At 62.1% G+C, this 57,671-nt stretch carries 46 protein-coding genes (1 of these 46 cut by a window edge); 18 read left to right on the top strand and 28 right to left on the bottom strand.

Annotated features, from left to right (window positions below):
* The first annotated feature begins 2 nt into the window (after nucleotides 1–2).
* A complete protein-coding gene (locus tag AC1DV9_RS16170) occupies nucleotides 3–656 on the top strand; it encodes a hypothetical protein (protein WP_477943156.1) in 654 nt (217 codons plus the stop codon).
* Nucleotides 657–682: 26 nt separating this feature from the next.
* Here the strand turns inward: AC1DV9_RS16170 and AC1DV9_RS16165 are convergent, their stop codons facing one another.
* Nucleotides 683–1,855 (bottom strand): type 1 periplasmic-binding domain-containing protein, encoded by a 1,173-nt coding sequence (locus AC1DV9_RS16165; RefSeq protein WP_477949040.1) that lies wholly within the window; start codon nucleotides 1,853–1,855, stop codon nucleotides 683–685.
* Nucleotides 1,856–2,271: 416 nt separating this feature from the next.
* Here AC1DV9_RS16165 and AC1DV9_RS16160 point away from each other — a divergent pair, with 416 nt between their 5' ends.
* Complete coding sequence (locus AC1DV9_RS16160; RefSeq protein ID WP_477949038.1) at nucleotides 2,272–3,105, top strand: transglutaminase-like cysteine peptidase; 834 nt, start codon at nucleotides 2,272–2,274, stop codon at nucleotides 3,103–3,105.
* Between the two features lie 282 nt (nucleotides 3,106–3,387).
* Nucleotides 3,388–4,134: a histidine phosphatase family protein gene (locus tag AC1DV9_RS16155; RefSeq protein WP_477943153.1), complete on the top strand. Its 747-nt coding sequence runs from the start codon at nucleotides 3,388–3,390 to the stop codon at nucleotides 4,132–4,134.
* A 6-nt stretch (nucleotides 4,135–4,140) separates the two neighbouring features.
* On the opposite strand, the gene AC1DV9_RS16150 is transcribed toward AC1DV9_RS16155, so the two are convergent.
* Genes AC1DV9_RS16150 through AC1DV9_RS16135 form a run of 4 tightly spaced genes read right to left on the bottom strand, consistent with a single transcriptional unit; the run spans nucleotide 4,141 to nucleotide 9,635 of the window.
* Nucleotides 4,141–4,800, bottom strand: a complete 660-nt coding sequence (locus AC1DV9_RS16150) for a ribbon-helix-helix domain-containing protein (protein ID WP_112386347.1) — start codon at nucleotides 4,798–4,800, stop codon at nucleotides 4,141–4,143.
* Between the two features lie 2 nt (nucleotides 4,801–4,802).
* Nucleotides 4,803–6,095, bottom strand: a complete 1,293-nt coding sequence (locus tag AC1DV9_RS16145) for an HlyD family type I secretion periplasmic adaptor subunit (RefSeq protein WP_477831421.1) — start codon at nucleotides 6,093–6,095, stop codon at nucleotides 4,803–4,805.
* 2 nt (nucleotides 6,096–6,097) lie between these two features.
* Complete coding sequence (locus AC1DV9_RS16140) at nucleotides 6,098–8,254, bottom strand: type I secretion system permease/ATPase (protein WP_112386349.1); 2,157 nt, start codon at nucleotides 8,252–8,254, stop codon at nucleotides 6,098–6,100.
* Between the two features lie 19 nt (nucleotides 8,255–8,273).
* On the bottom strand, nucleotides 8,274–9,635 hold the full coding sequence (locus AC1DV9_RS16135; RefSeq protein ID WP_112386508.1) for a TolC family outer membrane protein: 1,362 nt from the start codon (nucleotides 9,633–9,635) through the stop codon (nucleotides 8,274–8,276).
* Nucleotides 9,636–9,954: 319 nt separating this feature from the next.
* Between AC1DV9_RS16135 and AC1DV9_RS16130 the strand changes: the two genes are divergently transcribed.
* Entirely contained in the window at nucleotides 9,955–10,710 is a 756-nt protein-coding gene (locus AC1DV9_RS16130) for a GGDEF domain-containing protein (protein ID WP_112386350.1), read from the top strand.
* Between the two features lie 51 nt (nucleotides 10,711–10,761).
* On the opposite strand, the gene AC1DV9_RS16125 is transcribed toward AC1DV9_RS16130, so the two are convergent.
* From AC1DV9_RS16125 to AC1DV9_RS16110, 4 genes are all read right to left on the bottom strand, one after another.
* Entirely contained in the window at nucleotides 10,762–26,532 is a 15,771-nt protein-coding gene (locus AC1DV9_RS16125) for a T1SS-143 repeat domain-containing protein (protein ID WP_477949036.1), read from the bottom strand.
* A gap of 299 nt (nucleotides 26,533–26,831) precedes the next feature.
* On the bottom strand, nucleotides 26,832–27,617 hold the full coding sequence (locus AC1DV9_RS16120; protein ID WP_477949034.1) for a VOC family protein: 786 nt from the start codon (nucleotides 27,615–27,617) through the stop codon (nucleotides 26,832–26,834).
* Between the two features lie 63 nt (nucleotides 27,618–27,680).
* On the bottom strand, nucleotides 27,681–28,154 hold the full coding sequence (locus tag AC1DV9_RS16115) for a DUF1579 domain-containing protein (RefSeq protein WP_477949032.1): 474 nt from the start codon (nucleotides 28,152–28,154) through the stop codon (nucleotides 27,681–27,683).
* A 30-nt stretch (nucleotides 28,155–28,184) separates the two neighbouring features.
* On the bottom strand, nucleotides 28,185–28,910 hold the full coding sequence (locus tag AC1DV9_RS16110; protein ID WP_477949084.1) for a DUF899 domain-containing protein: 726 nt from the start codon (nucleotides 28,908–28,910) through the stop codon (nucleotides 28,185–28,187).
* A gap of 92 nt (nucleotides 28,911–29,002) precedes the next feature.
* On the opposite strand from AC1DV9_RS16110, the gene AC1DV9_RS16105 reads away from it, so the two are divergent.
* Nucleotides 29,003–29,449, top strand: a complete 447-nt coding sequence (locus tag AC1DV9_RS16105) for a MarR family winged helix-turn-helix transcriptional regulator (RefSeq protein WP_477943150.1) — start codon at nucleotides 29,003–29,005, stop codon at nucleotides 29,447–29,449.
* Here AC1DV9_RS16105 and AC1DV9_RS16100 read toward each other — a convergent pair whose 3' ends face one another.
* The 3 genes from AC1DV9_RS16100 to AC1DV9_RS16090 form a co-directional block, all read right to left on the bottom strand.
* Nucleotides 29,450–30,202, bottom strand: coding sequence for an RES family NAD+ phosphorylase (locus AC1DV9_RS16100; RefSeq protein WP_477949030.1), 753 nt, complete (start codon nucleotides 30,200–30,202; stop codon nucleotides 29,450–29,452).
* Complete coding sequence (locus AC1DV9_RS16095; protein ID WP_477949028.1) at nucleotides 30,162–30,545, bottom strand: antitoxin Xre/MbcA/ParS toxin-binding domain-containing protein; 384 nt, start codon at nucleotides 30,543–30,545, stop codon at nucleotides 30,162–30,164. The genes AC1DV9_RS16100 and AC1DV9_RS16095 overlap by 41 nt, the downstream gene beginning before the upstream one ends.
* 179 nt (nucleotides 30,546–30,724) lie before the next feature.
* Nucleotides 30,725–31,147: an organic hydroperoxide resistance protein gene (locus AC1DV9_RS16090; protein WP_112537233.1), complete on the bottom strand. Its 423-nt coding sequence runs from the start codon at nucleotides 31,145–31,147 to the stop codon at nucleotides 30,725–30,727.
* A gap of 124 nt (nucleotides 31,148–31,271) precedes the next feature.
* On the opposite strand from AC1DV9_RS16090, the gene AC1DV9_RS16085 reads away from it, so the two are divergent.
* On the top strand, nucleotides 31,272–31,739 hold the full coding sequence (locus AC1DV9_RS16085; protein ID WP_477949026.1) for a MarR family winged helix-turn-helix transcriptional regulator: 468 nt from the start codon (nucleotides 31,272–31,274) through the stop codon (nucleotides 31,737–31,739).
* A gap of 130 nt (nucleotides 31,740–31,869) precedes the next feature.
* Nucleotides 31,870–32,019 carry a hypothetical protein gene (locus AC1DV9_RS16080; protein ID WP_477949025.1) on the top strand — a complete coding sequence of 50 codons (150 nt, stop codon included), beginning with the start codon at nucleotides 31,870–31,872 and terminating at the stop codon, nucleotides 32,017–32,019.
* 34 nt (nucleotides 32,020–32,053) lie between these two features.
* Here the strand turns inward: AC1DV9_RS16080 and AC1DV9_RS16075 are convergent, their stop codons facing one another.
* Entirely contained in the window at nucleotides 32,054–33,457 is a 1,404-nt protein-coding gene (locus tag AC1DV9_RS16075; RefSeq protein WP_477949023.1) for an MFS transporter, read from the bottom strand.
* Nucleotides 33,458–33,571: 114 nt separating this feature from the next.
* Here AC1DV9_RS16075 and AC1DV9_RS16070 point away from each other — a divergent pair, with 114 nt between their 5' ends.
* Together AC1DV9_RS16070 and AC1DV9_RS16065 are read left to right on the top strand one after the other, a co-directional pair.
* On the top strand, nucleotides 33,572–34,537 hold the full coding sequence (locus AC1DV9_RS16070; RefSeq protein ID WP_477949021.1) for a LysR substrate-binding domain-containing protein: 966 nt from the start codon (nucleotides 33,572–33,574) through the stop codon (nucleotides 34,535–34,537).
* Nucleotides 34,538–34,657: 120 nt separating this feature from the next.
* A complete protein-coding gene (locus AC1DV9_RS16065) occupies nucleotides 34,658–35,686 on the top strand; it encodes a cell wall hydrolase (RefSeq protein WP_477949082.1) in 1,029 nt (342 codons plus the stop codon).
* Nucleotides 35,687–36,016: 330 nt separating this feature from the next.
* On the opposite strand, the gene AC1DV9_RS16060 is transcribed toward AC1DV9_RS16065, so the two are convergent.
* The 6 genes from AC1DV9_RS16060 to AC1DV9_RS16035 all read right to left on the bottom strand — a co-directional run bounded on the left by AC1DV9_RS16060 (nucleotide 36,017) and on the right by AC1DV9_RS16035 (nucleotide 44,100).
* Nucleotides 36,017–36,733 carry a L,D-transpeptidase gene (locus AC1DV9_RS16060; RefSeq protein ID WP_112386362.1) on the bottom strand — a complete coding sequence of 239 codons (717 nt, stop codon included), beginning with the start codon at nucleotides 36,731–36,733 and terminating at the stop codon, nucleotides 36,017–36,019.
* Between the two features lie 180 nt (nucleotides 36,734–36,913).
* Complete coding sequence (locus tag AC1DV9_RS16055) at nucleotides 36,914–37,795, bottom strand: L,D-transpeptidase (protein ID WP_112517323.1); 882 nt, start codon at nucleotides 37,793–37,795, stop codon at nucleotides 36,914–36,916.
* Between the two features lie 88 nt (nucleotides 37,796–37,883).
* Nucleotides 37,884–38,804 carry an alpha/beta hydrolase family protein gene (locus tag AC1DV9_RS16050; protein ID WP_112386364.1) on the bottom strand — a complete coding sequence of 307 codons (921 nt, stop codon included), beginning with the start codon at nucleotides 38,802–38,804 and terminating at the stop codon, nucleotides 37,884–37,886.
* Nucleotides 38,805–38,911: 107 nt separating this feature from the next.
* A complete protein-coding gene (locus AC1DV9_RS16045) occupies nucleotides 38,912–40,540 on the bottom strand; it encodes a cisplatin damage response ATP-dependent DNA ligase (RefSeq protein WP_477949018.1) in 1,629 nt (542 codons plus the stop codon).
* Nucleotides 40,541–40,736: 196 nt separating this feature from the next.
* Complete coding sequence (locus AC1DV9_RS16040) at nucleotides 40,737–41,747, bottom strand: ligase-associated DNA damage response exonuclease (protein ID WP_477949080.1); 1,011 nt, start codon at nucleotides 41,745–41,747, stop codon at nucleotides 40,737–40,739.
* Nucleotides 41,748–41,814: 67 nt separating this feature from the next.
* Nucleotides 41,815–44,100, bottom strand: coding sequence for a putative bifunctional diguanylate cyclase/phosphodiesterase (locus tag AC1DV9_RS16035; RefSeq protein ID WP_477949016.1), 2,286 nt, complete (start codon nucleotides 44,098–44,100; stop codon nucleotides 41,815–41,817).
* A gap of 241 nt (nucleotides 44,101–44,341) precedes the next feature.
* On the opposite strand from AC1DV9_RS16035, the gene AC1DV9_RS16030 reads away from it, so the two are divergent.
* Both AC1DV9_RS16030 and AC1DV9_RS16025 read left to right on the top strand, forming a co-directional pair.
* Nucleotides 44,342–45,667: a TIGR03808 family TAT-translocated repetitive protein gene (locus AC1DV9_RS16030; protein ID WP_477949014.1), complete on the top strand. Its 1,326-nt coding sequence runs from the start codon at nucleotides 44,342–44,344 to the stop codon at nucleotides 45,665–45,667.
* Nucleotides 45,668–45,764: 97 nt separating this feature from the next.
* Nucleotides 45,765–46,424, top strand: a complete 660-nt coding sequence (locus tag AC1DV9_RS16025) for a glutathione S-transferase family protein (RefSeq protein ID WP_310291694.1) — start codon at nucleotides 45,765–45,767, stop codon at nucleotides 46,422–46,424.
* Here AC1DV9_RS16025 and AC1DV9_RS16020 read toward each other — a convergent pair whose 3' ends face one another.
* On the bottom strand, nucleotides 46,425–47,321 hold the full coding sequence (locus AC1DV9_RS16020; protein ID WP_477949012.1) for a LysR substrate-binding domain-containing protein: 897 nt from the start codon (nucleotides 47,319–47,321) through the stop codon (nucleotides 46,425–46,427).
* 155 nt (nucleotides 47,322–47,476) lie between these two features.
* On the opposite strand from AC1DV9_RS16020, the gene AC1DV9_RS16015 reads away from it, so the two are divergent.
* A complete protein-coding gene (locus AC1DV9_RS16015; RefSeq protein WP_477949010.1) occupies nucleotides 47,477–47,659 on the top strand; it encodes a hypothetical protein in 183 nt (60 codons plus the stop codon).
* A gap of 108 nt (nucleotides 47,660–47,767) precedes the next feature.
* Entirely contained in the window at nucleotides 47,768–48,130 is a 363-nt protein-coding gene (locus tag AC1DV9_RS16010) for an MmcQ/YjbR family DNA-binding protein (RefSeq protein WP_477949008.1), read from the top strand.
* On the opposite strand, the gene AC1DV9_RS16005 is transcribed toward AC1DV9_RS16010, so the two are convergent.
* Nucleotides 48,121–48,741, bottom strand: coding sequence for a glutathione S-transferase family protein (locus AC1DV9_RS16005; RefSeq protein WP_477949006.1), 621 nt, complete (start codon nucleotides 48,739–48,741; stop codon nucleotides 48,121–48,123). The genes AC1DV9_RS16010 and AC1DV9_RS16005 overlap by 10 nt on opposite strands.
* A 122-nt stretch (nucleotides 48,742–48,863) precedes the next feature.
* Nucleotides 48,864–49,229: a DUF4406 domain-containing protein gene (locus AC1DV9_RS16000; RefSeq protein ID WP_477949004.1), complete on the bottom strand. Its 366-nt coding sequence runs from the start codon at nucleotides 49,227–49,229 to the stop codon at nucleotides 48,864–48,866.
* A gap of 119 nt (nucleotides 49,230–49,348) precedes the next feature.
* Here AC1DV9_RS16000 and AC1DV9_RS15995 point away from each other — a divergent pair, with 119 nt between their 5' ends.
* Nucleotides 49,349–50,104 carry a DeoR/GlpR family DNA-binding transcription regulator gene (locus AC1DV9_RS15995; protein ID WP_477949002.1) on the top strand — a complete coding sequence of 252 codons (756 nt, stop codon included), beginning with the start codon at nucleotides 49,349–49,351 and terminating at the stop codon, nucleotides 50,102–50,104.
* Here the strand turns inward: AC1DV9_RS15995 and AC1DV9_RS15990 are convergent.
* A complete protein-coding gene (locus AC1DV9_RS15990; RefSeq protein WP_477949000.1) occupies nucleotides 50,079–50,828 on the bottom strand; it encodes a hypothetical protein in 750 nt (249 codons plus the stop codon). The two genes, AC1DV9_RS15995 and AC1DV9_RS15990, sit on opposite strands and share 26 nt — an antisense overlap.
* Before the next feature lie 161 nt (nucleotides 50,829–50,989).
* Nucleotides 50,990–51,994 (bottom strand): asparaginase, encoded by a 1,005-nt coding sequence (locus AC1DV9_RS15985; protein WP_477948998.1) that lies wholly within the window; start codon nucleotides 51,992–51,994, stop codon nucleotides 50,990–50,992.
* Nucleotides 51,995–52,143: 149 nt separating this feature from the next.
* Here AC1DV9_RS15985 and AC1DV9_RS15980 point away from each other — a divergent pair, with 149 nt between their 5' ends.
* Nucleotides 52,144–52,881, top strand: a complete 738-nt coding sequence (locus tag AC1DV9_RS15980) for a DUF3750 domain-containing protein (protein WP_477948997.1) — start codon at nucleotides 52,144–52,146, stop codon at nucleotides 52,879–52,881.
* Nucleotides 52,882–52,893: 12 nt separating this feature from the next.
* On the opposite strand, the gene AC1DV9_RS15975 is transcribed toward AC1DV9_RS15980, so the two are convergent.
* The 3 genes from AC1DV9_RS15975 to AC1DV9_RS15965 are packed head-to-tail and all read right to left on the bottom strand — an operon-like array spanning nucleotide 52,894 to nucleotide 54,549.
* Nucleotides 52,894–53,433 carry an ester cyclase gene (locus tag AC1DV9_RS15975; protein ID WP_477948995.1) on the bottom strand — a complete coding sequence of 180 codons (540 nt, stop codon included), beginning with the start codon at nucleotides 53,431–53,433 and terminating at the stop codon, nucleotides 52,894–52,896.
* 23 nt (nucleotides 53,434–53,456) lie between these two features.
* On the bottom strand, nucleotides 53,457–53,831 hold the full coding sequence (locus AC1DV9_RS15970) for a VOC family protein (RefSeq protein ID WP_477948993.1): 375 nt from the start codon (nucleotides 53,829–53,831) through the stop codon (nucleotides 53,457–53,459).
* Between the two features lie 4 nt (nucleotides 53,832–53,835).
* Nucleotides 53,836–54,549 (bottom strand): SDR family oxidoreductase, encoded by a 714-nt coding sequence (locus tag AC1DV9_RS15965; RefSeq protein WP_477948991.1) that lies wholly within the window; start codon nucleotides 54,547–54,549, stop codon nucleotides 53,836–53,838.
* Between the two features lie 121 nt (nucleotides 54,550–54,670).
* Between AC1DV9_RS15965 and AC1DV9_RS15960 the strand changes: the two genes are divergently transcribed.
* Both AC1DV9_RS15960 and AC1DV9_RS15955 read left to right on the top strand, forming a co-directional pair.
* Nucleotides 54,671–55,567: a LysR family transcriptional regulator gene (locus tag AC1DV9_RS15960; RefSeq protein ID WP_477948989.1), complete on the top strand. Its 897-nt coding sequence runs from the start codon at nucleotides 54,671–54,673 to the stop codon at nucleotides 55,565–55,567.
* 111 nt (nucleotides 55,568–55,678) lie between these two features.
* Nucleotides 55,679–56,890 carry an MFS transporter gene (locus AC1DV9_RS15955; protein ID WP_477948988.1) on the top strand — a complete coding sequence of 404 codons (1,212 nt, stop codon included), beginning with the start codon at nucleotides 55,679–55,681 and terminating at the stop codon, nucleotides 56,888–56,890.
* Here AC1DV9_RS15955 and AC1DV9_RS15950 read toward each other — a convergent pair.
* Nucleotides 56,887–57,504: a helix-turn-helix transcriptional regulator gene (locus AC1DV9_RS15950; RefSeq protein WP_477948986.1), complete on the bottom strand. Its 618-nt coding sequence runs from the start codon at nucleotides 57,502–57,504 to the stop codon at nucleotides 56,887–56,889. The genes AC1DV9_RS15955 and AC1DV9_RS15950 overlap by 4 nt on opposite strands.
* 107 nt (nucleotides 57,505–57,611) lie before the next feature.
* On the opposite strand from AC1DV9_RS15950, the gene AC1DV9_RS15945 reads away from it, so the two are divergent.
* Nucleotides 57,612–57,671: the 5' portion of an MFS transporter gene (locus AC1DV9_RS15945; protein ID WP_477948984.1), read on the top strand. Its footprint extends 1,362 nt past the window's final position; 60 of the gene's 1,422 nt are visible here — the first part of the coding sequence; it begins with the start codon at nucleotides 57,612–57,614; its stop codon lies beyond the right edge, outside the window.

Raw genomic sequence — 57,671 nt, 5'->3', positions numbered from 1 at the left:
AAATGACTACCACCCTGCCCTTCCGGCTCGTGGCCTTCGCCTTTTTCCTCCTGGCATATCCGCTGTCTTTCGTTCTGCCGGCCTGGTGGAGTTGGGAAAACGCACCGCTCGAGCTCCTCGACAATCTCGTTCTCGCTATCGGCACCGTTCAGGCAATCGTACTGGCGAGCCGCAGCCAGACGCCATGGAAATGGCTCTGGCTGGCGCTCGTACCGGTCTGGATCATCTGCCTGGGACGTGAAATCAGCTGGGGTGCGGTGTTCTATCCGCCATCCGGCATGTCAGAGGACGGGCCGGAATTTTCCGGCAAGCTGCTCTGGTTCAACCCGGCCGTAAAGCCGCTCGTCATCCTGCTGGTGCTGGTGACGCTGACGGTGACGGCACGTTTCAAGCTCTGGCGATTGCTGGATCCGGTGATCAAGGCGCGGCAGTTTCCGGCGCTCGAACTGGTGATGGCCGGCCTGTCGCTGATCCTGATGACGGCCGCGGAGCGCCATATGGGTATGTCGCTCGACGCCTTTGTCGGCGTGCCCGAAGTGTTTGAGGAAACCGTCGAGCTCGCAGGCTACATGTTCCTGCTCGCCGCCCAGCAGCGCATCCTGATGGCCGCGGCGGCGGCCTTTGACACGTCCGGCCTGGCACTCGCCAGGCACTGATTTATCGAGCCAGCGACCCGATGGCCTCAAAAGGCCTTCGGCGCCGCCACGAACAGGTTCGGCTTGCCGCCGGTGATGGTGAAGAGGCTGAGCTTGCGTTCGACGCCGCCTGATACATTCAGGCGGAAGAGCCCGGTGATGCCGCGGAAGCCCGTCTTGCTGGTCAGGTTTTCGGCCGTCAGGGCCTTCGGATCCTTGGTGCGGATGATGCCCGAGGCGATTGCCACCGCATCATAGCCATAGGCCGCATTGGCCGTCAGTGGACGCCGGTAATGGCGCTGGTAGCGCTCCGATATCATCGAGGCACCTTCCGGGTCGACCATCGCGATCAGCGCACCTGATACGGCCGGGCTGGTATAGGCCTGCTGCGGCCAGCCGCTGGTGCCGACAAGTGTGATGTTGGTGAAGCCCGCAGCCTTGATCGCACCGGCAACCGTGGTGACGATAGTGGATTTGCCCAGCACGACGATGGTGTCGGCGCCCTGCATCTGCGCCTTGCTCCTGGTCACCGCATCGGCGGCCGAAGCATCCGAAAGCGCATAGCGGGCCGAACCAAGATAGGTACCGCCTGAAGCGCGCACGCCATCGGCGATGCGGGCTTCGCCGATCGCCGTCAGCTCCGTCGTGGCGAAAACGAAGACCTTCTTGTGGCCGCCGGAGACGGATGTGCGGGCGCCTTCGACGGCGCTGTCCACCTCGTCGGAGGTGAAGTTGTAGACATTGCCCGATGTTGCCGGGACCGGCGCACCGAGATTGATCAGCGGCAGGCGCTCGGCCGAAGGGATAGCTGCGACGGCAGCGGTGGTCGCCTGCGGCGCGAAGCTGACGAGAAGGGCGGAATTGCGCGCCTTGGCGGCCGAAACGGCAGCGGCAACCGATGCCGGGCCGCCAGAGACATCGACAACCTTGACGAAGACCTGCCCGTTGCCGACTTCGCCGACGCCGAGCGCCGCGCCATCGCGGATATCGCGTGCCTCGCCCTCGTAAAGGCCGGTGGAGCCCTTCGGCAGCAGCAGAGTGATCTCCGTGCCGGTTTCGCCGAAGCTTTCCTCGACGGTGCTGGAGGGCGCCTTGATATCGGTGTTCTTGACGCTGTTCGACAGACTGTCGCCATCCGCCTGGCAACCGGCCAGCAGGCCGCCGGCGATCAGCACAAGGGCGGGAACGACGCGGCTGATGGCAGCAGGCGTCTTCAACACTCTGTTGCATAAACCATGCAGGCGCGCGATCTTCGAATTCAAATGCGGCGTCACTGTTTCCCCCGAGGATGCGATGTCGCGGCCGTTTGCGGCCTTTTTAGAATGCGCTCATTTCTGCACCGTGCGGGCGCGAAAATCAAACCATTCCCCCAAACTTGGTTGACGTGAACGCTAAAGTTTTATGCGTCTTTGACCGGAATATTTATAATTGCGTTTTCCAAGCTTACACACGGCATATTTATAGCTCATCGCTACATTCTCCTCAAACAGAGAGAGAAAATCCGATGAAGCGCAGCACAAAATCAAAAATACTTGCAGCTTTTACTTTCGCATCTTTCGCATCGTTTCTTGGCACCGCACCATCGAACGCCACTGAAATCCCCACAGCGCAGATTTCACTGACGTCTTACGCGAGCGTGATCTCTTCCAATACTGCACTTTCTCTTGCGGAGACCGCAAGTATATCCGGCCTCTATAGTCTGGCGAAGACGGCGTTTGCAGGCGTTGCGGGCACCGTTCAGCGCATTGATCTTGCCGCCATTGCACGGCCGCAACAGGTTGCCTCGCCGGAGATCACGGCGTCGATCAGGCCCGACAAGCCGGCAAAGCTTACCACCTCCAACGAAGCGGTGTTCGGCTCGGTCACCATTCCCTTCAAGCGGCTGGCGGCGCTTAAGCGCTTTGCGCCGTCGCTTGCCGAAATGCAGAGCGGCGCGGCCATCACCTGCGGCGCCAAGGGCTGCACCAATGCGGCGCAGGTCATCGAGACGGCGCTCGGCCAGACCGCGCAGTCGTCGATCCGCGACAAGCTGAACAGCGTCAACGCCGCGGTCAATCACGCCATCCGCTACCGCAAGGACATCGAGACCTATCAGGTGGCCGATTACTGGGCGACGCCATCCGAGACGCTGTCGCGACAGCAGGGCGACTGCGAGGATTTCGCGATCCTGAAAATGGCGGCGCTGAAGGCCGAGGGCGTCGACATGAAGGACATGTCGATCGTCGTTCTCTTCGACCAGAAGCGCCATTTCTACCACGCCGTCCTGTCGGTCGCGGTCAACGGCAACTTCTTCATCCTCGACAACATGCGCGACCAGGTTCTGACCGACAGCCGCCTGCCCGACTACCAGCCGCTCTACTCGATCAACTCAGGCAAGGGCTATCTCCACGGCGTCAAGGCCGGCAACAAGCAGGTCGCCTCAGCAATGCCGCTCGAAAAGGTCGCTCCGGGCGAAGGTGTCCCCTACTGAGCTGGCGATTTCGAGCGGAGTACAAGAGCCGGCCGCGTGGGCCGGCTTTTTTTGTTTTTGATGCGGGCGATCTTCTTGAATGCAGCGCGCCCGGAGCCCCCTCACCCTACCCTCTCCCCCAGGGGAAAAGGGAAGTTGGCGTAGAGCTCAGGATATCCCTTCTCCCCTCGGGGAGAAGGTGCCCGAAGGGCGGATGAGGGGGCCGCAAACGCGAAGTTTCCTGATTGCACCCCGCCCCCACCCCCGTCATGATGCGCCGACACTCAATACATGCAGGCCGACATGCGCATCTTTCTCGTTCGACACGGCGAATCCCTTGGCAATATCAGCGAAGGCGCCTACCGGCAGTTCGGCGATCACAATGTTCCGCTGACGGAATGGGGCTACCGGCAGGCGCTGGCGGCCGGGCGCGGCATTGCGGCCTATCTGGCGGCGCTGCCGGATGCCGCCCCACGGGCCAGCATCTGGTATTCGCCCTATCTGCGGACGCGACAGACGATGGATGCGATCATCGAGGCGCTGCCGGAGGGCGCGGTCGGTGAGGTGCATGAGGATTATCTTCTGCGCGAGCAGGATTTCGGGTTGTTTACCGAAATCTACGACCGTGCTGAGCAGCGGCGGAAATTTCCCGAGGAGTTCGAGAAATGGGCGCGGCTGCGCAACAATAGCGGCAAGTTCTATGCGCGGCCGCCCGACGGAGAAAGCCGAGCCGATGTGGCGCAGCGCGTGCGGCTTTTCCTGCTGACGGTGATGCACGATATCGGCGGCGGCAACGATACGGCCATCATTGTCGGCCACGGCGTCACCAACCGCGCCTTCGAGATGAACTTCCTGCATCACAGCGTCGAGTGGTTCGAACGCTCCGACAATCCGGGGAATGCCGACGTGACGTTGATCGAGGGCACGCATGCGGAGGGTTACAGCGCGACGCTGCTGCACAAGGCCGACGACCGCAATCCGGCCGAAGCAACGGATATGCGCGGCGCCTACGGTTCGGCGCTGACGATCGCGCCGAAGACCGGCGGCTGAAATTTCTCAGTAGCGGGAGATATAGCCGACCAGCATCGGCTTTTCGTGGGTCGGCGCCAGCGCCAGATTGATCTGGCCTTTCATCGTCTGCGAACCCGCAGCGATGGTAAAGCCGGTATTCAGGGTCTTGCCCTTGTTCATGGCAAGCGTCGCCATGGCTTCCTCGATCTGCGTATCGATCGAAAAGCGCAGGCTCTTCGTCAATTGCGCCGCATCGCCCATTGGCAGGCGGTGGCGCAGCATCGACAGGAAGGCGTCGTTGAACAGCTGGATCTTCTTCTCGAGGGTGAGAAGGATGGTCGGCGACGGCGAGGCCTGGATCAGCGCATTCAGATTGGCCATTGAGGAGACATCCTCGACCGTATCCAGCCGCTTCAGCGCCCATTTGAAGCTGAGGACGCGCAGCAGCGAGGCGAGATTGCCGGTCTCCGGCATCTGGGCGGCCGTATGATGCACCAGATCAGCCGTCGTCATCTTGCCGGCCGACGACATGCGGCCGAGGCCATCCCAGTAGATGCGTTCCAGGCGGATACCGCGGCGCTCTCCGCCCCGGCCGGCAACGGCGCGGAACTTCGGCTCGATCTCATCGGCGCCGATGACAGGCAGCGCATCGTCGAGCGGCTCGGCGCTCGTCAGATCGGTTGCGGCAGCCTTGCTGATCAGCATTCTCAGCGCTCCGTCAGCGCTTCCGAGCGCGCCTTGTTGATCGGCTTCAGGAGATAGCTAAGCACGGTCTTGTTGCCGGTCATGATTTCGACCGAGGCGACCATGCCGGGCATGATCGGATAGGACTTGCCGTTGCGCTCCAGCTCAGACTTGTCGGTCTTGACCTGCACCAGGTAGTAGGTGTCGCCCTTTTCCTTCTCGACGAGGCTGTCTGCCGAGATGTTCTCGACAACGCCTTCGAGGCCGCCGAAGATCGAGAAATCGTAGGCGGTGACCTTTACGACGGCAGGCTGGCCGCGGCGCACGAATGCGACGTCCCGCGGCGAGATCTTGGCTTCGATCAAAAGCGTATCGGCAGTCGGAACAACGCCGGCAATGACCCGGCCCGGATCGACATAGGCGCCGATCGTATTGACCTCGAGCGTGTTGACGATGCCATCGACGGGCGAGCGGATATCGGTGCGCTTGACGCGATCGGACGCGCCGCGGATGGTTTCATCGACGACCGAGAGTTCGGCGAGCGTCGTCGCCTTTTCGGTCAGCGCCTGCTGGCGCAGCTCCAGCGCCAGATCACCGACCTGCAGCTTGGCTTCCTGAACGGCGGCTTCGAGGCGATCGATGCTTTCCTGATAAACCTTGAGCTGGCCCTGCTGATCCGTCAGGTCGCGTTCGACCTTCAGCATCTCGGTCTGAGCGACGAGCTTCTTGTCGCTCAGCGGCTTGATCAGGTTGTACTGGCGCTGGGCGCCGTCGATATTGTCGGTCAGACGGGCGATATTGGCATGCGCCTCGTTCAGCTCGTTCTCGCGCTGCTTGACCCGCTCCTGGAGAACGCCGAGCTTGTTTTCGTAGCTGGCGCGATCGGCGGCGAACAGGCTTTCCTCGTTGTCGCAGACGGGCTTGGCAACGGTCAGGATTTCGTCCGGGCAGATGAACTTGGTGTCGTAAAGACCGGCTTCCTCAAGCTTCAGGCGGGCGACCTTGGCGCCAAGCGCACGCGCCTTGGCAACGGATTCGCCGAGCGTCGAAGTGGTCGTCGTATTGTCGAGCTGCACCAGAAGGTCGCCCTTGCGCACGATCTGGCCCAGGGTGACGGCGATCTGCTGGACGACGCCGGGTTCCGACGACTGGATGATTTGGGTCTTCGAGACCGGAATGACCTTGCCCTCGCCGCGGGCGATCTCATCGATGCTGGCAAAGGCTGCCCATGCCAGGAAGCTGGCGATCAAAAGGGCGCAGAGGGCCAGGATGGCGCGGGCGAAGAGCGGCGGATTGTCGATGTGCGTGCGGCTCATGTTCATGCTCCCGGCCGGCGCTGCTGCATGGCCTGGATGACGGCCTGCTTCGGGCCATCGGCGATGATCTTGCCCTTGTCGATGACGATCAGGCGGTCGACCAGCTCCAGCATGCTATGGCGATGCGTGGCGATCAGCAGCGTGGTTTCGGCACCGAAAGCGCTCGACAGCCGCGAAATCAGGTGACGTTCGGTGGCAAGGTCCATGGCGCCCGACGGCTCGTCGAGGAAGACGATCTTCGGCTTGGTAAGCAGCAGGCGGGCAATGGTCAGCGCCTGCTTCTGGCCGCTGGACAGATTGGTGCCGCGCTCTCCGACCGGCATGTCGAAACCGCGCGGATGATTGCCGACGAATTCATCGACGCCGGTGATGCGGGCGACTTCGAGCAGCTCTTCATCCGTCGCGTCGGCCCGGCCGATCAACAGGTTTTCCTTGACCGTGCCGGAGAACAGATCCGACGACTGGCCGGCAACCGCAACTGCCGAGCGGACTTCCGCCATGTGATACTGGCGGACATCGACGCCGTCGATCAGCACGCGGCCGGATGCAGGCGCAAACAGACCATCGAGCAGGCGCCCGAGCGTCGTCTTGCCGGAGCCGATGCGGCCGATGATGCCGATCTTCTCGCCCGGGCGGACATTGAAGGACAGGCCGTTGATAACAGGGTGATCCGAGCCCGGATACTGGAATGCGACATTCTGGAAGCTGAAGCTGCCCTGAGTGATCTGCCGGTTGACGAAACCAACGGTCGAGGGCCGGTCGTCCGGCTGTTCCATGATCTTGTCGAGGATGCGCAGCGACATGGTGGCCTGGCGGAAGCGGGCCAGCGTCATGGCGATCTGCCCGAGCGGGGCACCGGCGCGGCTCGCCAGCATCACGGTGGCGACAATGGCGCCCATGGCGATGCGGCCCTCGGAGAATTCATAGGTGCCGGCAATGACGATCAGGACGCTGACCATCTGCTGGATCAGCATCGTCAGGTTGATGGCATTGGTCGAGACGTGCTTGATCTCTTCGCTGGTGCGGCTCGAATATTTCGTCAGCTCCTGCCAGCGGCGCAGCATGGTGGCTTCGGCACGCAGGCTCTTCAGCGTCTCGATGGTCGAGATGGTTTCGACCAGCAGCGACTGGCGGCGCGATGCCTCGTTGGCGGCGGTTGCCATGCGCTTGCCGATCGCCGCCTGCGCCCAGAGGCCGATGACAACGGAGGCGACGAAGGCAACAGCCGGAATGACGACGAGCCAGCCGGAAATGAGGTAGATGACGAACAGGAAGATGAACACGAACAGGCTGTCGATCAGGACGCCGATGGTGTTCGAGGTGAAGAATTCGCGGACGAACTCATATTGCGTGACACGGTTGGCATATTCGCCAGTCGACATCGGCCGCGAGGCGAGCGTCGAGTTCAGCACCTTATCGAAGATCATCTGCGACAGACGCAGGTCGGCCTTACGGCCGGCATAATCGATCAGTGACGAACGCGCTGTCTTCAACAGGAAATCGAAGAGATAGGCGAGCGAAATGCCGGCCGAGAGAACCCAGAGCGTCGGGATCGCCTTGTTCGGCAGGACCCGGTCATAAACGTTCATCGTGAACAGCGGCGAGCCGAGCGCAATGAGATTGATGAACAGCGCTGCGACCATGACGCGGACATAGGTGCGCCAGTACGGCGCCAGCGTGCTCGACAGCCAATGGCGCTTCTCGATCTCGACGGCATTGCCGACGAGCGCCTCTTCCGAGGCGTTCTGATAATAGAGCGTGAAGGCAAAGGCGGCTTGCGGCTGGAGGCTCGCAAGCTCCTGGCGCGTCAGACGGATCGGCTGGCCGGCGATGGGCACGACGTCGGTGATATAGGAGCCGTCTTCGGCGACTTCGAGCAGCGGCAGCACGCCGCCATCGGCAAAGGCGACGATCGCAGGACAATCGAAATTGCCCGAGCGGCAATCGCGCTCTTCATGCCTGATGACCTGCAGCCCGATCCGTTCGGCGATCTGCTCGATGTCGTCCAGCTCCAGCGACTCGGTGACTTCATCCGGAAGTCCGGAGAAGAGCACCGTATCGGAACTGGGACGGCCATAGAACGCAGCCACGGATTTAAAAGCGGCTTTGAATGTCTGCAGCGGGGTGCCGCTGGAAGTCTCGAGCGCTACGTTCAGCATTGTTCCATGGCCGTTTGGACTACTGCTGTCGAATTGGCGCCAGAAGATCCAGAGGCATGCCGGCCTTCTGCGTAGACTGCAGCTCGACATAACCCGGATTTGCGACGCCCGCGGGGACAACAAACTCTTCCCGCGCATAAGCCTTGGACTGCTCGACCGGCCGCAGCTTCATCGTCTGAAGCAGATTGCCGGAGGCAGCCAGGATCTTGTACTCGGCAAACAGCGAGGCAACGCGCGCCGTGTCTGCCAGAACTCTGGTGTTGAAATTGGTGTTCTGCGCGTCAAGCACGTCGAGCAGCGAACGCTGGCCGACACCGAACTGCTGACGGTAGGATGATACGAGCTGGGCGTTGGTCTGCGCCTGCTTGCCGAGGATGCCGGCAAGCGTGCCGCGGCTGACGCGCTCGTTCCAGGCGGAACGGACGGACTGCTCGACTTCGCGCTGCACCTGGGCCAGCGCATAACGCTGTTCACCGGCGCGGCGGATCTGCTCCTGCTCGCGGGCGGTATCGATGCCGCCGCGATAAAGGTTCCAGCGGGCAACGACGCGGACCTGATAGTCGTTGGTGTTGCCGTCGTCGCCGTCGATGTCATCGCCGACGCGGGCGGTGCCTTCGAGATCGACCTTCGGCAGGTAGTTGGCGCGGGCGCCACGCACGCTGGCGTCAGCCGCATCGATATCGGCATTGGCCGAGTAGATGCGCGGGCTGTTCTTGGCGGCGATGAAGACGGCGTCATTCAACGTCTTCGGCAGGAACTTGGCAACCGACGGCGGGGTTGAGGCATTGGTGATCGGCTCGCCGACGGCCTGGAGGAAGCGGATGCGGGTGGCTTCCAGCTCTTCCTTGGCTTCCTGCAGACGGGCTGCAGCAGCCTGCTGACGCTCGACGCCCTGAAGACGGTCGGCATCGGTCAGCGTGCCGCCCTTGATGCTCTGCTCGATATTGCCGAGGATCTGGCTGTGGAAGCCGACGTTGTCCTGCGCGGCCTTCACGATCTGACCCTGCAGGATGTATTCGAGATAATCCTGAGTGACTTCGAGGGCCAGCGCTTCGGAACGCTCGAGAACGCGGAAGGAAGCGCCATCGACGCGAGCAGCCTGCTGCTCGACCTGCGAACGGCGGGCACCGCCGTCGAACAATGTCTGAGTAACCGTCAAACCAACTTCGCCCGGCGACAAGTAATCGTGGTCGGAGGTCAGCGTGCCTGTGCTGGAATTGGACAGTCTGCGGCGGCCGGCACCGGCCTCCAGATCGACCGACGGCAAGTAAAGACCCCGCGCCTGGCGGAGCTCAAACTCCACGGCTTCGCGATCTTTTGCAGCCTGCAAGATTTGCGGGTTCGTCTTCATCGTCTTCTCGACGGCCTGCTGCAAGGTCATTGCATCGGCATTCATCGAAAACGCGAAGCTGAAAGCAACGGTGGCGGACAGAGCCGCAAAAATTCTTTTGCCTTTAAACAAGACTGATGCCCCTCAACATCTGAGATTCTCCGGGCGAAACCCATATACCGAAGATGTTCTTCAGCAAACAAGTATCACCAACATTTCCACACTCCAACTGCAGTGCAGGACAATCTTCCGAAGACAGTTAATTCACAGGGATCAGCTACTAAAGGAACAATTTTACAGGATTTTTTAATCCTGGATTCTCCCGCAGCTGATTAGCTCATTGTACGTTTTTCAACGGACATTGCGCACCATGAATTTCCGAAAGAGTTACTCCCAAGCAACAGTAAGAGCTCTATGGACGGCCACAACCGGTGCATTGGGATGCCTCGCCGGGTCCGTTGGTGCTTTACTTATCTTAAACCTTCTTCTGCCGGACCAACCATTTTTGGTAGGTTTAATCAGTACATGCTCAATTTCTCTGTTTGTTGCATTTCCGCTGCTTGCCGCAATCGGGATCAAAAATGGTGAAATCCGGAAGCTACACGAACGGATTAATTACACCGCCCGCCACGACGCCACGACGGGGGCTCTGAACGGCACTGCCTTTGCCGCATCCGTCGAGCATTACATCGACCGGCGCAAGCGAATCTCGACCGACACAGGCGGCATCATGATCGCCGCCGTCGTCGATCCGCTGGATGCCATCAGCCGCCGCTACGGGCCGCAATGGGCCGATACGGTGATGCAGTCGCTGGCGGCGATCATCCAGTCCTCGGTGCGCAGCGGCGACCTGGTGGCCAGGCTTGCGACCAACGAGCTCGGCATCTTCCTGCCGGGTGCCGCGCCCGAAAGCGCCCTCGACATCGCCAACCGCATCCGCGAACGGGTGGCGGCGGCCGCCTTCGCCGCCGACGAGAACCCGCTCTCCATCGACCTGAAACTCGGCGGCGCAATCTTCGACGGCCCGGCGGAATTCAACCGTATTCGCCAGATGGCGGGAGAGCTCGCCATGGAAGCCGGCGGCGAGGACGAGCCGATCGCGATCGGGAGATTGCCGGCTGCCTGAAAGCAGAAAAGGCGCTTTCGCGCCTTTTCGATTGTTTTAGGTGACGACGGCTTAAGCGTTGCCGTTCGTCTTCAGCGCGATCTCGTGATCATGATCATAGAGGAGACGGATCTGCGATCCCTGATCGACATGAACGCTCACAAGGTCGTGCCATCCGGTGTTGCCACCAAGGTTTACGCTGATGACGGTATTGCCATTCGAATTGGTCGCCTTGAGCGCAGCGGTCGCTTCGCTCTCGCTAGCATCATGACCAAGAAGGTTATTCAAAAGATCTGATACGTCGAGCTTATCGCCGTTCACACCGTTGCTTCCATTATAGTCAGTGATGACGTCTCTTGCATCGAGCTTGTTCAAAGCTTCAGCGTCGATAAAGAAGGTATCACTGCCCGCCCCGCCAGTCATGGTGTTGAGGCCAGCTCCGCCGTGGAGCTGGTCGTTACCGTCGCCACCATAGAGCTTATCGTCACCAGCACCGCCGTAGAGTATATCGTTGCCGGCATCGCCGTACAGATTATCTGCACCGTCACGGCCATACAGCGTGTCATCGCCTCCGCCACCATAGAGCTTGTCGTTGTAGTTGGAGCCGATGAGCAGATCGTTTCCGCTGCCAGAAGGCCATTCTCCGAAAAGCTGGCTGCCATTACCGGTATCAGCGACAAAGATCTGCGGAGTATTGTCCCCGTAGAAGTTATGGCCGGGAGTAGAGGTATCGATATAGAACGAACCACTCTGTTCCGTGCCGATATCAACGTGAGATGAGACCTTTACAGCCGGATTATGGCCATCGGACACATAGTAGTCGAAAGCAGTGCTGTGTCCGGTCAGCGTTACGTTTACCGTACCGTTGTTGATGACACTCCCAGTAGCGTCCGTGATGTGCAGCTTATCGCCATCAGTGTCTGTGTCGTTCCAAAGCAGAGCTTCAACAGGGATGTGAACCTGACTGGAACCTGCATTGGTGTAGATGGTTTCCGAATGGGCGGATGGAGGCGCATTCGGGACCGTCACATCCAGATGGAACGTCTGCGCCACTGGTACCGAGCCGTCCTGATTGCCATCCTCGACCTTGACGTCGAAGTGAGCAGTGTTCCCAGCCGAGTTGTCGTGGACGAAGGTGACGAGACCAGCCTGGAGCTGCTCTGATGTGAAGGACAGCGACGACACGCCACCAACCTTGATAAGGCCGCTCACCTGGTTCGAGACCTGGAACGCCACCGAGGTGTTGTCCGGATCCGTGAAGAACACGTCAGCCGTCGTCAGCGTATAGCTATGGCCCTTCTCGACCGATGCCGCGAGATCACCGGTCAATACCGGAGCGTCATTGATCGGGATGATATGGACGCTCGCCGTATGCGCAACGCTGTCTGCCTGGCCGTCGTTGGCAACGACCTGAACGATGCGGTCCGCAGTGCTCGGGTTGTCGCTGGTGTTCTCGTAAACGACACCCTTCAGGATCGTTTCGTAGACCGACGTCGCTGCAGTGCCCGTGATCGAAAGCGTGCCGTTTACAAATGCGACATTCAGATGCGCGGTGTTGGCCGCATTCTGTGCCGTGGTGTTCAGCGACAGCGTGTCGTTTGCACCGTCAGGCGAAGTCGTGAACTTCACCGTGAGCGACGCAAGCGTCGAGCTGTCGACATCCTTCAGGCTGGCCTTATCGAAGATCCACTGCGGCAACTGCTCGACCGCGGTACGGGCTGCATCATTGCCAGCCGTTGTCGTGTCCAGATCGATGGCCGGAGCGTCGTTGACCGGGTTGACGGTGATCGTGAAATCACCGCTGTCCGTCAGCGCCGTACCACCGAAATTGCCATGATCGTCGAGCGTGTAATGGACGCTGACCGGACCGTTGAAGTCCTGATCCGGCGTGAATGCGATGCCGTTGAGATTGCCGGCGCTGTGGTTATCACCGCGCAAGAGTGTGTTCAGGAGCGCATAAGCGTCACGGGAGCCGTTCGAGTCAGCGGTCGTCGTGATCGAGATCGTGTGGCCGTTGTCCGAGGTCACGATGTTGAAGCCGCCGCTCAAACCGTCAGAGGACGCCGCAAACTTGCCACCTGCCTCGACATGGAGCGTCAACGTGACCGTCTGTGTCACGCCATCGCCCTGATCCGGATCGGAAGCAACCCAGTTCTTGGCGCCGGTTTCGGCAAAGTAGAGCGGGGTGTCTTCGTTGATCGTGAAGCCCGTGGTCTGGCCGAGAGCCAGATGCGGCGCGTCGTTGACCGGGGTGACGTTGACGGTCACCGTCTGGACAGCCGGGGCGCTCGCCGGCAGGCCGTCATCGCCCATGTCGTTGTAAGACAGGGTGATCGTGGCCGCGCCGTTGAAGTTGGCGTCCGGATTGAATGTGATGCCAGTGCCGTGATCCGAGTCCGTCAAGGCGTCGATCGGACCGTTCTTGCCCGCAGCGCCTTCGACCACGATCGAGTGGCCGGTGTAGGAGCCATGGCCACCATCGGCAACGGCGACGCCGTCAACCGACAGAACCTTGAGATCAGGATACTGGGTCAGATTGACTGTGACCACACCATGGTTCGACGCGATCGTCAGCTGGCCCGGCGTGCCGCCGTTTACGCTGCTGTCGTCATCGAGGTTCTCGAATGTGATCTTCGTGTCGCCCACGCTTTGCGGCGTGAAGGCGAAGGCATGGTCTTCGGTCGTCGTCACCGAGAAGTTGTTGTAGGCAGTCGGCGCATCGTTGGTGCCGGTAACATTGACGGTCATGCCGAGCGGAGCGCTAAGCCCGCCATCGGCATCCTCGACAACGATGGCAATGTGATGCGTCTCGCTGGCTCCAGTATGCTCATCCGTGTGGAAGATGATCTTCTGCAGGATAGCCTTCACCTCGGCTTCGGTCATCATGTGGCCGTCGGCCGCAGTGATAACCAGCGTGTTGGTCGACTTCTCGCTCTGGGTGATGATGATCTCACCGTTGTTGAGCTTGAGGCCGCCCTGATCCGACTGCCGGATGAACAGGCGATCGCCCTCGTCCGCTGTAACGGTGACCGACTTGTAGCCCGCATTGTGGACGTCGGCGTCGGAGACCGCAAAGCCGTTTGCAGACGAGAAGATCTTGTATCCGTCGAGCTTGCCGATGTTCGAACCGTTCGGCTCGACATAGTTCGCCGTCATCAGCGCGGCCGTGACGACCGGAGCGTCATTCGATCCGTGGACGGTAACCGTCACGGTCTGCGTGGCAGTCGCGCCATATTCGTCAGTGACCGTCGCAGTGAAGGTCTGATCGACACTTTCGCCGGCGCCAAGACCCTGCGTTGCCGCCAATTTGTCGTTCAGCGTGTAGACCCACTTACCGGTGGCAGCATCGATCGACATCGTGCCGTAGGTGTTCGGGCCGCCGATCGACCATGTCAGCGTGTGGTTCAAGTCCACATCGGTTGCAACGAGTTGACCATGCGCCGCCGAGATGTAGCCGTGCTGCTGATCCCAAGTGCCGTCGTTGGTGCTGTCGTTACGGCCTTCGTAGTACGGACGATCGAGAAGGTCCGGGTCGGCCTGGGTTACAAGCGCCTTGTAGTGGTCGAACAGCGCCTGATCGGTTCCGTAGCGCTGCGTCAGCGCGTAGGTCGTCAGATTGCCGAGCAGGTTGTCATGCAGGGACTGCAGGCGATCGGGCAGCGTGTCCGCATCAGCACCGTCCGCCGTGTACTTGGCGACGATATCCGTAAGAGGCGCACCGCCGTCCTTCAGATACTGAACGTAGGCCAGACCAAGCTGAGTAAAGGCCTGGTTGATGTTGACCTGGTTTGCGCCTGCCGACGTATAGCGGTCATCCATCGCGTCCCAGAGAACGGTGATCGCCGCTGCCCGGTTTGCGAGAGCGTCGCCGGCGGGAAGATCATAGCCGATCGCATTCAGCGCTGCATTGAAGTTTGCAGCCGTCGGCGCGGTGGTGACCAGGGTGATCGCTGCCGCGGCGGCGCTCGAGAGTGCGATGTGCGAGCTGAGGCCACCGCCATTACCGGCTTCGGAAATACCCGCGATATCGCCTGCTTCCGTCACAGAGGCCGTTGCCGGACCGCTGGTGATCACAGGGGCGTCGTTCGTGCCGGTCAGCTTAACCTGCACGACCTGGGTCGCGGTGCCGCCATGGCTATCGGTGACCTGCACCGTATAGCTGATGATCGATTCCCAGCCCTTCGGCAGGAAGTCGAATGCTTCGGTGCCGGAGTTGAAGTTCCAGTGGATGTCGCCGGAATGTGCGCCACCGCTGATGACCGCGCCGCTATCGACGCTGAAGAAGCCCTTCAGCTGATCTGCGGTGAAGTGGCTCTCGATGCCCGAGCCCGTTGCCGAGACACCGGAAACCGAGACAGTGACGACATCATTGTTGTCGACGTCGGAGACGCTCAGCGTGCCGTTGGCAGAAAGACCGGCATTGCCTTCCGTCAGGCCCACGAAGTTCGTATCGCCGTTCTCCAGCGAGATAACCGGAGCGTCATTGGAGCCGTGGATCGTCAGCGTGATCTGCTGCGTATCCGTGGCGCCATGCTCGTCCGTTACCGTTGCGGTGAAGGTCTGCTGGACCGTTTCGCCTTCGTTCAGCCCCTGCGTTGCAGCAAGGCCGTCATTGAGGGCATAGACCCACTTGCCGGTCGCCGGATCGATGGAGATCGTACCGTAGGTGCTCGGACCAGCAATCGACCAGGTCAGCTGGGCGCCGTGATCGACGTCCGTCGCGACGAGCTGCCCGCCGGCAACCGGCACCAGACCGTGCGCCTCATCCCAAGCGAGGGCGTTGTTCGCCGTGCCTTCATAGCCACCGTAGATCGGGCGGCTCAGCAATGCGTCGAGGCCGTTGTCATGCAGCAGATCGAGGATTGCCTGATAGACGGCCGGAACCGGGATTGGGTTGGAACCTTGGCCTGCACCAAGCAGCTTGTCGATCAACGACGGGCCGTCGAGGTTGCCGAGCAGGTTGTCATGCAGAGACTGCAGACGATCCGCAACAGTGCCGGCATCACCACCATCGGCCGCGTACTTGGCGATGACGTCGAGCAGTGGCTTGCCGCCAGCTTCGAGATACTTGGCATATTCGACGCCGAGGCGTGCCGACATTTCGTTCAGCACATTGTTATAGTAGCCGCCGTTGTCGTCGACATAATCCCAGACCGTGGCAATCGCGTCGGCGACGCTAGCCTTCGGGCCGATCTGCTGCTGCACCTGCGCCAGCAGGTCGTGCATATCGACACCGCTGACAAGCTTGCTTGCCAGGAAGCTGTCGATATTGACGGTGGGCTCGAAGCGGCCGTTTGCAGCCTGGTCGGCGCCGATGGCGTCGAGGTTACCCTTTTCGAAGACGTCGGCGGTGACATCTGAGGCAGTAAGGTTGATGACGGGCGAGTCATTGGTGCCGACGAGCGTGACGGTGATATCGCGATACGTGGACGATCCATGGCCGTCATCGACGGTGACGCGGAAGGTTTCGATCTTGGTTTCGCCAGCCGCAAGCGGGTTCAGAGCCGCATCGGTGACGTGGTAATTCCAGGTCACGAAGCCATTGCCGTCATTGATGGTTTCTTCGCTGACGGAGGCGGTCAGAGTGCCAAGATAGTTGCCACCCTGGGCCTGGACGCTGACCGTGTGCTTGTCACCCTGATCGTCGTAGATCCAGAAGCCGCCGCCGTTATAGCCGGCATGGCCAGCAGGTGCGTCAAATTCCGTACGATCGGCGGTAGAGCCGGCACGCGCGTCGTTCTCCTGATACTCGGTGATCGTGCCGGTATCCGGGAAGCCGACCGAGGTCGAGACAGCATCGTTCGAGCCGGTGATCGTTACCTGATAGACCGCTGACTTGCTGTCGCCGTCGCCGTCGGTGACCTTGAACGGTACCGTCAGCGTTGCGACTTCGCCTTCGCTGAGGCCGTTGAAGCCCCAGCCCGGATTGATCGTGAAGATGCCGGTCGCAGCGTCATAGTGATAGGCGCTGGAAGGCAGGTTGATCGTCGTACCGCTCGGCGTGGCGATCGTCACATGATCCGTATCGAAGCTTACAGTGCCCTTCTCGTCGTTGCCGAAGGAGAAGTCCGTCCCCTGCGCAAGATGGAAGGAAACAACACCGCTGTCTTCGCCAGTCGTGGCGTGGAAGACCGGAACATCGGTGCCATGGGTCAGGCTGACATTGGCGAGATACGTGCCGGTATTGTCGTTGCCGTTGCCCACTTCCTTGAACGTCAGCGTGTTGGTGCCGCCGGCAGCCGTCAGGTTCAGCGTCTGGCCGACCATCGAGCCGGTCGGCTGGACCGTGCCGACGAGCGTGCCATTCCAGTAGACTTCAAGCTTGGACGAACCTGCATCCGGCGAGCCGGCTTCGAACGTCAGCTTGTAGGTATCGCCGGAGGTCAGGCCGGTGATATTCTGCGAGATCTGGATGTTGCCCGGCGAAGCGCCGAGATCGACCATCGGCGAGCCGCCTGTCGCATGCATGCCGAGATAGTTATCGACAACACGCTCAAGCTGGACGCCCTGCTGGCCAGGAACGGTACCTTCGATCTTCCAGCCGGTGGATTCCGTCGCCCACGCACCCCAGGATTCCGGGTGAGCCCAGGTGCCGCCGGCGAAGTTGCCGTTGGCGAGCAGGTTTGCAGGCTGCAGCGAGCCGGTGATCACAGGCACGTCGTCGGCAACGCTTACCGAGAAAGGCTGGTCGACATAGTCGCCGTCGCCGTCGAAGACGCGGGCGACGAGGTTGAGAACCAGCGGGCTGTCGCCTGCCGGATGGTCGAGGTTCTGGAACAGGGTGGTCGCGAAGCTGCCATCATGGAGCACAGCGACGATGAAGACCGGCGTGTCGGCGCTCTCGCCATGCTTGAAGGCCACGATTTCCTGATCGACGCCATTTGTCGTGCGGACGAGGTAGTCCAGAGCGACGCCATCAGAGGTCAGGCCGGCATTGATGATCGGATGCCCGAGAGAGTCGCGACCGATCTCGACATGCGTTCCCTTGTTGTCAGCACCGATATTGACATGCAGCGAACCGAAGTCGCTCGAGACGCGCGGCAGGCCTGTTTCCGAAAGGTGGCCGGTGTCCGCAGCCGACACGATCGTCGGCTTGTCGTCGTTGATTTCGACGCGGACGATGCTGGTCGTGGTGTCGCCGTCGCCGTCACGGAAGGCGACCTGGGCATCGACGCGCAGCTGATCGATCGCGGAGCCGTTGGCAAGCGCGACGTGGTCGACCGGGCCAAGCAGCTTCGCCGTGACCGTCGTGCCGTTCGCGGCAAGCTCGATGACGGTATGGCTCGGATCACCGACATAGCCGATGATCTTGGTGCCGTTGTCCGTAAGCGCGAAGGTGATCTTGGCGCCATGCGAGGTCAGCGACGACAGATATGTCGCGCCCGGGCCACTGAGCGTGAAGTCGACATTGCCGGCATCGCCAGCGCCGATATCGAGATGAACGCGGCCGGTGAAGCTGGTCTTGCCAGCGCCGTCGGCACCGTAGTCGATCGAGAAGCTCTTGGACTGCGTATCCGGCGTGGCGCCGTGGATGCTGCTTTCCTTGACGGTGATGTAGCGGTCGACGTCGAGAGCAACCGGCGCATCGTCGCGGATGTCGACCTGCACGGTACCGGTGTTCCAGGCCGTCTTGTCGCCGTCGCCATCGGTTGCGGCGAAGTCGAAGACCAGACGCAGAGCATCGGATGCACCGGTGCGGGCTGCATCGGGATGATCGATCGAGGCGAACTGGGTGAAGGTATAGGCGCCCGTTGCCTGGTTTGCCGAGAATGTGAAGACCGGATGGCCAACATCCGTCGTGTAGGCCGTCAGGACGATCTGGCCGCCGACAACAGCAGTTGCGTAATGAAGCGCAACACCATGCGACGTCAGAGCCGGGTAGCCTTCGCCGTCCTGGCCGTTCGGCGTCATGTCGATCGCCGTGCGGAATGCCAGATCGGTGATCTTGGCGCCGTCTGCACCCTGCGTGAAGACCAGCGTGCCCGTCGCCGACTGGGTGATGAACACGCCGTCGGCCGTGCCGTTCTCGGTGACGACGCTGGTGCCGGACCAGCTTGCCGTCGGCACGTCATCCTTGATCGTGACTGTGAAGTCGCCGGTCAGCTTGTCGTTGTCGCCATCTATCGCCGTGTAGGTGATCTTGATGTTCAGATCGTCGGCACCCGACGCGCTGTGCGTGGTATTGTGCAGCAGCGTGAAGGTGTAGGTGCCGTCGCCGTTCAGGGCGACCTTCCACGAACCATCACCGGCCGTCAGGGTCTTGGCGTCACCGTTCCAGGAAGCATTGGCTGCAGAAAGCGAAATCTTGCCGCCGTCCGCGCCAAGCGCGATGTCGAGGTTGCCGTTGACAGACAGATGCGCCGCATCCGGCGAGCTGCCATTCGACAGGTCGTCTTCCGCCAGCGAAACGTTCGAAACGCTCTTGAGAACCGGAGCATCGTCCTGGAACTGAATCTTGTTGCCGATGTTGACGAAGTCGGTCGCCTTGTCACCATCACCATCGGTCACAGTGACGACAGCGCGGATGGCGTTATCGTTGATCTTGACAACGTCATCGGCATTGGTGCCGTCGGTGTGCTTGATCGACAGATATTCGACTGTCGACAGCTTGCCATCCTGAGGGTCAATGGCAATCGCCAAAGCCGCCTGTCCGGTCGTTGCCAGACCAGCTGAGGCGCCGATGCGGCCGACAATGATACCATTTTCGTTGAAGAGGTAGATTTTCTGGCCTTCGGTCGTGGTCAGGCCGCTGTTGACGCCGCTGCTGCTGAGCGAAAGCGAGTAGGCGACGCTGCCGGCGCCGTCTGCGCCAGAGGCGATCGACGAGGAAACGACGGCCGACGCGCTCTGCGCATAGGCTAGCGGAGCGCCGGCATTGTCGGCATCGTGGCCGATATTCGAGACGCCGCTGAAGACGGAAAGCGCGGAGGTGTCGTTCTGCTGAAGACCGGTGCTCTCGTCAGCGATGACCTTGACGCCGGTGACCGACAGATCGACTGACGGACCATCGTCGAGGAAACGGATGCCGGACGAAATGTCCGCCGAGTCAGAGGCCTTGTCGCCGTCGCCATCGGTGACGGTCAAAACAGCCCGCACGGTCCCGTCCGCCAGCGAAACGCTGTCGTTGGCGTTGTTGGCGTTGCCATGGTTCAGCGACAGGTACTCGACCGTCGATACCTTGCCGTTCGCCGGGTCGATGGCGATTGCAATCGCCGCCTGGCCTTCGGCACCGCCGACACGGCCGACGGCAATGCCGCCTTCCATGTAGAGATAGATGTGCTGGCCGTCGGTGGTCATCAGACCGGAGTCGGCACCGTTGACGATGGCGAGCGAGTAAACCTTCGCGCCAGCCGTGGCTGCGCCGTCGACACCGAAATTGGTGCTGTCAACGAGTGCACCAACTGCGGACTGGGCGTAGGCAAGCGGTGCACCGCCATTGTCGCTGTCATGGCCGACATTGGCGACGCCGCTGAAGACTACGAGCGGGTTGGTATCGTCGCTGAGGATCTGCTTGCCTGCCGTCTCGTCGGCCGTAACGCCGAATACGAACGGCGTACGAGTAACCGAGACGCTCGGGCCATCATCCTGGAAGCGGATTTGCTGCGAGATGTCGGTACCTGCCGAAACCGTATCGCCATCGCCGTCCTTGGCGGTGACGACTGCCGTTATCGCGCCGGCCTTGATAGCGACCTGATCGTTCGCATCCAGCGGATTGTCATTGTGCAGCGAGACGTACTGGACAACGCTAACCTTGCCGTCCTGGCCGATCGTGAGGGCGAATGCTGCCGGGTCGTGGGCCACAGCGGCGCTCGAAACCGGGCCCTCGTTGACGTCATACCGGCCGACGATGAAACCATTCTCGTTGAAGAGATAGATCTTGTGGCCGTCGGTGGTGGTCAGGCCGGAGTCCGAGCCGTTGACGACGGAGAGTGCGTAGACGACGGAACCCGAAGCGGCGGCGCCGTCGGCACCGAAGTTGATCGACGGCGTGACGACGGCCGACGCGCTCTGCGCGAAGGCGACAGGAATGCCGAGCGTCTGCGGGTCATTGCCGGCATCGTGGATGCCGCTGAAGAGGCCAGCGAGCTGAAGAGACTTCAAGATGCCGGCGTCGTCCGCCTGTGCACCGACGCTTTCGTCGGCGACGACGGTCACACCCGAGGATGCAAGCGAGACAGCCGGAATGTCGTCGGTAATGACGATGTTGAAATTGCCGGTGATGCTGTCGTTGTCGCCGTCGGTCGCGGTGTAGGTGACGTCGATAGACAGATTATCGACGCCTGGGCCACCGTGGGCGGTGGCATGGACGAGGTTGAAGGTGTAGGTGCCGTTGTTGTTCAGCACGATGTTCCACGAGCCGTCCTGGGCCGTCAGCGTATGCGTGCCGGCATTCCAGGTCGCGCCGGCGGCCTGAAGGGCAACATCGCCGCCATCGACGCCGAGCGAAATGTTGAGGCTGCCGGTCGCCGAAAGGTGCGTGCCATCGGGCGACGTGCCGTTCGAGAGATCGTTTTCGAGCAGGGTCAGGCCAGTCGAAACCTGGCCGTTCACAACCGGAGCATCGTCGCGGAACTGGACCTGGCCGCCGATGTCGATCGACTTGGTGGCGGTGTCGCCGTCATAGTCGGTTGCGGTAACGACGGCTGCAATCTTGCCGGTGAGATCAACGAGATCGTTCGGGTTGCTGCTGATCGGATGCTGGATTGCCTGGTACTGGGCGATAGAAACGCGTCCGCCGCTGTCGATGCTGATTGCAAAGACTGCCTTGCCATGCTCGTCACGGCCAACGATGAGACCGTTCTGCATCGAAAGCGTGATCGCCTCGCCTGCGGTGGTCTTGAGACCGGAGTCGGCGTTGGTGACCGCAAGCGTCAGCGAAACCTTGCCCGGCTCGTCGGCACCGGCGCTGTAGCCGTAGTTGACGATCGCTTCGCTTTCGCGGGCATAACCGAGCGCGGAAACGTGCTCGCTGCCTTCGAGGCCGGAGAAGATCGAGCGGACCTGGTTGCTGTTGGTGTCGTCGCTGTTGGAGTTGACGCCGAAGGTTTCGTCATGCGTGACAATATGACCGGTCAGCGAGATCGAGACCGTCGGGATGTCGTCGGTGACCTTTACGATCAGCTTGCCGTCGAGCGTGATGCTGTCGCCGTCGCCGTCGGTCGCCTTGATGACAGAGCCGAAGTCGATGCCGGCGACCGTGCCTTCGCGAGACTTCAGGTCATTGCCTGCACCTGGAGCGTGATCGAGCTGGTCGTACTGCTGGTACTTGAAGCTGCCGTCGCTGTTCAGCGTGATCGACAGGACCGGCCGATCGAAGATCGGGCTGTAGCCGCCGCCGTTGTTATTGACGAAGCCAAGAATGGTGTTGCCGATGACGGTATAGGAGAGTTCGCCACCCTTGGACGACAGGTGCATGTTCGCGAGTGTCGATGCCGCATCGCTCGTGAAGGAGAACGCGTTCTTCGCAGCCGAACCGTCGGCGCCAAAGGCGACCGTGGCAGCGACAGATCCACTTACCGTCGAAGCAAGGCCGAGACCGAAGAGAGCGAGCTCGGACGATGAGCCGTCGGCCGTGCCGTCGATGGCGCTATTGCCTTGAGAGCGCACATTGAAGATATCGCCTTCGTCGGCGGTCACGGTGACCGAGTTGGTCGAGAGCACCGGAGCGTCGTCGCGGAACTGGATCTTGCCGCCGATATCGATCGACTGCGTGGCGTTGTCGCCATCATAGTCAGTGGCGCTGATGACGGCGGAAATCTTGCCGCTTAGATTGACCAGATCGTTGGCATTGCTGCCATCGGGATGCTGGATCGCCTGATATTGAGCAATCGAAACGCGGCCGGAGCTGTCGATGCTGATCGCAAAGACGGCCTCGCCATGCGCATCGCGGCCAACGACGAGGCTGCCTTCTTCCGTCAGCGTGATGGCTTCGCCGGAAGTGGTCTTCAGGCCGGAGGTGGCGTCGGTGACGTCGAGCGTCAGCAAAACCTTGGCAGGCTCGTCTGCGCCAACGTTGGTGCTGAAATTGACGATCGCGTCGCTTTCGCGGGCATAACCGAGAGCCGAGACGTGCTCGCTACCTTCGAAGGCTGCGAAAATCGAGCGGACCTGGTCGCTGGTGGTGTCGCTGGTGCCTGCGTCGTTGCCCGAGGTTTCATCATGCGTGACGACGTTGCCGGTCAGCGAGATCGAAACGACTGGTGCGTCGTCGGTGACGGTAACGACAAGCTTGCCGCCTATGACGATAGTATCGCCGTCGCCGTCGGTTGCCTTGATGACCGAGCCGAAGTCGATGCCGGAGATCGTCGTCGAGCCCGACTTGAGGTCATTGCCTGCACCCGGAGCGTGGTCGAGCTGGTCATACTGCTGGTACTTGAAGCTGCCGTCGCTGTTCAGCGTGATCGACAGGACCGGCCGATCGATGATCGGGGTGTAGCCGCCGCCGTTGTTATTGACGAAGCCAAGAATGGTGTTGCCGATGACGGTAAAGGAGAGTTCGCCACCCTTGGACGACAGGTGCATGTTCGCGAGTGTCGATGCCGCATCGCTCGTGAAGGAGAACGCGTTCTTCGCAGCCGAACCGTCGGCGCCAAAGGCGACGGTGGCAGCGACAGATCCACTTACCGTCGAAGCAAGGCCGAAACCGAAAAGCGCCGGCTGAGAAGAGGAACCATCGGCCGTGCCGTCTTTGGCGCTGTTGCCATGCGAGCGCAAATTAAAGATATCGCCTTCGTCGGCGGTCACGGAGACGATCGTGCCCGTCGCAACCGGAACGTCGTCGTTGACCTTGATCTCCAATGAACCGTTGGCGGTGTCGCCATCACCATCGGTGACCTGGAAGCCAATCTTGATCGACAGGTCTTCTTCGGTTGCGCTGTTGGTGCCGTGAGCCAGCGGGGCCGAAAGTTCAAAAGTATAGCTGCCGTCCGTATTGACGGTCAGCGTGAACACGGTTGCGTGGCTGACAGCGCCGGTCGCTGTCAGGGTCGTCGAGCCGTCTTCATTCGTCGTCGTTGCATAGGTCAGGTTTTCAGCAACGCCGTGACCGTTGACATCGTGGATCGCCTGCAAAGCGGCGGGCGGGGTGAATGAAATGGAGCCTACACCATCGGCGCCGGCAGTGAAGAGCACACCGGAATCACCCTTGACGTGGGTCGGGTTGCTGGCACCCTCTGCGCTATTACCAGAGAATACAGTCTGGCCTTCGTCCTGTAGCGTGGTCCCCGCGGTTACGTTGCTGGCAACCGGAACGTCGTCGTTGACCTTGATCTCCAATGAACCGTTGGCGGTATCGCCATCACCGTCGGTGACCTGGAAGCCAATGTTGATCGACAGATTTTCTTCCGTGGCACCGCTCGTACCATGAACCAGAGGCGCCGAGAGGCTGAAGTTGTAGCTGCCATCGGCGTTGACGGTGAGAACGAATACGGTTGCATGGCTTACGGCGCCCGTGGCCGTCAGGATCTTGTTGCCGTTCTGGTCAGTCGACGTGGCATAGGTGAGGCTCTCCGCAACGCCGTGGCCGTTGACCTCGTGGATTGCCTGAAGGCCTGCAGGGGGAGTGAAGGAAACAGAGCTGACTCCGTCGGCACCTGCCTTGAAGAGAGCGCCTTCACCACCGCTGGCGGAGGTCGAGTTGGTTACGCCCTCTTCCTTGTTGCCGGGAAAGACGGTCTGGCCTTCATCCTGCAGCGTGGCCGTTGAAGTAATGATGCTTGCGCTCGGCGCATCATCATTGACGCTGACCGTCAGCGAGCCACTCGACGTGTCGTTGTCGCCATCGGTGACGGTGAACCGTACGGTGAGCGAGAGGTCTTCCTCTACGCCTGTGTGCCCAGACTGGACGATCGGTGCGAGGACCTTGAATTCATAAGAGCCGTCCGCATGGACGATAAGTGTTGCAACGGTCTGACCCGTCGCAGCGCCGGTTGCCGTGAAGGTGGTATCGGTGCCGCTGACGGACGGGTCACCCCAGGAGACCGATTCCGTGTGTGCGAAACCGTCGGTGCCCTTGTAGACGGCGCTGAACGATTGCTGTTCTCCGCTGAGGACGACGCTCTTGAAGCCATCAGCACCCGGCGTGAAGAGCGAACCCGCGCCGCCGGCAACGGACGTCACGCCACCTTCGGCATCGACATTACCCGGGAAGACCGTCTGATTGTCGTCCTGCATGACAGCGTCATTCGTCGCCTCTTTCGCGACCGGAACGTCATCATTGACGGTGACAGTGAAGTCCGTGCCTACGGTATCGCCGTCTGCGTCCTTGGCGACGACGTGGAAGGAAAGATCGATCTGGGTATCCTGGGAGCTGCCTTCGGCGAGCAAGAGCACCGGGGTCTCGTCACCTTCACCGCCGGCGGGTGCCTGGGTGTGGGGATGATCGATGCTGGTCAGCAGCTGGAAGGTGTAGGAGCCGTGCGCAGAGGTCGGGTCCAGCGTGACAACGAAGACATCGGTGCGTACCGCACCCTCGCCTTCGCCGACCGTGTAGCCGGTCAGCGTGTGGCCATCTGCAGAGATTTCGTACTGGATGGCGAGGCCATGCGAAGTCAGGCCGCCAGGTGCGTTCTTGGCATCAAAGGTCAGGTCGCGATGAGCGCCGTTGTCCGCACCCCACTGAACGCCGAGGCCGACATCGCCGGTGGCAACCTTGCCATCCAGAAGGTCGTGTTCGCTGATCGTACGGTCATCGCTCGCACCACCCAGGTTGATCGACGGGCCGTCGTCACGAATGTCGATCGACGCATTGCCGGTGACGGCGTCGCCATCCTTGTCGGTGACGGTGTAGGTGAAGTTCAGGCGCAGCGCATCGCTGGCGCCGGACTGGTTGAGGTCCGGATGGTCGAGCGGGCCGTATTGGGTGAAGGTGAACGCACCGGTCGAGATGTCGGTGACTTTGAGTTCGAAGACAGTCACCGTATGGGCGTTTTCGCCTTCGCCGACGATTATCGTGCCGGTGATGGTCAGGCCGTTGACGGTCACGGTTACGGCGTGGCCATCCGAGGTCAGGCCACTGAGCGACGTGCCAGCGCTGCCGCCTTCTTCGTCGACATCGGTACCACCGGTGTAGTTGATGGCAGTGACGACGCCAAGGTCAGCGCCCGAGAGGAAGCCGAAATGGCCCTCGAGCGTATTCTTTTCGAAGTTGCCTTCGCCGTCAGAACTCTCCGTCAGCACCAGCGTGTCGGTGAAGGTGATGGTCGGCTGGTCATCGAACAGCTCCTCGTCGCCATTAGGCGTACGGTCCGGCTGCTGCGTATCAGCCAGCAATGCCGCCAGCTCGGTCGGCGTGTCGTCGCCGGGCTGGAGGCTGTCCTGGAATTCCGCACCCGAGCTCGGGGCTGCGGCCGAGGCGCTGTCGCCACCGTCTGGGCCGGCGGCGACGTTGATGTGGCTGTCGTTCAATGCGGCGATGACGGTGTCGCGCGGCAGTTCGACTTCGCCGATCAGGAAGGTCGGGACATGGGCTGCGCCGTTGATGATGACGATCTCGGTGCCATCGGGCTGGACCAGTACCAGATTGGCACCCTCGATGCGGATGTCGTCGAGCGAGACGTTGGCCGCGAGGTGGGCGACGTTGTTCTGATCCGGAACAACTTCATTCGGATTTGCCGAAGCCTGCGGAGCCGCCGGGGCGGCTTCGACGCGGTCGGTCTTCGGCGACTGTTCGCCGGCCGGTGTCTGATCTGTCGTCTGCGAGCTCTGTGCCTGGGCAAGCTCGACACGCTCGACCTCAGGAAGCTTGGCCTCTTCGCGTCCTGCAATTTCGTGAACGTCCGAGATCATCTCGTGAGAAGCGTGCTCGCCGTCGACGTTCGAATTACGCAGATCTTCGATAGACATGACTTTACCCCAATGAACAATTGAGGTGCAATCAATTACGCGGGAGGTCTAATTGCAATACTTCCTTAACCACCAAGATATAGCCGATTATGCTTCCACCCAAAAATGTTCAGGGACGGTTAACCTTGGAACGGCCTTTTGGGGTGAGAACGCTAAAATTTGAATAAAATTAAGGAAGTAGCAAGGGGTTTTCGACCCCGAAACGGTTAACGGCGGCCCGGTTTTTCAGGGGCCGCCGTTAACCTTGAAGGGCGCGATTCGGGGCTGCCCGGGGCTGCCGGACACCCTGTTTTCGGAGGTCAGCGCCGGGGCGCGGCGAGGCAGAAAAATGCGCCCTGCGGATCGATGCCGTTGACCACCCAGCTGCCGCCCGGAACCTCCATCGGACCGAAGACGATCTTGCCGCCGCCTGCGTTTACCCGCTCGACGGCGCTGTCGATCTCCGGCACGTTGAAGTAATAGGCCCAGTACGTCATCGGCACGTCGGCAGGCTTGGTCATCATGCCGCCGGTCTGTTTGCCATGCTCGGCGAAGATGCGGTAGGTGCCCATCTCGCCCATGTCGAAGTCACGGTCCTTGGTCCAGCCGAAGATCCTTTCATAGAAATCGAAGGCCTGCTGCCAGTCGCCGGACATCAATTCGTGCCAGCCGACATGGCCGGGCGTCCCCATTTCCGGCTCCCAGCCATCGTCGTTTTCCATCGGCAGCGGCGTCATGATGCAAAGCACGGCGCCGCTCGGATCGGCGACGACGGCAAAGCGGCCGACAGTCGGGATATCCTCGGGCGGGCGGCGGACGCTACCGCCATTGGCGGCAAAGTCGCGGGCGGACTGATCGACGTCATCGACGGCGACGTAACCCGTCCAGTTGGGCGGAATGCCCTTCCCCTCGAGTTCTGCCGGAAAGGTCATCATGCCGCCGACGCCGCGGCCGTTGGCCTCGAAGATCGTATAGACACCCATGTCTCCCATGGGCATTTCCTTGGTCGTCCAGCCGGTGACCGAGCCGTAAAACTTTGCGGCGGCGGCGGTATCGGGCGTCATCAGCTCGCACCAGATGAACTTGCCATGCGTATTCGAAGCCATGATCTTTCCCTTTCAAGAGTGTCGGATGTCATTTCCGTCTGGCGCCCTGATGGGACGCCGCGATCACGGCTTGCGTGCGTAGCGCGCTTCCATGAGTTGCTTCCAGCTGCCGTCGGCCTGTTTCGCCGCGGAGGCGAAGGTGCGGGTGTCGTCGTCGATGAAGGCGATCTGTTCGCGGTAATCCTGCTCGCCGCCGCCGCCCATGCAATCGGGCCCGCGTGTATAGAGGCTGAGCACCTTGCCATCGGGCGAGACTTCGCCCTCGTAGACCCACATATGGTCCATCATCGAGCCGATCCAGGTACCGACATATTTGCCCTTCGAAGGCGAGTAGCCGAGGGTCAGCACCGTCGTTGCGGCACCACTGCCGTCAGGCATCTGGCCGTTTCCTTCGGCCACGAACCAGGCGCCGTGAAGCGAGCGGACGACCTCTGTCCATTGCCCGTTTTCTTTCATGTCGTCGGACGTGACATTCCAGGTACCGACGAGCTTTTCGAGGAAACGGTGCTCCTCGAGCGCTTTTGCAGGTTCCATCATCCTTCCTCCCTCGGCTGATGTTTGCAGATCTCAGTGACAGCAGGACTGCGTCTTCGCATCCTCGTATTCGTCGTGACGCTTGACGAAGCTCATGGTGCTGTCTTCGTTGCGGCCCTTCGGCGCGTAGTCGAGGATCATCAGCGTGCCCAGCACCTCTTCGCCACCGCGGGCATAGTTCGAGTACGTGTGGAAGATCTCGCCCTTCTCGTTCTTGTAGAAGGCGCTCATGCCCGGCAGTTCGTCATTGGCGTCCTCGGGCTTCATCTCGGTGAAGTTGTAGAAGACCTTGTCCTTCTTCAGATCCTCGGGCGTGAACGAGACGTGGTAGTCGAAGTTGAAATCATTCCCGACGGAAGAGACCCAGGGGAATTTCCAGCCCATGCGCTTTTTGTAGGCTTCGATCTTGTCGACCGGCGCGCGGGAGACCGCCACCCAGGTGACGTCGTGATTGTTGAGATGCGGCAGCGTGCCGTCGATATGATCGGACAGGAAAGAGCAGCCCGGGCAGCCTGCCTCCCATTCCGGCCCCATCATGAAATGATAGATCATCAGCTGGCTGCGGCCTTCGAAGAGGTCGGCGAGCGACTTTTTGCCACCCGGCGTGTCGAAGACGTAGTTTTTATCGACCTTTACCCAGGGAAGCGCCTGGCGCTCGGCGCGCAGCGCGTCGCGCTGGCGGGTATGGGCCTTTTCCTTGGCCAGAAACGCGCGGCGGGTTTCAAGCCATTCTTCGCGGGAAACGACAGCATTCTGCATGATCGCACGCCCTCCTCCGGCGCGGCCGGCAAGGACCGGCATTTCGTTCTGCTTTGCTTGACTAAATACATTGATATCAATAGAATTAGGTCATGTCAAATTCGGTCGATATTCCCTATTCCACGACGCTGCTCGTGCGCGACACCTGCCTCTGCCTGCATGTGCAACGCGCTGCCCGGGCCTTGGCGCGGCTGTTCGACGACGCGCTTCGCCCGGTCGGTCTCACCAACGGGCAATTCTCGCTGATGATGTCGCTCAACCGGCCGGAGCCGCCGCCGATGGGACCGGTCGCCAACCTGCTCGCCATGGACCAGACGACACTGACGGCCGCGCTGAAACCGCTGCGGCGCCGTGGATGGGTAAATGTAACGCCCGGCGCCAAAGACAAGCGCTCGCGGCTGCTCAGCCTCACGGCCGAGGGGAAATCCGTGCTGGCCGCTGCCGTGCCGATCTGGCAGAGCACCCATGCCGCACTGGAAGACAAGCTGCCTGATGCCAATGGCGACGGGCTGCGCAGCATGCTGCTGGCACTTTGCTGATCAGTTTCCGATACGCGGATCGCCGCCGAAATCGGCGCGTGCAAAGCCGATGCGCTGCTTCGGGAATTCACACAGTGCCTGGACACCAGATGCCGACAGCCGGATGCGCCATGTCTGCCGTTCGGCGGGTTCGCGGGCGCTGAAGGCCTTGGCGGTCAAAAGCGCCAGATTGCGGCCATGGCGCGGATCGCGGACGGATTCATAGAGGATGGCCTCCGTATCCGCCGCGCGGGCGGCCTCGGCAAGCGCCTGGCATGCTTCGTAATTCAGCGGGTCGGTCCATATCGCCCGGTCGCGATCGAACGGCGGGAGCGTCAGGTCGAGCGCTGCGGATGTCGCGACCGGCGCTGCAAAGGCGGTGTATTCGGCGGCATTAGCGGGGAGCGGCGTGGCGGGCGAATCCGCATAGAACAGCAACCGGTAGAAGGCCATCTCCGAGAGCGCCGTCTCCACCTTCTCCGAGGCATAGAACACACCCAGCGTCCGCCCTGCCCGCCGGAAGCGCGAGCCATGCGGATAAACGGCGCCGTATCGGAATGGTGTCGCCAGCAGATAATCCAGCCCCACGCATTCCAGCGGCAGCGCCGGCTTGCTCTCTTCCAGCAGATTCTCGAGAAGCGCCTGCTCCTCCAGCGTATCGACGAGTTTCAGCGTCGAGATCTGATGCTGCGCCTCCACCAGTCGCCAGAAACGGCCGGAGACGGCGCGCAGTTCAGACGACAGCGCGGCGGGCGTCCAGATAGGCAAGGACATCGGTCAAACCTGAAATGCTGACGATCTTTTCGAGCGGGGTGGCGCCGAGCGCCGTGTTGGCATTGCGCAGCCACTGCCTGGCAACGGCCTCATCGCCGCCGGCGATGGCGTCGAGCGAGCGGAACAGGCGGACGAGAAGAATGGCGAGCTCGAAAGATTTGCTGCTGCGCTCCAGCAGGTGATCCTGCCGTTTCATGCGCGACACGGTGGCTTCCGAGACACCAAGAACGGCGGACAGCGTGCGGGCGCTGATGCCGAGGCGATCTGCGGCGTTGACCGCGGCCTTGGTGATGACGGCGGCTTCCTGGGTGGAGCGCGCTTGCGCGGGCGATGGTACGGGCATCGGATATCCTTTCCTTAGAAAGAATATAGCGATTTTATTTCAGATGAAAAGATGTGGTTTGCGCACAGGGAGGTAAACCAACTTTCCGCCCTCATCCCTGTGCATGTCACAGGGATGAGGGAACACGTAGAGGCGTTCCTCAGGCTTCCCTTCTCCCCTCGGGCAGAAGGGAAGGTCAATCAGGCAACCGTCACGGGAACTTCGGTCGAGGTGCGCATCGCGTGGCTGTAGGGGCAGACGATATGGGCAGCAGCGGCGAGCTTTTCGGCTTCAGCCTTGTCGAGGCCCGGGATGTTGACCGTCAGGGCCACTTCGATGCCGAAGCCGCCGCCGTCTTCGCGGGGGCCGATGCCGACCTTGGCGGAAACCGTCGTATCTTCAGGAATCTTGACCTTCTGCTGGCCTGCGACAAATTTCAGGGCACCCAGGAAGCAGGCCGAGTAGCCGGCTGCGAAGAGTTGCTCGGGGTTGGTGCCGGTTGCGCCGTCGCCGCCGAGTTCCTTCGGGACGGTCAGGGTGACGTCGAGAACACCGTTATCGGAAACGGCGCGGCCTGCGCGGCCACCGGTGGCGGATGCCTGGGTCGTGTAGAGGATGGGCATGTCAGTCTCCTTTGCGTTGGGGTTGCGATTTATATAATGCGCAATTAAATTGTACGCAAGTGAATTTTGCAAATTGCATTCGGAATCTGAAAAGAGGACAATCGCGCCTCGAAGGAACAGGATCATGACAGCGCGGACGGCAGAGACAATGAAAATACCGGCAGAGGAAAAGAAGCTGGAACGGCAGCTCTGTTTCGCGGTCTATTCGACGGCGCATGCCTTTACCCGCGCCTACAAGCCGATCCTCGACAAGGTCGGCCTGACCTATCCGCAATATCTCGTGATGCTGGTACTGTGGGACAAGGCCGAACTGCCGGTCAAGACGATCGGCGAAAAGCTCGACCTCGATTCCGGCACGCTCTCGCCGTTGCTGAAACGCCTGGAGCAGAACGGCCTCATCAAGCGCATCCGCGATTCCCGCGACGAGCGTCAGGTTCTGGTGTCGCTGACGCCGAAAGGCGACGCGATGCGCGGCGAGGTCGATACGATCATGGGCTCGATCGGCCAGGCGATCGGCTGCACGCTCGAGGAGATGGCGGAGATTCGCACCCTGCTACAGGGTCTGCGGTCGAATCTGAACGAGACGGATTAACGCCCCGCGGGCGGAAGGAACCCTGACATGGCGAGAGAAATTCCTCTTCCCCACCCGGGGATAGTGCTTAAGGGAGAATTCCTGGAGCCTATGGGCATCAGTGTTTATGCCGCCGCCAGGGCGACCGGCATTGCGCGCAGTGGCGTTACGGCTTGGCAAATATCTGAATGTCGATCCGAAGTGGTTCATGAACATGCAGGTGACCTTCGATCTCGTCTCGTCCAGCGAGAGCCTGACACGCGAGCTGCAGGCGATCGATCCCGTCAGATCGGCAGCATAGGGAGACCCGCGCCAATAGCGCGGGCCGGAGTGCTTTACTCAGCGGCCTGATATGCGGCCGGGACCGGAGCGCGGGAACCGCGCGGGCCGAGTGCTGCGAAGAGGACCACCAGCACCGAGAGGATGGCGACGAAGGTGACGCCTGCGGTATAGGCGTCGTAGCCCATCGACGGGGCAGCGCTGAAGATGGCGGAGGCGGCCGCGAGAACGATGCCGCCGCCGATCTGGAAGGCGGCGAAGAGCAGGCCGGAGGCGAGGCCAGACTTGTCTTCCTCGACATCCGCGAGAGCCGCGACCTGCACCGACGGGTAGGTCATAGCATAGCCGACGCCGAGCGGAATCTGCGACAGGGCGACGAGCAGCACCGGATTGACATGGCCGGCGGCCAGCACCCAGAAGATATAGCTCGATGCCTGCAGCGCGACACCCAGCGTCATCAGGCCCGTCGTGCCGCGGTTCTGGGCGATGGTTGCGAAGCGCGGTGCGAGGAACATGACGCAGACGCCACCGAAGGCGAAGCAGAAGCCCGTGACGAAAGCCGACCAGCCGAGTTCATCCTGATAATAGAGCGTGGCGATGAACTGGAAGCCGACATAGACGCCCTGGAACAGCGCCGCCAGCAGGTTGGCGTGGCTGAGCTTCGTCTTGCGGAAGATCCCGAGCGGCACCATCGGATCCTTGTGCTTGGATTCGACCACGAGAAAGAGGCCGATCAGAACCGCTGCCGCGACGAGCGAGCCCCAGGTCGGCAGGGCGTTCCAGCCTTCGGCGGCGGCATTGGTAATGCCGAAGACGAAGAGCAGCAGGCCGGGGGTGATGGTCAGTGCTCCAGCCCAGTCGAAGGACGGACGCTTGCCGCCGAGCTTGACGTCACGCGGCAGAACGTAGGGCGCAGCGATCAGGGCGAGGATGGCGACAGGCGCGCCCATGACCAGCGTCGCCCGCCAACTGATGATGGTGGCGGCACCGCCAAGCACCATGCCGAGCACGAAGCCGGTTGCCCCCGTTGACGCGAAGACGCCGAGCGCCTTGGCGCGGGCCGCACCCTCGCCGAAGACGGAGAGAAGCAGTGCGAGTGCCGCCGGCGCGGTGAAGGCGGCGGCGATGCCCTTGATCAGGCGGGCGGCGATCAGGGTCGGACCGCTGTCCACGAAGCCGCCGGCAATGCTGGCGGCCGCGAAGACGGCAAGCGACCACAGGAAGACGCGGCGGTGACCGAAGACATCGGCAACGCGCCCGCCAAGAAGCAGGAAGCCGCCATAGCCCAGCACATAGGCGCTGACGGCCCATTGCAGCGAGGTGGCAGGCATCCCGAGTTCAGCCTGGATAGCGGGCAATGCGACGCCGATGGTCGAGACGTCCATGGCATCGAGGAAATTCGCGGCGCAGAGCAGCAGCAATGCCAGCCCTGCCCCGCTTCTGGATTGGGAGAGTGTCATCGAAATCGTTCCTTTCGGCTGCCGCGGTTTGGGAGAAAGCGGCAGGGAACGAGAAAATGTACATCTCCTGATCCTATTGCAAATTGATAGTACCCATGCCAGGTATTACTGACGATGATAAATGATGCGACCCTTCGAAAGATCGACCTCAATCTGCTCGTCGCCTTCTCGGTGCTGATGCAGGAACGCAATGTCAGCCGCGCTGCCGAGCGGCTGCTGCTCGGGCAGCCGGGTCTTTCGGCAGCGTTGAAGCGGCTGCGCGAGGCGCTCGGCGATGAGCTTTTCGTGCGCGTCGGGCGCGGATTGCAGCCGACGCCGCGCGCACTTGCCATCGCGCCTGCCGTCGAGGAGGCGCTGACCTGCATCGAAAAGGCCATCCGCCCACCTGATGCCTTCGACCCGGCGCTTTACGAAGGCGAATTCCGTATCAGCATGTGCGACAATCTCGAGACCGCCTTCTTCGGACCGCTGGCCGCGCGCCTGCGGCAGCTGGCGCCGAATGCAAAACTGATCGGCGTCGCATCCGAAAAGCGCGAGGCCACACGGCTGCTCGATGACGGCGCTTTCGACTTCAGCGTTGCCGTCCACGACGAGCCCGCCTCCTGGCATGTCCGTGAACCGCTTTTCGAACAATGCTCGATGTCGATCTATGACCCGCTACAGCTGCGCCTGAGGGCGCCGCTCGGGCTCGCCGATTTCACCGGCAATCCGCATATCGTCATCTCCTACGAGAGCGGCGATACGGCGACCAATCTGGATCTCGCCCTGACGCGGATCGGCCAGAAGCGGACGATTGCCGCCAGCGTGCCGCGCTTCTCGGCGCTGCCGACCGCACTGAAGGCGATGCCGGCGATTGCCACCGTTCCGGAGGCCATTGCCCGCTGCATGGCGCAGCTGCATGGGCTGTCGATCTCGCGCCTCCCCTTCGACCTTCCGGCCGATCCCGTGACCATGCTCTACCGCCGCGTCGATCAGGCGGATGGCCGTGCCGTGTGGTTGCGCAAACTGTTCATCGAGGTCGCATCGGCAGCGCTTGAGGCATCCGGATGCACGATGAGCATCTCGAAAGCAGCGGCTTAACCACTTCTTTGCCAAGCTGGGTTAAATGGCCGTTCACGAAATGTGTTTGGCATAATCGGTAACGTGAGGTACAAAGTCTCGCCGAGTGATTTGGGGCTGGACCGAAAAAACTGGGAGGCACTGCCGTTGAGGGGCAAAACCATCTCCGCGATTTTCATCGCAGGACTGGCCGTCACGGGTTGCAGCACGGCCAACGAGCCGGATGCGCTCGATGCCAAAGCGACGCCAAAGGCGAAGACCGTTGCCGCCACTCCAGGCAAGGTCACCTATAATTACACCGCCAAGGACCGCGAGTGCCTGAAGCGCGCGATGTATTTCGAGTCCGAGCATTCGGATCGCAACGGCTATCTCGCCGTCGGCACCGTTGTTATGAACCGGCTGACTTCGCAGGCCTATTCCGATTCCATCTGCGGCGTCGTCGGACAGAAGAAGCAGTTCGCACCCGGCGTCCTCACCCGAACGGTCGAGCCGGTTGCCGAACCACAGCTCGATGCTGCCGCAGATGACATCCTGCGCGGCGCCCGCCATCCGGGCGTCAAGGAAGCGATGTTCTTCCACACCGAAGGCCTGAAATTCCCCTACGGCAACATGCACTACGTGACAGCTGCCGGCGGCAACGTCTTCTACGAGAAGCGCGGCCGAGACGGCGAATTGCAGACGCCCGCCCCGATGCCGTCCTATGAAGTGGCGATGAATTACGTCGCGAACGACCAGCGCTCCGGCGCCGTCCAGTTCGCCGGCGTCGAACAGTATACAGCGGCACCGCAGCCTGCCCCTGCAGCCCCGGCCGTCAGCGCGCCGCAGCCATCCTCGACACAGGTCGCCTATACGCAGGTTGCTTCCGCCGATCCGGATTCACCGGCGCCGTTCGAAATCCTGCTGCCGGAAACCGGCCCTGTCCCGGCCGCGATGCCGGGCGAGGCCGCACCCGCCCTGGCCGTCCAGCCCGCCTCCACAGGGTCGCTGCCGCAGGCATCGCAGATGCAGATGCAATTCCAGGCACAGCCGGCGCCCCAGACCCTGCAGCCACCATCGCTGCAGCCCGCGGCCGATGTGCTGACCCCGCCAACCCGCGTCGTCCTGCCGACGCCGCGGCCAGCCTACAACAGCGCATCGCTCAATCTCGGCCCGTTGCGCTCGGGTGGTTGAGGTGAACGATTGAAAAAGCTCCCGTTTTGGGAGCTTTTTTGTAGGCGCGGCGTCATCAGACCACCCTCATTCCTGTGCTCGTCACAGAACTCCGGTGCGCCACAGTCATGGGGCGTGGGAGACTCTCCATGGGAAACGGGGATCATTCACCGCGCAGACGCGCGGTGGCTGGATTCCTTTGACAAGCACAGGAATGAGGGAACGTTGGAGAGTATTCCAAACGAAAAAGGCACCCCGCTGGGGGTACCTTTGTTGTATCGGCCATGTTTTTTGGCGTTTGCAGCCCTCGATCCCTAGGACCGATTGCCGCTTGCGCAACCCGCCTCAGCATTACTGCCAGACGACGATCGGGCTCTTCTGGGGAACGCGGTCGTAGAGGTCGATGATGTCCTGGTTCAGCAGGCGGACGCAGCCGGACGAAACGGCCTTGCCGATCGAACGCCAGTCGGGATTGCCGTGCAGGCGGTAGAGCGAATCTTCGCCATTGGAGAAGATGTAGAGCGCGCGGGCGCCGAGCGGGTTCTTGAGGCCGGGCTCCATGCCGCCATTGGCGATCGAATATTTGGTGAGCTCCGGCTGGCGGGCGACCATCTCATTCGGTGGCTTCCAGCGCGGCCATTTCTGCTTCCACTGGATGACGCCGTTGCCGGACCAGGCAAAGCCCTCGCGGCCGATACCGACGCCGTAGCGCATCGCCGTGCCGCCCGGCTGGACGACGTAGAGGAAGCGCGAGGGCGTATCGACGACGATCGTGCCCGGCGCCTGGCCGGTTGGGTCGATGACCTGCTGGCGGTAGAAGCGCGGATCGATCTGCTTGTAGGGCACCGGCGGGATCAGGAAGCCACCGTCTTCGATCGGGCCATACATGACTTCCAGTTCGGCATCGGTGGGAGCCGGCGTCGTCTGGAAGAGCCTGGGAACGCGGAAGGCGACGGGCTGAACGCCCGGAGCGCTGGATGTGGATGCGCAGCCGGCGAGCGCGGAGGCCGCGGTCAATGCCGAGAAAGACAGAAAGCTGCGGCGGGAAATGGGGTTTTCGAAGCTCATGGCCTGGGAGGGACTTCCTTCTGACGCGGAACCGGCCCGTAACGGCAGGCCGGTCCCCGTTTGATTCATTCGACGCAATGAACGTCTCTCAGAAATCTATCGGCCCCAGCTAAATAAACCATAGCTTCACGAAGTCTTGTCCAGCAGTGAGCGCACGATATCGGTGGCGCTGTTGCGCTGCTACATCACAACGATCTCAGCCTTGGCGGAAACCCGGTCGTAGAGATCGACGACATCCTGGTTCAGCATGCGCACACAGCCCGACGAGGTGGCCTTGCCGATGGACTGCCATTCGGGCGTGCCGTGGATACGGTAGAGCGTATCCTTGCCATCATGGAAGATATACATGGCGCGGGCGCCGAGCGGATTGCCGAGGCCGGGGTTCATGCCGCCATTCTCGGCGGAGAAGGAGCGCACGTCGGGCTGGCGCTGGACCATTTCATCCGGCGGCGTCCAGCGCGGCCATTTCTGCTTCCACTGGATCACGCCACGGCCCGACCAGGCATAGCCCTCGCGGCCGAGACCGACGCCGTAGCGCATGGCCTTGCCATTGGGCTCGATGAGATAGAGGTGCTTGGTCCGGGTATCGACGACGATGGTCCCGGGCTTTTCGTTGCTCGGATAATCGACTTCCTGGCGCAGGTACTCGGAACTGACGCGGCTGACGGGAATTGCCGGCAGCCGGAAATCGCCATCCTGCTTTTCGGCATACATCGCGACGCTGACCGGATTGCTGACCGGCAGGCCGTAGGTGCGGCTGGATGCAGCACTTGGGATACCGTAGGTGACGCCCGGATCGGTGGCGCCCAGGGTGCGGCCTGGGATGCCGTAACTCTGGTTGTAGATCGTCGCCGGAACGCCGGGCCTCTGCGGCACCGGCGCATCGATCGGGCGGACGCGATTGGGATTGGTGCCCGGCTGATAGAAGACCGGCGCGGTCTCCTGGACGAAACGGGCAGGATCGGTGGCGCCGGTATCGGGGATCAGCACGTTGCAGCCGGCAAGAGACATTGCAGCAACAGCAAGCCCGGCAAGAGGGAGCACCCGGCGCAAGAATTCCATAAATCCACCCTTATCGAAATCGGCAGAGAAACATATCTGCCGGGAGGATGGCATTTGCGGCTGGCGTGAAGCTGGTGTCGGGGTGCCCTTACGCCGCCACGCCCTGGAAGAAATGGATGCTCTGGGCGATCTCGGCGGGGAGTGCGGATGTGTGGTTTCCGGCCACGGTATCGGTTTCAATGCGGATACCGGCGCGGCGGGCGCGGCGGGCGAGCAGGTCGGCGCGGTCGTTGAAGTGGTCTTCCTCGGTGCCGTGCATGACGCGCAGCGGGCATTTGAAGCTTTCGGCATAGCAGAGCGCCGTGCGAACCTCGAATTCGCGTTCGTTGCTGTCGTCGAAGCGGATGTCCTGCGGGTAGCGGTTGAAGAAACGGAAGGCGTCCGGATTGCCCGAAATGGGGGCTGCGGCGCGGAACTTGTGGGTGGACATCGAAGCCAGCATGGTCAGCGTGCCGCCGATGCTGTGGCCGGCGATAAAGAGGCGATTCTGATCGACACCCGGCAGATGCGCCATGCGATCGGCGGCGGCGAGCACGTCGTCCACCTCGTCGTAGAAGCCGGAGAAATTGCCCATCTGGCCGTTTTCACCGCGCACCGAGGGCATCATCACCACGAAACCGGCATCCATATAGGGCTTCATCAGGTTCCAGTGGCCCATGCCCATGGCATTGCCGCCGTGGAGGAAGAGCACGGCCGGTTTCGGCTGGCGGGTGCGCTTGTACTTGCTGACCCACGCGACGAGCTCAAGTTCGCTGCCGGCGCCCGAGCGGTAGAAGATCTGATCGCCATCTGCGGGGGCAACGAGGTTTTCGTATTTGTCCGGGGCCGGTCCCTTCTGCAGCAGCTTGGTGCGGAAATGGGTGCGGACCTTGGCGTAGTCGTGCGCAATCAGCTTCGGTTTCAGGGGAACATCGAAAGCGCGGGCCATCCCCGGCAGCAGCAGGCTTCCAGCAAGACCCGCAAGAACCGAGCGGCGCTGACGGAAGAAGGCATTCTGGTCATCGGTCATTGTTCAGCACTCTATGTACCCGGCTCGCAAAATGTGCCTGCAAATGCCATGACAACCAATACACATTGTGTTGAAAATGTGACCCTGCGGCATTTTGCGCAGGCGCGTCATTCCGCCGCCTTGGCGTCGATCATGGCGACCAGCGTTTCCAGCCGGTCGGCCTCGTAGCTCGGCTTGTCCGGACGCAGGCGCGAAATACGCGGGAAGCGCATGGCGACGCCGGATTTGTGGCGGGTCGAGCGGTTGATGCCCTCGAAGGCGACCTCGACGACGAAGCCGAATTCCTTGTCGGCGCGCACGGCGCGAACCGGCCCGAAACGTTCGGTCGTGTTGTTGCGCACGAACTTGTCGAGCACTTCGAGTTCCTGATCGGTGAAGCCGAAATAGGCCTTGCCGACCGGCACCAGCTGTTCCCCGTCCGGCATCTCGGCCCAGACGCCGAAGGTGAAATCGGAATAATAGCTGGAGCGCTTGCCGTGGCCACGCTGCGCATACATGAGCACGGCATCGACATTGTAGGGATTGCGTTTCCACTTGAACCAGGGGCCCTTCATGCGGCCAGCCTGGTAGATACTGTCGCGGCGCTTGATCATCACGCCTTCGATGACGGGATCGGGCGGCGCCGAGCGCAACTCGTCGAGCTCGTCCCAGGTCGTGAAATCAACCAGCGGCGAGAGGTCAAACCGGTCGTGGGGGGCCTGCTCGATGATCTCCGAGAGGCGGTCGCGGCGCTCGGTGTAGACAGTACCGCGGACATCCTCCTCGCCATCGAAGAGCAGGTCATAGGCGCGGATGAAGGCCGGGTATTCTTCCAGCATCTTGCCAGAGACGGTCTTGCGGTTCAGCCGCTGCTGCAGGTCGGAGAAGGTGCGGGTCGGATTGTTGGAACGCGCCGTGCCGCCGACCAGGAGCTCGCCATCAACGACGCCGTTGAAGCTGATCGCGTCCAGAATATCGGGAAAGGCGCCGGAAATATCGTCGCCGGAGCGCGAATAGATCTTTCGCGTGTCGCCGGCACGCGACAGCTGGACGCGGATACCGTCCCATTTCCATTCTGCGGCATAATCCTTGGGGTCGAGATTGGCGAGGTCTCCCTCCTCGACGGGATTGGCCAGCATGACGGAATGGAAGATCGCCGGCGTTGCCAGGATCGGCTTGCCGCCCTTGCCTTCCAGCCATTCGAAGAGCGATTCGTAGGGCGGCTCGAGGCCGTGCCAGAGCGTCTCGATCTCGGTGACGTCCTTTGCCCCGAGTTCGGCGAGCGCATGTTTGGCGAGACGGGCGGAGACGCCGATGCGCAGCGCGCCGGTGGCGAGCTTGATGAAGGCGAAGCGGCCGGAGGAATCCAGCCGGTCGAGGAGATCGCGGACATAGCTGCGGACTTCGGTGCGGCCGAGCGCATTCATCTGGCTGATGACTTCGCCGAGATGAGGCTGGGCGAGCGCGGAGCGTTCGATGTCCTTTTCGTTGTCCCAGACGAGAGAAATGGTTTCGGCGAGATCGCCGACATAGTCGTAGGAATAGCGGAACAGCACCTCGTCCATGCGCTCCAGCACCAGTTCGCGGAGCATGGCGGGCTTGACGTTGCGAACCTCCAGCGTGCCGGCGATGGCGGCGAGACCGTAGCCTCGGTCGGGGTCCGGAGTGTCGCGAAAATAGTCGGTGAGGAGTTTGAGCTTGCCGTTGCGGCTGGGCGTGAGGACCAGGCGGTCGAGGAGATCGGCGAAGGGTTTCATGGGTGGGCCTCGCCGGCGTTGCGGGTGTGGTACCCCCCTCTGCCCTGCCGGGCATCTCCCCCACAAGGGGGGAGATCGACTCGTGGTAACGGCCTCGCAAAGCAATTGGGGTTCGAGCGAGCGGCTGCGCCCAGCCAATCTCCCCACCTGTGGGGGAGATGCCCGGCAGGGCAGAGGGGGGTAACCACGAGCACCATCAATCCCCCTCATCCTCATAGCCCACCAGATGCAACGGCCGGGCCTTGACGCCCTGCAGCTCGCACCAGCGCACCAGCGCCTCCTCGCGCCCATGCGTCACCCAGACTTCCGCAGGGTGCAGCTCTGTGATCGTTTCGGTCAGTTCCGGCCAGTCGCAATGGTCGGAAATGACGAGCGGCAGTTCGACGCCGTTCTGCTTGGCGCGCTGGCGCACCATCATCCAGCCCGACGCGAAGGCAGGAAGCGGTTCGTGGAAGCGGCGGGCCCAGCGGTCGGCGAAGGCCGAGGACGGGCCGACGACGATGGCGCCCTTGAAGGCGGACTTGTCGCGGCCCTCGACGGTGGCGGGCTGGAGATCACCGAGGTCGATCCCCTGCCCCTGATAATAATCGCAGAGCCGCTCCATGGCGCCGTGGATATAGATCGGCTGGTCGTAGCCGGCATCGCGCAACAGGCGGATGACGCGCTGCGCCTTGCCGAGCGCATAGGCGCCGATCAGATGGGTGCGTTCCGGAAACTGGCGAAGCGAGGCGAAGACCTTGCGGATCTCATCCATGGGGTCGGGATGGTGGAAAACGGGAAGACCGAAGGTCGCCTCGGTGATGAAGACGTCGCATGGCACCGGCTCGTAGGGGGCGCAGGTCGGGTCCGGACGGCGCTTGTAGTCACCGGAGGCAACGATGCGAGTGCCGTTCTTCTCGACGGCGATCTGCGCCGAGCCGAGCACATGCCCGGCCGGATGGAAGCTGACCTTGACACCGTTGACATCGATCTCCTCACCGAAGGCGGCGGCCTGTTCACTGCCGGCGAAATCGTCGCCGTAGCGCAGCCGCATGATATCGAGCGTCTGGCGCGTCGCCAGCACATGGCGGTGGCCGGGCCGGGCGTGATCGGAATGTCCGTGGGTGACGAGCGCCCGATCGACCGGCCGGACCGGATCGATATAGAACCCGCCCTCCGGGCAGAAAAGGCCTTCGGGGGCCGGATACAGCAAGGCGTCGGGTCGCATCATCCACTTGAAGATAGCGGGAATGATGCGAAGAGCCAGAGGCAGGCAGAAATTGGCCGGATGCCGCCTATTTCAAGAGCTTCACCACCTCATCGACAGGCAGCGGCTTGGCAAACCTGTAGCCCTGGGCCTCCTCGCACTTCGCCCAGCGCAAGAATTCCAGCTGGGCGTCGCTTTCGACACCTTCGGCGACAACCGTGAGCTTCAGGGTCTTGGCGAGCGAGATGACGGCGGAGGCGATGGCGACGGCGGTCTTATCGGCCGGGAGCGCTTCCACCAGCGAGCGGTCCATCTTCAGGCGATCGAAGGGGAAGGTCTTCAGGGCCGCGAGGCTGGAATAGCCGGAGCCGAAATCGTCGATCGACAGGCGTACGCCGAGCCGGTGCAGGCGCGCCATGATGCCGAGCGCCTTGTCGACATCCTGCATGACGGTGCTCTCCGTCAGCTCGAGTTCCAGCCAGCGCGGATCGAGGCGGTGGCGCTCCAGCGCTTCATGGACATGGCAGGCAAAATCGGGATCGGCGAACTGCCTGGCCGAAACGTTGACGGCGACGGTGACCGGGTTCAACCCCTGATCCTGCCAGTCGCGGGCCTGGCGGCAAGCCTCGTTCAGAACCCAGAGACCAAGCTGGATGATCAGCCCGGTTTCTTCGGCGACCGGGATGAAATTGCCGGGCGGCACCAAGCCGCGCTGCGGATGCTGCCAGCGCACCAGCGCCTCCAGTCCGGCGGTTCGGCCGGAGGCGACCTCGACCTGCAGCTGATAATGCAGGCGCAGCTGATCGCCGACGATCGCCTGGCGCAGCTCCTCTTCTTCGCTGAGCGGAATATCGACGGCGTTTTCACCGTCGCCGCTATGATATTGCAGCGTGTTGCGGCCGAGTTCCTTGGCGCGGTACATCGCCTGATCGGCATTGGCGAGCAGCTCTTCCGGCGTACTGCCGCCTGAGGGAAAGGCCGCGACACCGATGCTGCTGGTGATCAGCAACTCCTCGCCATCCAGCGATACCGGCCGGGTGATCGCCTTCTGCAGCTCCCGAAGGCGGCGCAGGATACCGGCGTCGTGGCTGGACTGGTGAACGAGCACGACGAGAAATTCATCGCCGCCGAGGCGGACGACCATGTCGGAGGCGCGGACGCAATTGGCCATGCGCGCGGCCAGCTCCTTCAGCACCTCGTCGCCTGCGGCATGGCCGCGGCTGTCGTTGATGTCCTTGAAATTATCGAGGTCGATATAGGCGACGGTGACCTTGCGGTTGTTGCGCCCGGCCTGAAACAGCGTCTTGGCCATGCGCTCCTTCAGGAAGGCACGGTTCGGCAGGCCGGTCAGATCGTCGTGATGGGCCATGAAATAGATGCGTTCGTCGCCGCGCTTGCGCTCGATGGCGATGCCGGCGATGTGGGTGGCGAGCGCCACCATCTCCATCTCGTGGGCGGTCGGCTCGCGGACGGTGTTCGAATAGAGCGCGAAGGTGCCGAGCACATTGTTCTGAGAGGTCAGAACCGGCGCCGACCAGCAGGAACGGAGGCCGAATTCGGCGGCCACGCCACGGAAATCCTCCCAGAGCGGATCAATGGTCACATCGGACACGATGACCGGCTTGCCGCGCCAGGCGGCCGTGCCGCAGGAGCCGACCTTGGGGCCGATTGGCGTGCCGTCGATCAGCCGGCTGTAGGCGCCGGGCATGCTGGGTGCAGCACCGTGCAGGAGACGCGTACCGTCACGATCGAGAAGCAGGATCGAGCCGGCAATCCCGTCAAGCTCCGCCTCGACCAGCAGCACCAGCGCTTCCAGGATCATTTCAAGTGGCTCGTTGCGGGCGATCATTTCCAGGAGCGCCGACTGGCCGCGGCGGAGGTCTTCCTGGCGCTTGCGCTCGGTAATATCGCGCGACACGCCGATCAGGCCGACGACCTCGCCGCGGTCGTTGCGCAGCGGGATCTTCGAGGTCAGGCGGCACATGGGCTTGCCGCCGGCCACGGGAATGATTTCCTCCATGTCCAGTGCCGGAACGCCTGTCGACATGATCTCCTGCTCGACATCGAAGTATTTGCGGGCGAGATCGAAATCGAAGAGATCGAAGTCGCGCTTGCCGGCGATGTCGGCGGCATTGTCGAAATTGTGGCTGCGGGCAACGACGGCATTGGCAAAGACGAAACGGCTGTCGCGATCCTTGACGTAGAGAAAATCGGGGAGCTCGTGGACGATCGCCTTGAGACGCAGGTTCTCGATGCCATCGGAGTGATGGCGGGCGTTGGCGGCCATCATGGTTTCCGTTGCAGCGACCAGGCGCCTTGTCTCTTCTGCCAGCTCGCCGTCAGACTGCCATTGCGTGGCACTCATTTCATTCATGACGACACTCCGGCCGGCCTCGCGCCGGTGCGCTTGAAAAGTGACAATTGAAACTATGGGCAAGCTAACCGGGATTTCCTTCGGCTTGCTTAAATGGAAAGGTGAACGGCCGCCAAATAATTACCCGCAAGAGTTTGGCATTCGGCGCCCCGGTTACTACAGCGCAAGGTTTTTGTGCCAAAAGCAGGCATGCGCCAATGCGCCGATATCTGTTTCAGGGGCAACGCGCGAAAGGTCTGACATGTACAACCGCCGGGCTATACTTGGGCTCTTCGTATCGAGCCTTGCCCTGATTTCCGCAAGCCGCGCCTCGGCGGTCAGCAAGGCACCAGCGCTGCGCGGCGCGCTCGACGCTTCAAGCCTGCCGAAGGGCAGCCTGCAGGCGATGATCGATGAAGCGGCGAGAAGCGACACACCGCTCTACCTGCCGCCCGGCACCTACAAGGCGGCAAACCTGGAGCTCCCCGACGGGACGCGGATAGCCGGCGTATCCGGCGCCTCACGCATCCTGCACCGGGGATCGGTGAATTCAGCCGCGGGTGCCGCGCGCATCGAACTGTCAGGCATCGTCATCGAGAGCGACGGCGGCACCAGCGGCGAGCTGAACGGCGGGATGATGCAGCTCACCGGGATCAGCGCGCTCTCGATCGACAATTGCGAATTCCGCGGCGGGGCCAAGCATGGCCTGAGACTGGAAGGCTGCGCCGGGCGGGTCGAGCGCTCGCGCTTTTCCGGCGCCGGGCAGGCAGGCATTTTCGCGGTCAATTCGACGGGGCTGACCATCGACGGCAATGCCGTCAGCGATTGCGGCAATGGCGGCATTCTCGTGCACCGATACGACAAGGGCGAGGACAACAGCGTGGTGACGGGCAACCGGATCAGCCGCATCCGCGCCGATGACGGCGGAACCGGCGAGAACGGCAACGGCATCAACGTGTTCCGGGCCGGCGGGGTGATGATCACCAACAACCACATTTCCGACTGCGCCTTCACCGCGGTCCGCGCCAATTCCGGCGACAACGTGCAGATCAGCAACAACCAGTGCCTGCGCTCCGGCGAGACGGCCATCTACGTCGAATTCGCGTTTCAGGGCGCCGTCGTGTCCGGCAATCTCGTCGATGGCGCGGCGAACGGCATCTCGATCGCCAATTTCAACGAGGGCGGCAGGCTGGTCAGCGTCACCGGCAACGTGGTGCGCAACCTGACGCTCAAGGGTCCCTATAAGCCCGACGTCGCTTTCGGCACCGGCATCGCCGCCGAGGCGGATACGGTCATCTCGGGCAACGTCATCGAGGGCGCGCCCTATTGGGCCCTGCAGCTCGGCTGGGGACCATATCTGCGCAATCTGGTGGTCACCGGAAACGTCATCCGGCAATCGGCCGTTGGCTGCGCGGTGTCGGTAGCGGATGGTGCGGGAACGGCGGTGATCGCCGACAACATCTTCGAAGCCATGAAAGACGGGGCGGTGTTCGGTTATGCCGGGGAAAAGAAGGTTTCGGGCGATCTGACGAAATCAGGCGGCAGCGCCTATCCGCATCTCACGGTCGAGCGCAATCGCGTCCTCTGACATCGATCACAAACTTTCATCGATTCATCAGGGACACTCCCTTCCCCGCGCGCCGGGGCAACCGTAGTTTCGCGGCAGCAAATCAGGGGACATCGACATGCTGAAGATCTACGGCGTTTACCGCTCCCGCGCATCGCGCGTCTATTGGATGGCCGAGGAGCTCGGCATTCCATTCGAATACATCCCGGTGCTGCAGTCCTACATGCTTGCCGACCCGGCAGCGGCGGGCGCACCGCTGAACACGCGCTCGCCAGAATTTCTCGCCATCAATCCGATGGCACTGATCCCGAGCATCAAGGACGGCGATCTTGTCATGCACGAGTCGCTGGCGATCACGGAATATCTCGCCAAGAAGCATGGCGGCCCGCTGGCGCCGAAGACGCTGGAGGAAGATGCGCTGATCAACATGTGGACCATCTGGGCCGCATCCGAGGTCGAGGTGCAAACCTTCCAGCTCGTCAAGACCTATGACAATGCGCTGGAGAAAACCGAAGGCGGCAAGTCGGTGATCGCGGTCGCATCACGCCAGCTGAAGCGGCCGCTCGACGTGCTCGAACTGCATCTTACCGGGCGGGAATGGATTGCGGCTGATCGCTTCACGGCCGCTGACCTCAACGTCGCCGAAGTGCTGCGCTATGCGCAAAGCGAGCAGGCGCTCTTCGATGCGCGCCCCAATATCGACGCCTGGATCAAGCGCTGCCAGTCGCGGCCGGCCTACCTGAAGATGCAGGCCGGGCGCACCAACGAGCCTGTCTGATCAGGCAAACAGCGCCAGTGTTTCCCGCATTTCAGAGCGGATCCAATCCTTGAAGGCGCGAACCTTTTTCGGTTCGCGCGTTCCTTCCGCAGTGATGAAATAGTGGCCGAAGCCGGTCCTGGCGCGAATGCCGAACGGGGCGACCAGCTGCCCGGCCTGCAGCGAATAGCCCGCCAGCGTTTGCCAGGCGAGCATGACGCCCTGCCCGGCCATGGCGGCATCGAGGCAGAGCGAGGCGTCGTTGAAGACGTGGCGCGTCGTCAGTGTCGAGCCAGAGAGACCCGCTTCACGCATCCAGACTTCCCAGGAGAACATCGCCTTGCCGTCGATGATGGCCGGAAGCTCCAGGATATCGCGCGGCTCACGAAGGCCTTCGGCAATGCGTGGCGCGCAGACCGGAAACACCTCCTGCTCCAGCAGCAATTCGGCCCTGACGCCCGGCCACTGGCCATTGCCGACGCGGATACCGAGATCGACATCCGAGGCCGCCGGATTGACGAGCTTGGTCGTGGCGTCGATCCGCAGGTTGATATCGGGGAACTGTTCGGCGAAGCGATCGATGCGGTAGACCAGCCATCGCGCCGCAAAGACCGGCGCCACCGAAATGGTCAGCGTCGTTTCGTCCGTCTTCTGCGCCATCGACACGGCTTCGGAGAGGCGCGCCAGGCCTTCGCTCAGCGCCGCCAGCACTGGTGCACCGGCCTCTGTCACCACCATGCCCTTCGGCGTGCGCTCGAAGATCAACTGATCCAGCTGCGCCTCGGCCTTGATCACCTGCTGGCTGACGGCACCAACGGAGACACCGAGCTCATCGGCCGCCAGCTGTAGCGAGCCGAGACGGCCAGCTGCCTCCAGCGCGCGCAGGCCATTCAGATGAACGGAGTTTAGGTTTCGCATATAGTTTTTCTATAGCGAACTGCGGGTAAACTCAATTGAAATGAGGACAGCTGAGGCCGATACTCGGGGCATAACTTCTACCGGACTTCAACATAAGCAGTGCCTCCCAAGCATGCTATCGTGAGAAGCCGGCAATAGAGAAAGTGAGGCAAGCCATGTCATTGCTGAAGTTTTTCTGGAGCGAAAGAGACTCCAAGCACGAACGGGAGATCAACGAGCCGGCCGCCGATCGCGCGATTGCCGCGATGTCTCAGCGCGAACTCGCCGATCTCCCGTCAACCTTCCCGGCGCCGCGGCCGACACGCTACGAGCTGCCACGGCTTTCAAGGTGTGCGTGAGTTTTGGCTGCAGTTGTGGCATTAGGAAGGGAGGAGCGTGTGCCCCATCTAGTGCTTCAGGCAATCTGACGGGCTCCGGGCACGGTGACCCGCGGATAGGGAGCAGCCATGACGGCCGACACAATGGACAGCCTCTTTAACCGCCTGATCCGGCTTGCGGCCGAAGCGGGATTGCCGGGCGTGGAAGAAAGCACGTCCTTTGGTAACCCTGCCCTCAAGGTCGCGGGCAAGGCCTTCGTTTCGGTGAAGAACAACGAGACCCTGGTGCTGTCGATAGCCATTCCCGACAAGGAGCACCTGATCGAGATGGCGCCGGAGATCTATTTCCAGACGGACCATTACAAGGGATGGCCGTCGCTGCCGGTACGCGCCGCCAATATCGGCGACGGCGAATTGCGGCAGCGGCTGATCAATGCCTGGCTGTTCCGGGCACCGAAGAGGCTCGCTGCCACCTTCAGCCGTCAGACCTGATCGGCAGCCAGCGCCGCCCTGACCGCCGGACGCTCCAGCATCCGCGCATGATGAGCGGAGACCTTGGGGAACCGTGCCATGTCCACACCGTCGCCGGGCAGCCAACTGGCCATGGTGAAGAGATAGGGATCGGCCACGCTATATTGCCCGCCCATCACCCAAGGGCCCTCGAGCATCTTGTCTTCGATCATCTGGAAGCTCTCGGCCATGGTCTGTGGCACCTTGGCGGCCATGGCCGCAATGGCGGCGGGATCATCGGCCCAGCGGCTGCCGCGGCGGCTATGCGCATGGTTCACGTGCACGGTCGAAGCGATATAGCTGTTGAAGGCCTGCATGCGGGCGAATTCGAAGGGATCGTCAACAGGCGCCAACTTTGCCTGCGGCGCGATTTGGGCGATATATGCAAGGATGGCAACGCCTTCGGTCAGCACGCCGCGATCGGTGACCAGTGCTGGAACCCGGCCCTTCGGATTGATCTTCAGGTACTCAGGCGAGCGCTGCTCGCTGTCCTTGAGGCTGAGCTTTCTCGGCTCATAGGCAAGGCCCGCTTCTTCCAGCGCAATCAGCGTTGCCAGCGCGCAGGTACCCTGGCCGAAATAGAATGTCAGCATGGTGATCTCCCTTTTGGGGAGATGATATATCGCGGCGGCGCGGGGGCAGCCATGGGGAAATTGGACGCATTTGAAATGCGCCCCTCAGCCCATCCTTGTCGCTGGGATGAGGGGCGACCGGGTCACGCCGCCGCAGCGCAGCCCGGCACATCCTCGAGCCGGTGCCAGACGGGAATGCCCCGCTCCCGGGCAATCCGTACGTCGTTATCGGCGCCCTTGGATGCACCGGGAAGGCGCAGCACGCCCTCGCAAAGCTCCAGCAGACGGTGGGCGACGGGATAGAAGATTTCTTCGTGCAGGGCATCGCCGATCACCTTGCCGCCCGCGGCGTTCCAGACCGGTAGCGCCACCCATTCGCCAATCATCGGCACATGGCCCGCCTTGAACAGGGCATAGGACGGCGCTTCCAATGCCTTCAGGTTCGCCGCCATTTTCACCGGGTCGTCACCCGTTCCCGACCGGTAGGGACCGGCAATCAAAATCAACATGACCAAACTCCACAACTCCCGGCGTCATGCACGGGATTTCACGATAATGCGCGAAATCGCTTGCATGTCGAGTCGTAACCGGCATTATCGCGGAGTTTTGTAAATTTTCGTGCAGGACAATGCTGACCACACAACGCAAATCCCTGATCCTCGATATCCTGCGCCGGGACGGCCAGGTGATTGCCAAGCGCGTTGCCGAGGAGTTCTCGCTGTCCGAGGACACGATCCGCCGTGACCTTAGGGAGATGGCGGGCGAAGGATTGCTGAGGCGGGTGCATGGCGGAGCGCTGCCGGTTTCGCCCGATCTGCCTGATCTTTCCACCCGGCGCGCGGTCGCGTCCGAGACCAAGCAGCGGCTCGGCGCTTTTGCGGCTGCGATGGTGAAGGCCGGGCAGATGATCTTTCTCGACGGCGGCACGACGACGGCGGAGATAGCCAGGCGGCTGCCGCGCGACATCGCCTTCACGGTCGCGACCCACAGCCCGACGATCGCCGCCGAGCTGGAGCATCACCCGACGGCCGAGGTGATCCTGACCGGCGGGCGGCTTTACAAGCATTCGATGGTGGCAACGGGGGCAGCCGCGATGAGTGCGATCGCGCAGCTCCGGCCCGACATCTTCTTTCTCGGGGTTACCGCCGCCCATCCCGTGCACGGCCTGTCGACCGGCGATTTCGAGGAGGCGGCGATCAAGCGGCATATCGCCCGCTGTTCGGTGGAGACCTATGTGATGCTGACGGAAGACAAGCTCGACCGCGCCTCGCCCTGTCCTGTGCTCGACATCGTCGATATCTCCGGAATGGTCATCCCCGAAGGGATCGGCGAGGAGCGGCTGGCGCCCTACCGCGCGCTCAACGGCGCGATCCTCGAAGTGTGAACGGCTCCAGCAAGCGCTCGCGCAGGACCGCCGCATCCTGCGGCAGCAGCGTCGCGCCAAGCCCGGCAGCGAACATCGCCAGCACCGCGTAGGCAGGGACCATGCTACCGGTGCCGAGATCAAGCACCGCTTCCAGCGGCGCCTGCGCCCCGGCGAGCGTCTCAGCGAGCCAGGGCATGCCGATGAAGCGGGCGGGCGCGGCGCCGAAGCCCGGCGTTTCGGCGAAAGCAGTCAGCGTGCCATAGGCGGCGCAGAACCAGAGAAGCCCGCGCAGCCACCGCCATTCGCCGAACGGAACGGTGCGCCCCTCCTCGAAAGGGATCGCCAGATAGGCGCAGAGCACATTGATGAACAGGAAGGCGGCAGGCAGGCTTTCCGCCACCATTTCCGGCCGCAGCTGGCCGGTCCAGCCGGCAGCAAGGATTCCGGGAAAGGCCGTCGAGGCATAGAACCAAACGAGTGCCGCTGCGGCCCAACCCCATCCGCAGCGCAGATATCGCAGCCGTCCCACGGTGCAGATCACCATGATCAGGCTCGCCAGGCCCATGCCGGCAGGTTTCATGGCGCCCGACATGCTGACGACGATCGGTCCGCAGGAGCCCGCGACTTCAGCGCAACCGGAGACGGCGACGACGATCCAGGTGACGTAATCGAAGCACATGGAAAAGAACAGGAAGATCGCCACGGCGATCAGCATCCACCAGATATAGCGGCCTGCAAACATATCCTGCCCTCATGGCATCGAGATCGAAACCCCACGTTTCGAAAGCCGCGCCATTGTAGGACAAATCCCGGCGGCCGCACGCGCCGTCGCCGGAATTGGTTTAATCCATATTAGTATTTGCTGATTTTTGTAGGACTGATGTGCCGCAACGGCACGGATGATCAGGCGAACGCAGCCGTGGCGCGCACCTCGCCCACCACTGCGCCATTGCGATTGTGGATCGGCCGGGTGGCAATCGCCATCAAGGCCGCGTGCGTTTCGCCGCCCTTCTCGAAAAAGCGGGCGAGCGTGGCGGCGACCATGGCTTCGGCGGCGCGCGTCGTGCCGTCCTCGCATTTCAGCGCGACAGCAATTCCCTGCTCCGGAACGGCGGCGCAGAAGACGCCCTCGGCGCCGGTCTTGGCGAAGATGCGGCCGGGCGCGATCTGCATCAGCGCCGTGCAGGTGCCGCCGGTCCCGGAGACATAGAAGGGCTCGGCCATGCAGGCCTCCATCAACCGCTTCGCAGCCTTGGCGCGAAGAGGCTCGAGACCATTGCCCGTCGTCATCTTCGCGAAACCATGGGCAAGCCGCTTCAGCGGCACGGCATAGGTCGGGATGGCGCAGCCGTCGATGCCGCAATTGTCATGGGCGAGCACGGCGCCCGTCAGGCTTTCCATCGTGCCGCGGATTTGTTGCTGCAGCGGATGATCGTAGCCGACATAGCCCTTCAGCTCGATACCCTGATGGACGCAGGTGCAGACGAAGCCGGAATGCTTGCCGGAGCAATTGTTGTGCAGCGCGTTCGGCTTGTCGAGCGTGCGGGCCTGATGGATCAGCGTATCCTGATTGGACGACCAGTGTGTGCCGCATTCGAGCACGCTTTCATCGCGTCCGGCGCGCGCCAGCATAGAGGCCGCCCGCGCCACATGTGCATCCTCGCCGTAATGCGAGGCGCAGGACAGTGACAGCTCCTTGTTGCCGAACCCGAAGGCATCGGCCGCACCACTTTCGACCAGCGGCAGCGCCTGCATCGCCTTGCAGGCAGAACGCGGGAAAACGGCGGCATCCGCATCGCCTAGCGAAAACACCACCTTGCCATCGCCATCGACCGCAACCACCATGCCGCAATGACGGCTTTCGACGAGCGAACCACGGGTGACTTCGACGGTGACGGGATTGGACATGGGGGATATTCCGGGTGGTTGACAGGGATGCTGAAGGCATAGCGCCGTCCGCCGATAAAGCAACGCCTTTCAGTCCGCCGTCAGGCGCAATTGCGCCATCATGATCGGGAATATCGTCCTATCGTTGCTGTTCGGGGGCTTTGGCGACTATGCGGTTTTTGAAGCGGCTGTTTCTGGCGATACTCATCATCTACCTGCTTCCGGCGCTGGCTTCGGCCGGATGGTGGGCGCTGAAGGAGCGGCCGAAGAGCTGGCGGGAGGCGAAGTGGACGTCATCGGGCGTGCTGCCCAAACCGGATGCCGATGGCGAGGCAGCGATCTACATCCTTTCGGCAGCGACCGGCGGGATGAAGGGTGCTGTGGCCAGCCATTCGTGGATCGTCACGAAGGGAACCGGCGACACGGCCTATAACCGCTACGACAAGGTCGGCTGGGGCTCGCCGATCCGCCGCAACAACTATCAGCCGGATGCCTACTGGTACTCAAACACGCCTCATATCGTACAGGCGCTGAAGGGACCGGAAGCGGTAGCCCTGATCCCGGCGGTCGAGGCGGCGATCCAGTCCTACCCGTTTGCCGCGACCGGCGATTACCGGATCTATCCGGGCCCGAACTCCAACAGCTTCGTCGCCCACGTGCTTCGAGCCGTGCCGCAACTCGGCACCGTGCTGCCCCCCGATGCCGTCGGCCGGGATTTCCTGACCGACGGGCGCTTCTTCGAGATCGACCCTGACGGGCGCGACATGCATGCGACGCTCTATGGCCTGATCGGCTTTGCGGCTGGCGTGCGCAGCGGCTTCGAGGTGCATTTCATGGGACTGGTGGCGGGCGTCGATATCGCCAATCCGGGGGTGAAGGTTCCGGCGTTCGGACGGGTGGGGATCTGAGGGCGTCCCGCCTCATTTCATCGATACGATGCCCATCTGTTTCAGAAGCGCCAGATTGTCCTCGATATGCCAGTTGTCGGTGACCTTGCCCTTGGTGACCTTCAGGAGATCGGTGGCGATGAACTCGATGGCCTGCCCGGAGCCCTTGGTGGTGCCGAATGAGCCGGTGAAATGGCCGCGGAAGATCATGTCTACGGTGACGTAGTCGCCAGCGATGATCATCTTGCGGACCTCGACCGAAAGGTCGGGAACGGCGGCACGGAAATTTTTGGACGCGAAGGCTGGCCCTTCAGGACCTTGCGGCCTGCCTTCCGGCAAGGTGTGATCGGTGAAGGCGGGTGCGATCGCCTGCTTGAGATCAGCCTCGTCGCCGGTGTTCCAGAAAGCATAGAAATGCCGGGCGGCAGCTTCCGTGCTCTTTTCGGCATGCCCCGGTTTCGGCGAATGCACGATCTCGTCGATCTTCAGCGGCGCGGATGCGCTTGCCGGGAAAGCCACCGATGTTGCGATGGCAATGGCGGCAAGGCCGGCCTTGAGGGTTGCAGTGATCATCGTCTTGTTCCCTTTACTATCGCTCAGTTGGTCTTGGCGTCTTCGCGGAAGACGAGTTCGAGGAGGATGCCGCCGGGCGTGCGGACGAAAAGGCGCCGCTCGCCAAGCTCGGGTAGGTCCATGGTGGAATAGGGTGTCGCGGCATCGTCAAGCTTCTTGCGGAACACCTGATAGCCCTGGAGGCGGAAGCCGACATGATCGATGGTCTCGGCATCCCTCCCGACGGCGGCGCCAGCGCCGGGAATGAGATGAACGACAGGTTCGCCTTCGTCATAAAGCCAGTAGCCCGGGAAACCGAAGTCCGGACGGGCGCCAACCGTCAATCCAAGAAGATCCTCAAGAAAGACCTTTGTGCCCTTCATATCCGCAGTGCGCAGCGTGACATGATCGATCAGCATGGCATCACCCGATCGCGCCGCCGCCATCGACACGCACGGTCGAACCGGTGGCAAAAGGCGTCGTCATCAGGAACAGCACCGCATTGGCGATATCGGATGGTTGCCCGATCGTCTTTGCGGGCAGATTGCCGGCAATGCGCTCGAACATGGCATTTCGGTTTGCCTCGTCCATCTTCGACCAGAGCGGCGTATCGATGACCCCCGGCGAGACGGCATTGACCCGGACGGGCGACAATTCAAGCGCAAGACCGCGGGCCAGCGATTCCAGCGCGGCGTTGATGGCGCCCTGCAGGACCGAGGATGCCGAAGGGCGTTCGCTCAGGAAGCCGGAGATGAAGGTCAGCGATCCGCGTTCGGCGAACTGCGCGGCCCTGGCGATGCGATAGGCGCCCCAGAACTTGCTTTCCATGGCGCGCTTCGCATCGTCGAGCGAGAGCTTGCGCACGGGCCCCGATGGGGTCTGCGCTGCGGAAATGACGATATGATCCCATGCGCCGCTTGCCGCGAGGAAGGCCTCGACGCTGCCGGCGTCGCCGGTATCGAGAATTGCCGTCGCCACTCCGCCGCCGATCAAACGCGCTGCTTCGGCAAGCTTGTCTGCGGATCGTGAAGCGATGGTGACTGCGGCGCCTGCGGCAGCGGCCTGCTCTGCGACGGCAAGACCGATGCCGGAGCTACCGCCTACGACGAGAACGCGCTGTTTTTCCAGGGATGTCATCTGTTGCTCTCCTCTATGCAGCAACACCGTGCCGCGGTTTCGATGGAGGGACTGTAGCCCGGTCTCGTTGTTGTCATAATTGATATTGTTGTCGATAGTCTCTTGCGATATCAGCAATAATATGAGCGACAATTTTCTCGACATGCTGGTCTTCGTGCGGGTCGTGCAGGCGAAGAGCCTCTCCGGCGCGGCTCGCGAGCTCAATTTTTCGCTGACAGTTGTCAGCCGGAAACTCTCGCGGCTCGAGGAACGGCTCGGTGTGCGGCTGGTCAACAGGACGACCCGCTCGCTGGCTTTGACCGAAGAAGGCGCGCGCTTCTACGAGCGTTGCGTCCAGATCCTGGCCGAGATCGACGATGCCGAAACCGAGGCTTCGAGCGGAAGCGACAGGGCAAGCGGGGTCTTGAAAGTCACCTCGACCTTTGCTTTCGGTTGCCGGTGGCTGGCGCCGATCCTTTGGGACTTCCAGCAGGCCCATCCCGACCTGCATGTGCACCTGGACACCAATGACGGCGTCGAGAACATCGTCGATGCCGGATACGATCTCGCCATCCGTTTCGGATCGCTCTCCGATTCTAGCCTGATCGCCCGCCAGATCGCGCCCAACCGGCGCGTCATCTGCGCGGCGCCGGCCTATCTCGATCGCCGGGGACGGCCGAAGACTGTCGACGATCTCCCCGGCCACGACATCGTCGCCTTCGGAGAGCCGCCGAACACCCATTGGGCTTTTGCCGATGGCCGCAGCGCCAATGTCACCAGCAGTCTCACGACCAACAACGGCGAGCTTGCCCACCGCTGGGCACTTTCCGGCGCGGGACTGGTGCTGAAATCGATATGGGATGTCCGCGACGACATCGACAGCGGCAGGCTCGAGGTCGTGCTGCCCGAAGCACGGCTTGCCGCCGCGCCGATCCACGCGGTCTTCCCCCATAGCCGTCTCGCCGCAGCCAAGGTCAGGCTCTGCATAGACTATCTCTCGGTAACGCTGCGCAAGGCATTCCCGGCCGAGGCGCAGTAGGCGGATCACGCCAGTTCGCAGCGCATCACATGAATTGACACCGGTATCACAAACAATCGTTTTTCGATGGCAGCAGGCAGGATTAGAGGTAGCGCATCAGGAATCATAGTCATGCCCTCTGCCTTCTCCGTCATCCTCCGCGAACCGAAAATCCGCATTCCGGCCGTCACACTGGTGGCGCTCGCCTTCACCTATGCTTCGACGCTGCCTTATCAGTCGATCATCGGCATCAACGAGCTTGGGATGAGCGACGGCGCCTATTCGGCGCTGGTGTTCTTCTCGGCGCTGGCCAATGTGGCAACCAGCCTGACGCTGGGGATATGGTCGGACCGGATGGCCGACCGGCGGCCGCTGGTGCTGGCGTTATCTGTCTGCGGCATGATCGGCTTCGGCTCGGTCTTTGTCTTTCATACCGCGCCGGTGTTCATCCTCTGCGTGCTGCTGCTGATCCCGGCGAGCAACTCGACCTATTCGATCCTGTTTGCCAGCATTCGTGCCACCACCAACACGATGGATCGCGGGCTGGCGGGATCGATCTCCTCGACGGTGCGGGCGCTCTATTCGGGATCCTGGGCGCTGGCGCCGGGGGTGATCGGGCTTTATCTGGCGACCGCGCAGTCGATGACGCCGGCCTATGGGATTGCCGGGGCGGCGAGCCTCACCTGCTTCTGCCTGTATTTCTTTTTTGCGGGGAAGACGCCGAAATCGTCGGGGCCGCTCGCCGATGCGCCAGGTTTCCTGCCGTCGCTGAAGCGGATCGCCCAGCCCTATATCCTCAAGCGCATCATCGCCATGTCGCTGCTGCTCGGCTTGCAGCGGCTGAACACCATGCTGTCGCCGCTGATCATCACCCATCCGGCCGGCGGCACGGTGGTCGATGTCGGCTTCATGGCGGGCCTCGTCGCCTTCCTCGAAATGCCGTTCATGATGATGTGGGGGACGCTGCAGAAGCGCTTCCGCAACGTGCATATCCTGGCTGCCGGGGCGTTGATCTACTGTCTCTACCTGACGCTGGCAGGCTTCGCCTCGGCGCCCTGGCATATCTATTCGCTGGTGCTGATCAATGCCTGCGGGGCAGCCGCCATCCTCAGCGTGCCGATCACCTATCTGCAGGACCTGATCGCCGACCGGCCGGGGCTCGGCAGCTCGCTGATCTCGGTCAGCGTCTTCATCAGCAATGGTGTTGCCGCAACGATCTTCGCCATCGGCACGACGCTGACGGATTATTCGGGAACGGCGCAGATCGCCGCCCTTGCCGGTCTCGGGGCGATCGCCTTCCTGCTGGTGCTGGAAAGCAGCAAGCGGCAGCTGAGCCCAGCTTAGGCGCTGATCCTGTAAGCGCAGCGCCGGGCGCCGAGCAGGATATGTTCGGAGCGCTCGACGGTAGCACCAAGCACGGCGCGGAAGGTTTCGATCTCCGAGCGGCAGAAGCCGGCACAGACAGCGGCGGCGGCGCAGATCGGGCAATGGTTTTCGACGAGCATGAAGGAGCCGTCGTCCTCCTGCCAGCTGTCGGCCATGTATCCCTCGCGGCTTCTGACAGCAGCGAGCTGCTTGACACGATCGGCGAGGGCGGTGGCCGAGACGTCCTGGCGATAGCGGGCAAGCGTTTCCGTCTCCCGGGCCGAGATGACGGCATCGAGCGCGCCGCGGCCGAGCTCAGCGGTGATGATGCCGAGCAGGCCGGCAGTGAGCTCGGCATGGCCATCCGGGAAGGTCTGATGGCCAGCAGCCGTCAGCTGCCAGAGCTGTTTCGGGCGGCCGCGGCCGGAAGACGGTTCGCTCACCGGCTCGGTGAGCCCTTCTTCAGCGAGCTTGGTCAGCTGCTGGCGGGCGGCCTCCGCGGTGATGCCCAGATGGGCGCCGACATCGGTGCCGAGCTGCGGACCTTCGGTCTTAAGCAGAAGCAGGATACGGTTGGCAGGCGATTGGCGCATTTATTTTTCCAAGTCCACGCTTGTTTTAATAACACAAGCATGCAATTTTCCAACTTATAAATTGGAAAATAATCTTCCGCCAGGGAAAACACATCAAGGCATACAGCATGACCAGCATAGATCAGGGCGCCGCGCCCAAGTCCTCCGTCCTCCAGCTTTTCACCCCT

Source organism: Rhizobium sp. 01L410 (assembly GCF_056400165.1).
The sequence above is the reverse complement of the archived record's forward strand: the minus strand, read 5'-3'. Positions and strand labels throughout refer to the sequence as shown.

Bases quoted from the DNA above. Each gene is read 5' to 3' on its own strand.
- AC1DV9_RS16155 (WP_477943153.1), top strand. From the start codon at position 3,388: ATGCGCATCTTTCTCGTTCGACACGGCGAATCCCTTGGCAATATCAGC.
- AC1DV9_RS16095 (WP_477949028.1), bottom strand. From the start codon at position 30,545: ATGCCCGTACCATCGCCCGCGCAAGCGCGCTCCACCCAGGAAGCCGCC.
- AC1DV9_RS15975 (WP_477948995.1), bottom strand. From the start codon at position 53,433: ATGATCACTGCAACCCTCAAGGCCGGCCTTGCCGCCATTGCCATCGCA.
- AC1DV9_RS16140 (WP_112386349.1), bottom strand. From the start codon at position 8,254: ATGCTGAACGTAGCGCTCGAGACTTCCAGCGGCACCCCGCTGCAGACA.
- AC1DV9_RS15965 (WP_477948991.1), bottom strand. From the start codon at position 54,549: ATGACATCCCTGGAAAAACAGCGCGTTCTCGTCGTAGGCGGTAGCTCC.
- AC1DV9_RS15955 (WP_477948988.1), top strand. From the start codon at position 55,679: ATGCCCTCTGCCTTCTCCGTCATCCTCCGCGAACCGAAAATCCGCATT.
- AC1DV9_RS15950 (WP_477948986.1), bottom strand. From the start codon at position 57,504: ATGCGCCAATCGCCTGCCAACCGTATCCTGCTTCTGCTTAAGACCGAA.
- AC1DV9_RS16115 (WP_477949032.1), bottom strand. From the start codon at position 28,154: ATGATGGAACCTGCAAAAGCGCTCGAGGAGCACCGTTTCCTCGAAAAG.
- AC1DV9_RS16145 (WP_477831421.1), bottom strand. From the start codon at position 6,095: ATGAGCCGCACGCACATCGACAATCCGCCGCTCTTCGCCCGCGCCATC.
- AC1DV9_RS16010 (WP_477949008.1), top strand. From the start codon at position 47,768: ATGACGGCCGACACAATGGACAGCCTCTTTAACCGCCTGATCCGGCTT.
- AC1DV9_RS16105 (WP_477943150.1), top strand. From the start codon at position 29,003: ATGTCAAATTCGGTCGATATTCCCTATTCCACGACGCTGCTCGTGCGC.
- AC1DV9_RS16100 (WP_477949030.1), bottom strand. From the start codon at position 30,202: ATGTCCTTGCCTATCTGGACGCCCGCCGCGCTGTCGTCTGAACTGCGC.
- AC1DV9_RS16150 (WP_112386347.1), bottom strand. From the start codon at position 4,800: ATGCTGATCAGCAAGGCTGCCGCAACCGATCTGACGAGCGCCGAGCCG.
- AC1DV9_RS16135 (WP_112386508.1), bottom strand. From the start codon at position 9,635: ATGACCTTGCAGCAGGCCGTCGAGAAGACGATGAAGACGAACCCGCAA.
- AC1DV9_RS16005 (WP_477949006.1), bottom strand. From the start codon at position 48,741: ATGCTGACATTCTATTTCGGCCAGGGTACCTGCGCGCTGGCAACGCTG.
- AC1DV9_RS15985 (WP_477948998.1), bottom strand. From the start codon at position 51,994: ATGTCCAATCCCGTCACCGTCGAAGTCACCCGTGGTTCGCTCGTCGAA.
- AC1DV9_RS16170 (WP_477943156.1), top strand. From the start codon at position 3: ATGACTACCACCCTGCCCTTCCGGCTCGTGGCCTTCGCCTTTTTCCTC.
- AC1DV9_RS15980 (WP_477948997.1), top strand. From the start codon at position 52,144: ATGCGGTTTTTGAAGCGGCTGTTTCTGGCGATACTCATCATCTACCTG.
- AC1DV9_RS16040 (WP_477949080.1), bottom strand. From the start codon at position 41,747: ATGCGACCCGACGCCTTGCTGTATCCGGCCCCCGAAGGCCTTTTCTGC.
- AC1DV9_RS16090 (WP_112537233.1), bottom strand. From the start codon at position 31,147: ATGCCCATCCTCTACACGACCCAGGCATCCGCCACCGGTGGCCGCGCA.
- AC1DV9_RS16025 (WP_310291694.1), top strand. From the start codon at position 45,765: ATGCTGAAGATCTACGGCGTTTACCGCTCCCGCGCATCGCGCGTCTAT.
- AC1DV9_RS16020 (WP_477949012.1), bottom strand. From the start codon at position 47,321: ATGCGAAACCTAAACTCCGTTCATCTGAATGGCCTGCGCGCGCTGGAG.
- AC1DV9_RS16055 (WP_112517323.1), bottom strand. From the start codon at position 37,795: ATGGAATTCTTGCGCCGGGTGCTCCCTCTTGCCGGGCTTGCTGTTGCT.
- AC1DV9_RS15990 (WP_477949000.1), bottom strand. From the start codon at position 50,828: ATGTTTGCAGGCCGCTATATCTGGTGGATGCTGATCGCCGTGGCGATC.
- AC1DV9_RS16030 (WP_477949014.1), top strand. From the start codon at position 44,342: ATGTACAACCGCCGGGCTATACTTGGGCTCTTCGTATCGAGCCTTGCC.
- AC1DV9_RS16110 (WP_477949084.1), bottom strand. From the start codon at position 28,910: ATGCAGAATGCTGTCGTTTCCCGCGAAGAATGGCTTGAAACCCGCCGC.
- AC1DV9_RS16000 (WP_477949004.1), bottom strand. From the start codon at position 49,229: ATGTTGATTTTGATTGCCGGTCCCTACCGGTCGGGAACGGGTGACGAC.
- AC1DV9_RS16035 (WP_477949016.1), bottom strand. From the start codon at position 44,100: ATGAATGAAATGAGTGCCACGCAATGGCAGTCTGACGGCGAGCTGGCA.
- AC1DV9_RS16120 (WP_477949034.1), bottom strand. From the start codon at position 27,617: ATGGCTTCGAATACGCATGGCAAGTTCATCTGGTGCGAGCTGATGACG.
- AC1DV9_RS16130 (WP_112386350.1), top strand. From the start codon at position 9,955: ATGAATTTCCGAAAGAGTTACTCCCAAGCAACAGTAAGAGCTCTATGG.
- AC1DV9_RS15970 (WP_477948993.1), bottom strand. From the start codon at position 53,831: ATGCTGATCGATCATGTCACGCTGCGCACTGCGGATATGAAGGGCACA.
- AC1DV9_RS16050 (WP_112386364.1), bottom strand. From the start codon at position 38,804: ATGACCGATGACCAGAATGCCTTCTTCCGTCAGCGCCGCTCGGTTCTT.
- AC1DV9_RS15960 (WP_477948989.1), top strand. From the start codon at position 54,671: ATGAGCGACAATTTTCTCGACATGCTGGTCTTCGTGCGGGTCGTGCAG.
- AC1DV9_RS16085 (WP_477949026.1), top strand. From the start codon at position 31,272: ATGACAGCGCGGACGGCAGAGACAATGAAAATACCGGCAGAGGAAAAG.
- AC1DV9_RS16045 (WP_477949018.1), bottom strand. From the start codon at position 40,540: ATGAAACCCTTCGCCGATCTCCTCGACCGCCTGGTCCTCACGCCCAGC.
- AC1DV9_RS15995 (WP_477949002.1), top strand. From the start codon at position 49,349: ATGCTGACCACACAACGCAAATCCCTGATCCTCGATATCCTGCGCCGG.
- AC1DV9_RS16015 (WP_477949010.1), top strand. From the start codon at position 47,477: ATGTCATTGCTGAAGTTTTTCTGGAGCGAAAGAGACTCCAAGCACGAA.
- AC1DV9_RS16125 (WP_477949036.1), bottom strand. From the start codon at position 26,532: ATGTCTATCGAAGATCTGCGTAATTCGAACGTCGACGGCGAGCACGCT.
- AC1DV9_RS16060 (WP_112386362.1), bottom strand. From the start codon at position 36,733: ATGAGCTTCGAAAACCCCATTTCCCGCCGCAGCTTTCTGTCTTTCTCG.
- AC1DV9_RS16075 (WP_477949023.1), bottom strand. From the start codon at position 33,457: ATGACACTCTCCCAATCCAGAAGCGGGGCAGGGCTGGCATTGCTGCTG.
- AC1DV9_RS16070 (WP_477949021.1), top strand. From the start codon at position 33,572: ATGATAAATGATGCGACCCTTCGAAAGATCGACCTCAATCTGCTCGTC.